This is a genomic window from Solibacillus isronensis, from assembly GCF_023715405.1.
In the GTDB taxonomy this organism is placed as follows: Bacteria; Bacillota; Bacilli; order Bacillales_A; family Planococcaceae; genus Solibacillus; species Solibacillus isronensis_B.
The window spans coordinates 1,209,881-1,267,551 of record NZ_JAMBOC010000001.1 but is presented as its reverse complement, the minus strand read 5'-3'; the positions used below and the strand labels follow the sequence as shown (position 1 = coordinate 1,267,551).

At 38.5% G+C, this 57,671-nt stretch carries 66 protein-coding genes, 1 pseudogene and 2 riboswitches (1 of these 69 cut by a window edge); of the genes and pseudogenes, 53 read left to right on the top strand and 14 right to left on the bottom strand.

The genetic code is table 11. The features are described from left to right. Window positions 1-64, bottom strand: partial view of a ribosomal protection-like ABC-F family protein gene (gene abc-f, locus M3166_RS06530; protein WP_251688472.1) — the start only. 1,385 nt of this gene lie to the left of the window's left edge; the window shows 64 of its 1,449 coding nt (coding positions 1-64); its start codon is at window positions 62-64; the stop codon falls past the left edge of the window. Between the two features lie 472 nt (window positions 65-536). Here abc-f and M3166_RS06525 point away from each other — a divergent pair, with 472 nt between their 5' ends. Together M3166_RS06525 and M3166_RS06520 are read left to right on the top strand one after the other, a co-directional pair. Then, the gene (locus M3166_RS06525) at window positions 537-1,169 is read left to right on the top strand and encodes a LysE family transporter (RefSeq protein ID WP_251688469.1); all 633 of its coding nucleotides are present in this window, start codon (window positions 537-539) and stop codon (window positions 1,167-1,169) included. Window positions 1,170-1,535: 366 nt separating this feature from the next. Then, on the top strand, window positions 1,536-2,135 hold the full coding sequence (locus tag M3166_RS06520) for a DedA family protein (protein WP_251690025.1): 600 nt from the start codon (window positions 1,536-1,538) through the stop codon (window positions 2,133-2,135). Window positions 2,136-2,186: 51 nt separating this feature from the next. Here the strand turns inward: M3166_RS06520 and M3166_RS06515 are convergent, their stop codons facing one another. Further along, window positions 2,187-3,050 carry a helix-turn-helix domain-containing protein gene (locus M3166_RS06515; RefSeq protein WP_251688467.1) on the bottom strand — a complete coding sequence of 288 codons (864 nt, stop codon included), beginning with the start codon at window positions 3,048-3,050 and terminating at the stop codon, window positions 2,187-2,189. Between the two features lie 213 nt (window positions 3,051-3,263). On the opposite strand from M3166_RS06515, the gene M3166_RS06510 reads away from it, so the two are divergent. The 3 genes from M3166_RS06510 (at window position 3,264) to M3166_RS06500 (ending at window position 7,056) form a co-directional block, all read left to right on the top strand. Further along, a complete protein-coding gene (locus M3166_RS06510) occupies window positions 3,264-3,581 on the top strand; it encodes a hypothetical protein (protein WP_251688463.1) in 318 nt (105 codons plus the stop codon). A 125-nt stretch (window positions 3,582-3,706) separates the two neighbouring features. Then, window positions 3,707-6,190, top strand: a complete 2,484-nt coding sequence (locus M3166_RS06505) for a hypothetical protein (RefSeq protein ID WP_251688461.1) — start codon at window positions 3,707-3,709, stop codon at window positions 6,188-6,190. Then, window positions 6,190-7,056 (top strand): ABC transporter ATP-binding protein, encoded by an 867-nt coding sequence (locus M3166_RS06500; protein ID WP_251688460.1) that lies wholly within the window; start codon window positions 6,190-6,192, stop codon window positions 7,054-7,056. The genes M3166_RS06505 and M3166_RS06500 overlap by 1 nt, the downstream gene beginning before the upstream one ends. 61 nt (window positions 7,057-7,117) lie before the next feature. Here M3166_RS06500 and M3166_RS06495 read toward each other — a convergent pair whose 3' ends face one another. After that, window positions 7,118-7,681: a DUF4256 domain-containing protein gene (locus tag M3166_RS06495; RefSeq protein WP_251688458.1), complete on the bottom strand. Its 564-nt coding sequence runs from the start codon at window positions 7,679-7,681 to the stop codon at window positions 7,118-7,120. Between the two features lie 337 nt (window positions 7,682-8,018). Between M3166_RS06495 and M3166_RS06490 the strand changes: the two genes are divergently transcribed. Beyond that, a complete protein-coding gene (locus M3166_RS06490; RefSeq protein WP_191701229.1) occupies window positions 8,019-8,219 on the top strand; it encodes a cold-shock protein in 201 nt (66 codons plus the stop codon). Window positions 8,220-8,399: 180 nt separating this feature from the next. Beyond that, on the top strand, window positions 8,400-9,437 hold the full coding sequence (locus tag M3166_RS06485; protein WP_251688456.1) for a DUF1835 domain-containing protein: 1,038 nt from the start codon (window positions 8,400-8,402) through the stop codon (window positions 9,435-9,437). A gap of 496 nt (window positions 9,438-9,933) precedes the next feature. Here the strand turns inward: M3166_RS06485 and M3166_RS06480 are convergent, their stop codons facing one another. Together M3166_RS06480 and M3166_RS06475 are read right to left on the bottom strand one after the other, a co-directional pair. Further along, a complete protein-coding gene (locus tag M3166_RS06480) occupies window positions 9,934-11,241 on the bottom strand; it encodes a serine hydrolase (protein ID WP_251688453.1) in 1,308 nt (435 codons plus the stop codon). Between the two features lie 191 nt (window positions 11,242-11,432). Further along, window positions 11,433-11,645, bottom strand: coding sequence for an alpha/beta-type small acid-soluble spore protein (locus tag M3166_RS06475; RefSeq protein WP_008406565.1), 213 nt, complete (start codon window positions 11,643-11,645; stop codon window positions 11,433-11,435). A 261-nt stretch (window positions 11,646-11,906) separates the two neighbouring features. On the opposite strand from M3166_RS06475, the gene M3166_RS06470 reads away from it, so the two are divergent. From M3166_RS06470 to M3166_RS06325, 30 genes are all read left to right on the top strand, one after another. Beyond that, window positions 11,907-12,674, top strand: coding sequence for a class I SAM-dependent methyltransferase (locus M3166_RS06470; protein WP_251688451.1), 768 nt, complete (start codon window positions 11,907-11,909; stop codon window positions 12,672-12,674). Window positions 12,675-12,686: 12 nt separating this feature from the next. Next, complete coding sequence (locus M3166_RS06465) at window positions 12,687-13,490, top strand: GNAT family N-acetyltransferase (RefSeq protein WP_251688448.1); 804 nt, start codon at window positions 12,687-12,689, stop codon at window positions 13,488-13,490. A 14-nt stretch (window positions 13,491-13,504) separates the two neighbouring features. Continuing rightward, window positions 13,505-13,909 (top strand): acyl-CoA thioesterase, encoded by a 405-nt coding sequence (locus M3166_RS06460; protein WP_014824155.1) that lies wholly within the window; start codon window positions 13,505-13,507, stop codon window positions 13,907-13,909. 3 nt (window positions 13,910-13,912) lie between these two features. Next, the gene (locus M3166_RS06455; protein WP_251688446.1) at window positions 13,913-14,716 is read left to right on the top strand and encodes a DUF2785 domain-containing protein; all 804 of its coding nucleotides are present in this window, start codon (window positions 13,913-13,915) and stop codon (window positions 14,714-14,716) included. A gap of 15 nt (window positions 14,717-14,731) precedes the next feature. Then, window positions 14,732-15,619, top strand: coding sequence for a S16 family serine protease (locus M3166_RS06450; RefSeq protein ID WP_251688444.1), 888 nt, complete (start codon window positions 14,732-14,734; stop codon window positions 15,617-15,619). Between the two features lie 167 nt (window positions 15,620-15,786). Further along, window positions 15,787-15,973, top strand: a riboswitch (cobalamin riboswitch). 228 nt (window positions 15,974-16,201) lie between these two features. After that, window positions 16,202-17,863 carry a precorrin-3B C(17)-methyltransferase gene (gene cobJ / locus M3166_RS06445; RefSeq protein WP_251688442.1) on the top strand — a complete coding sequence of 554 codons (1,662 nt, stop codon included), beginning with the start codon at window positions 16,202-16,204 and terminating at the stop codon, window positions 17,861-17,863. A gap of 8 nt (window positions 17,864-17,871) precedes the next feature. Further along, window positions 17,872-18,630, top strand: a complete 759-nt coding sequence (gene cobK, locus M3166_RS06440) for a precorrin-6A reductase (RefSeq protein ID WP_251690024.1) — start codon at window positions 17,872-17,874, stop codon at window positions 18,628-18,630. Between the two features lie 2 nt (window positions 18,631-18,632). Beyond that, a complete protein-coding gene (locus tag M3166_RS06435) occupies window positions 18,633-19,307 on the top strand; it encodes a precorrin-8X methylmutase (RefSeq protein WP_008406575.1) in 675 nt (224 codons plus the stop codon). Further along, window positions 19,282-20,418, top strand: coding sequence for a cobalt-precorrin-5B (C(1))-methyltransferase (locus M3166_RS06430; protein ID WP_353056570.1), 1,137 nt, complete (start codon window positions 19,282-19,284; stop codon window positions 20,416-20,418). The genes M3166_RS06435 and M3166_RS06430 overlap by 26 nt, the downstream gene beginning before the upstream one ends. Further along, window positions 20,393-21,589 (top strand): precorrin-6y C5,15-methyltransferase (decarboxylating) subunit CbiE, encoded by a 1,197-nt coding sequence (gene cbiE / locus M3166_RS06425; RefSeq protein ID WP_251690023.1) that lies wholly within the window; start codon window positions 20,393-20,395, stop codon window positions 21,587-21,589. The genes M3166_RS06430 and cbiE overlap by 26 nt, the downstream gene beginning before the upstream one ends. Beyond that, window positions 21,586-22,290: a precorrin-2 C(20)-methyltransferase gene (gene cobI / locus M3166_RS06420; RefSeq protein WP_251688438.1), complete on the top strand. Its 705-nt coding sequence runs from the start codon at window positions 21,586-21,588 to the stop codon at window positions 22,288-22,290. The genes cbiE and cobI overlap by 4 nt, the downstream gene beginning before the upstream one ends. Then, window positions 22,290-23,072, top strand: a complete 783-nt coding sequence (gene cobM / locus M3166_RS06415) for a precorrin-4 C(11)-methyltransferase (RefSeq protein ID WP_251688436.1) — start codon at window positions 22,290-22,292, stop codon at window positions 23,070-23,072. The genes cobI and cobM overlap by 1 nt, the downstream gene beginning before the upstream one ends. After that, window positions 23,065-24,204: a cobalt-precorrin 5A hydrolase gene (locus tag M3166_RS06410; protein WP_251688434.1), complete on the top strand. Its 1,140-nt coding sequence runs from the start codon at window positions 23,065-23,067 to the stop codon at window positions 24,202-24,204. The genes cobM and M3166_RS06410 overlap by 8 nt, the downstream gene beginning before the upstream one ends. Further along, window positions 24,201-25,559, top strand: a complete 1,359-nt coding sequence (locus tag M3166_RS06405) for a cobyrinate a,c-diamide synthase (RefSeq protein ID WP_251688432.1) — start codon at window positions 24,201-24,203, stop codon at window positions 25,557-25,559. Before M3166_RS06410 ends, M3166_RS06405 begins: the two co-directional genes overlap by 4 nt. Further along, the gene (locus tag M3166_RS06400; protein WP_251688430.1) at window positions 25,556-26,188 is read left to right on the top strand and encodes a precorrin-2 dehydrogenase/sirohydrochlorin ferrochelatase family protein; all 633 of its coding nucleotides are present in this window, start codon (window positions 25,556-25,558) and stop codon (window positions 26,186-26,188) included. The genes M3166_RS06405 and M3166_RS06400 overlap by 4 nt, the downstream gene beginning before the upstream one ends. After that, the gene (cobA, locus tag M3166_RS06395; RefSeq protein ID WP_251688428.1) at window positions 26,185-26,946 is read left to right on the top strand and encodes a uroporphyrinogen-III C-methyltransferase; all 762 of its coding nucleotides are present in this window, start codon (window positions 26,185-26,187) and stop codon (window positions 26,944-26,946) included. The genes M3166_RS06400 and cobA overlap by 4 nt, the downstream gene beginning before the upstream one ends. Next, window positions 26,940-27,494, top strand: a complete 555-nt coding sequence (locus tag M3166_RS06390) for a nitroreductase family protein (RefSeq protein ID WP_251688426.1) — start codon at window positions 26,940-26,942, stop codon at window positions 27,492-27,494. The genes cobA and M3166_RS06390 overlap by 7 nt, the downstream gene beginning before the upstream one ends. A 12-nt stretch (window positions 27,495-27,506) precedes the next feature. Continuing rightward, on the top strand, window positions 27,507-28,046 hold the full coding sequence (locus M3166_RS06385; RefSeq protein WP_014824141.1) for a cob(I)yrinic acid a,c-diamide adenosyltransferase: 540 nt from the start codon (window positions 27,507-27,509) through the stop codon (window positions 28,044-28,046). Then, window positions 28,046-29,539: a cobyric acid synthase gene (locus M3166_RS06380; protein ID WP_251688424.1), complete on the top strand. Its 1,494-nt coding sequence runs from the start codon at window positions 28,046-28,048 to the stop codon at window positions 29,537-29,539. Before M3166_RS06385 ends, M3166_RS06380 begins: the two co-directional genes overlap by 1 nt. Window positions 29,540-29,544: 5 nt before the next feature. Next, entirely contained in the window at window positions 29,545-30,387 is an 843-nt protein-coding gene (locus M3166_RS06375; protein ID WP_251688422.1) for a class I SAM-dependent methyltransferase, read from the top strand. Further along, the gene (locus M3166_RS06370; RefSeq protein ID WP_251688420.1) at window positions 30,380-31,420 is read left to right on the top strand and encodes a FecCD family ABC transporter permease; all 1,041 of its coding nucleotides are present in this window, start codon (window positions 30,380-30,382) and stop codon (window positions 31,418-31,420) included. The genes M3166_RS06375 and M3166_RS06370 overlap by 8 nt, the downstream gene beginning before the upstream one ends. 1 nt (window position 31,421) lies before the next feature. Further along, window positions 31,422-32,207: an ABC transporter ATP-binding protein gene (locus M3166_RS06365; RefSeq protein WP_251688418.1), complete on the top strand. Its 786-nt coding sequence runs from the start codon at window positions 31,422-31,424 to the stop codon at window positions 32,205-32,207. Between the two features lie 2 nt (window positions 32,208-32,209). Continuing rightward, the gene (locus tag M3166_RS06360) at window positions 32,210-33,187 is read left to right on the top strand and encodes an ABC transporter substrate-binding protein (protein WP_251688416.1); all 978 of its coding nucleotides are present in this window, start codon (window positions 32,210-32,212) and stop codon (window positions 33,185-33,187) included. A 75-nt stretch (window positions 33,188-33,262) separates the two neighbouring features. Beyond that, window positions 33,263-34,000: a sulfite reductase gene (locus tag M3166_RS06355; RefSeq protein ID WP_251688414.1), complete on the top strand. Its 738-nt coding sequence runs from the start codon at window positions 33,263-33,265 to the stop codon at window positions 33,998-34,000. After that, window positions 33,951-35,147: a CbiX/SirB N-terminal domain-containing protein gene (locus M3166_RS06350; protein ID WP_251688412.1), complete on the top strand. Its 1,197-nt coding sequence runs from the start codon at window positions 33,951-33,953 to the stop codon at window positions 35,145-35,147. Before M3166_RS06355 ends, M3166_RS06350 begins: the two co-directional genes overlap by 50 nt. Before the next feature lie 81 nt (window positions 35,148-35,228). Beyond that, a complete protein-coding gene (gene cbiB, locus M3166_RS06345; RefSeq protein ID WP_251688410.1) occupies window positions 35,229-36,185 on the top strand; it encodes an adenosylcobinamide-phosphate synthase CbiB in 957 nt (318 codons plus the stop codon). Next, window positions 36,160-37,227 carry a pyridoxal phosphate-dependent aminotransferase gene (locus M3166_RS06340; RefSeq protein ID WP_251688408.1) on the top strand — a complete coding sequence of 356 codons (1,068 nt, stop codon included), beginning with the start codon at window positions 36,160-36,162 and terminating at the stop codon, window positions 37,225-37,227. Before cbiB ends, M3166_RS06340 begins: the two co-directional genes overlap by 26 nt. Beyond that, complete coding sequence (locus tag M3166_RS06335; RefSeq protein WP_251688405.1) at window positions 37,211-37,768, top strand: histidine phosphatase family protein; 558 nt, start codon at window positions 37,211-37,213, stop codon at window positions 37,766-37,768. Before M3166_RS06340 ends, M3166_RS06335 begins: the two co-directional genes overlap by 17 nt. A gap of 187 nt (window positions 37,769-37,955) precedes the next feature. Further along, window positions 37,956-38,456: a sigma-70 family RNA polymerase sigma factor gene (locus M3166_RS06330; protein ID WP_251688403.1), complete on the top strand. Its 501-nt coding sequence runs from the start codon at window positions 37,956-37,958 to the stop codon at window positions 38,454-38,456. Continuing rightward, the gene (locus tag M3166_RS06325; RefSeq protein WP_251688401.1) at window positions 38,446-39,465 is read left to right on the top strand and encodes a hypothetical protein; all 1,020 of its coding nucleotides are present in this window, start codon (window positions 38,446-38,448) and stop codon (window positions 39,463-39,465) included. The genes M3166_RS06330 and M3166_RS06325 overlap by 11 nt, the downstream gene beginning before the upstream one ends. 61 nt (window positions 39,466-39,526) lie before the next feature. Here the strand turns inward: M3166_RS06325 and nrdF are convergent, their stop codons facing one another. From nrdF to M3166_RS06305, 4 genes are read right to left on the bottom strand one after another with little or no spacing between them, the layout of a single operon-like run. Continuing rightward, window positions 39,527-40,489, bottom strand: a complete 963-nt coding sequence (gene nrdF / locus M3166_RS06320; protein WP_251688399.1) for a class 1b ribonucleoside-diphosphate reductase subunit beta — start codon at window positions 40,487-40,489, stop codon at window positions 39,527-39,529. Next, a complete protein-coding gene (gene nrdE, locus M3166_RS06315; protein WP_251688395.1) occupies window positions 40,477-42,570 on the bottom strand; it encodes a class 1b ribonucleoside-diphosphate reductase subunit alpha in 2,094 nt (697 codons plus the stop codon). The genes nrdF and nrdE overlap by 13 nt, the downstream gene beginning before the upstream one ends. Then, window positions 42,567-42,893 carry a ribonucleotide reductase stimulatory protein gene (locus M3166_RS06310; RefSeq protein WP_231918721.1) on the bottom strand — a complete coding sequence of 109 codons (327 nt, stop codon included), beginning with the start codon at window positions 42,891-42,893 and terminating at the stop codon, window positions 42,567-42,569. The genes nrdE and M3166_RS06310 overlap by 4 nt, the downstream gene beginning before the upstream one ends. Window positions 42,894-42,931: 38 nt before the next feature. After that, a complete protein-coding gene (locus M3166_RS06305) occupies window positions 42,932-43,156 on the bottom strand; it encodes a glutaredoxin family protein (RefSeq protein WP_008406611.1) in 225 nt (74 codons plus the stop codon). 157 nt (window positions 43,157-43,313) lie between these two features. Continuing rightward, window positions 43,314-43,496: riboswitch (cobalamin riboswitch) on the bottom strand. Between the two features lie 171 nt (window positions 43,497-43,667). Here M3166_RS06305 and dut point away from each other — a divergent pair. Next, window positions 43,668-44,105, top strand: coding sequence for a dUTP diphosphatase (gene dut, locus M3166_RS06300; protein ID WP_251688393.1), 438 nt, complete (start codon window positions 43,668-43,670; stop codon window positions 44,103-44,105). 39 nt (window positions 44,106-44,144) lie between these two features. On the opposite strand, the gene M3166_RS06295 is transcribed toward dut, so the two are convergent. Beyond that, the gene (locus M3166_RS06295; protein ID WP_251688391.1) at window positions 44,145-44,462 is read right to left on the bottom strand and encodes an ATPase; all 318 of its coding nucleotides are present in this window, start codon (window positions 44,460-44,462) and stop codon (window positions 44,145-44,147) included. Between the two features lies 1 nt (window position 44,463). Beyond that, window positions 44,464-44,886 (bottom strand): cobalamin biosynthesis protein CobN, encoded by a 423-nt coding sequence (locus M3166_RS06290; RefSeq protein WP_251688389.1) that lies wholly within the window; start codon window positions 44,884-44,886, stop codon window positions 44,464-44,466. 221 nt (window positions 44,887-45,107) lie between these two features. On the opposite strand from M3166_RS06290, the gene M3166_RS06285 reads away from it, so the two are divergent. From M3166_RS06285 to M3166_RS06240, 10 genes are all read left to right on the top strand, one after another. Further along, the gene (locus tag M3166_RS06285; protein WP_251688387.1) at window positions 45,108-45,995 is read left to right on the top strand and encodes an alpha/beta hydrolase fold domain-containing protein; all 888 of its coding nucleotides are present in this window, start codon (window positions 45,108-45,110) and stop codon (window positions 45,993-45,995) included. A 27-nt stretch (window positions 45,996-46,022) separates the two neighbouring features. Next, window positions 46,023-46,559 (top strand): histidine phosphatase family protein, encoded by a 537-nt coding sequence (locus M3166_RS06280; protein WP_251688385.1) that lies wholly within the window; start codon window positions 46,023-46,025, stop codon window positions 46,557-46,559. Window positions 46,560-46,595: 36 nt separating this feature from the next. Next, entirely contained in the window at window positions 46,596-47,330 is a 735-nt protein-coding gene (locus tag M3166_RS06275; RefSeq protein ID WP_251688382.1) for a metallophosphoesterase family protein, read from the top strand. 179 nt (window positions 47,331-47,509) lie between these two features. Continuing rightward, a complete protein-coding gene (locus M3166_RS06270) occupies window positions 47,510-48,415 on the top strand; it encodes a cation diffusion facilitator family transporter (protein ID WP_251688379.1) in 906 nt (301 codons plus the stop codon). A gap of 243 nt (window positions 48,416-48,658) precedes the next feature. Then, window positions 48,659-48,880 carry a lactate dehydrogenase gene (locus tag M3166_RS06265; RefSeq protein WP_251688376.1) on the top strand — a complete coding sequence of 74 codons (222 nt, stop codon included), beginning with the start codon at window positions 48,659-48,661 and terminating at the stop codon, window positions 48,878-48,880. A 163-nt stretch (window positions 48,881-49,043) separates the two neighbouring features. Then, window positions 49,044-49,385 carry a hypothetical protein gene (locus tag M3166_RS06260; protein WP_251688374.1) on the top strand — a complete coding sequence of 114 codons (342 nt, stop codon included), beginning with the start codon at window positions 49,044-49,046 and terminating at the stop codon, window positions 49,383-49,385. A gap of 44 nt (window positions 49,386-49,429) precedes the next feature. Continuing rightward, window positions 49,430-51,370: an elongation factor G gene (locus M3166_RS06255; RefSeq protein WP_251688372.1), complete on the top strand. Its 1,941-nt coding sequence runs from the start codon at window positions 49,430-49,432 to the stop codon at window positions 51,368-51,370. A 73-nt stretch (window positions 51,371-51,443) separates the two neighbouring features. Continuing rightward, a complete protein-coding gene (locus tag M3166_RS06250; RefSeq protein ID WP_251688370.1) occupies window positions 51,444-51,752 on the top strand; it encodes a monooxygenase in 309 nt (102 codons plus the stop codon). A 180-nt stretch (window positions 51,753-51,932) separates the two neighbouring features. Further along, window positions 51,933-52,151, top strand: coding sequence for a hypothetical protein (locus tag M3166_RS06245; RefSeq protein ID WP_251688369.1), 219 nt, complete (start codon window positions 51,933-51,935; stop codon window positions 52,149-52,151). Between the two features lie 102 nt (window positions 52,152-52,253). Then, window positions 52,254-52,895: a hypothetical protein gene (locus M3166_RS06240; RefSeq protein WP_251688367.1), complete on the top strand. Its 642-nt coding sequence runs from the start codon at window positions 52,254-52,256 to the stop codon at window positions 52,893-52,895. Between the two features lie 102 nt (window positions 52,896-52,997). On the opposite strand, the gene M3166_RS06235 is transcribed toward M3166_RS06240, so the two are convergent. Further along, on the bottom strand, window positions 52,998-53,738 hold the full coding sequence (locus M3166_RS06235) for a hypothetical protein (RefSeq protein ID WP_251688365.1): 741 nt from the start codon (window positions 53,736-53,738) through the stop codon (window positions 52,998-53,000). 549 nt (window positions 53,739-54,287) lie between these two features. On the opposite strand from M3166_RS06235, the gene M3166_RS06230 reads away from it, so the two are divergent. From M3166_RS06230 to M3166_RS06220, 3 genes are all read left to right on the top strand, one after another. After that, entirely contained in the window at window positions 54,288-54,677 is a 390-nt protein-coding gene (locus M3166_RS06230; protein WP_251688363.1) for a hypothetical protein, read from the top strand. 233 nt (window positions 54,678-54,910) lie between these two features. Further along, window positions 54,911-55,450, top strand: a complete 540-nt coding sequence (locus tag M3166_RS06225; RefSeq protein ID WP_251688361.1) for a GNAT family N-acetyltransferase — start codon at window positions 54,911-54,913, stop codon at window positions 55,448-55,450. 102 nt (window positions 55,451-55,552) lie between these two features. Further along, window positions 55,553-55,816 (top strand): hypothetical protein, encoded by a 264-nt coding sequence (locus tag M3166_RS06220; RefSeq protein ID WP_251688360.1) that lies wholly within the window; start codon window positions 55,553-55,555, stop codon window positions 55,814-55,816. A 219-nt stretch (window positions 55,817-56,035) separates the two neighbouring features. Here M3166_RS06220 and M3166_RS06215 read toward each other — a convergent pair whose 3' ends face one another. Further along, entirely contained in the window at window positions 56,036-56,569 is a 534-nt protein-coding gene (locus tag M3166_RS06215) for a GNAT family N-acetyltransferase (RefSeq protein WP_251688358.1), read from the bottom strand. Between the two features lie 126 nt (window positions 56,570-56,695). On the opposite strand from M3166_RS06215, the gene M3166_RS06210 reads away from it, so the two are divergent. Together M3166_RS06210 and M3166_RS19350 are read left to right on the top strand one after the other, a co-directional pair. After that, window positions 56,696-56,920, top strand: coding sequence for a WYL domain-containing protein (locus M3166_RS06210; RefSeq protein WP_251688356.1), 225 nt, complete (start codon window positions 56,696-56,698; stop codon window positions 56,918-56,920). An 86-nt stretch (window positions 56,921-57,006) separates the two neighbouring features. Continuing rightward, complete coding sequence (locus M3166_RS19350; protein ID WP_285848775.1) at window positions 57,007-57,141, top strand: hypothetical protein; 135 nt, start codon at window positions 57,007-57,009, stop codon at window positions 57,139-57,141. Between the two features lie 69 nt (window positions 57,142-57,210). On the opposite strand, the pseudogene M3166_RS06205 reads toward M3166_RS19350, so the two are convergent. Beyond that, window positions 57,211-57,653: pseudogene (locus tag M3166_RS06205) on the bottom strand (TerC family protein); the annotation flags it as partial. Between the last annotated feature and the right edge of the window lie 18 nt (window positions 57,654-57,671).

Below are 57,671 nucleotides of genomic sequence, written 5' to 3'. Positions count from 1 at the left end.
TAAGGACATCCTTATCTAAAAATTGTACATGTATATTTTTCAGTTCAAAGCTTAAGTTTTCCATTATTGCTACCTCCGAAATATAAAATTTCGTACCGATAGCTTATCGATACGAGCGGTTTGTGTTATTCGCCCGTATTAAAAGAATAGAAGCATCTGCATTGTTTTAGCCCTCCATTTTATACGTGAGTCTAAAATGCAATAAAAAAGCAGACATATGTATGCCTGCGCCGAAAAAATAAAGAAGTCTCCCGTTTAAAGAGGAATCTCTATGGTTTCATCGTTAACAAGCATGACAAAAAAGCCCATCGAATGGGTTTGCTTTTTTATTGCCAGCTTAGCGTAAACGAAGTAAAAACATAGAAAAATCCCTCCTTCTCATAAATTAATGCCATCATAATAGATTTCCGGAAATAAATCAATAATGGAATTTACTAGGTAAATTTTAAAAGTGATTGAAGATTAATAAATATTCAAATATAATTATATTTATAAAACGGACGTAAGAAGGAATTTTTCTTGGAAGACGTGGTCGAATGAGTTTATATTTTGCGTATGTCATGATTGGCCTTGCCATTGCAATGCCCGTTGGAGCCATTACAGTCGAAATGACGAAACAGGGTTTGAAAAATGGGTTTATGCACGGTTGGGCAGTAGGGCTTGGCGGAATGACAATTGATCTAGCTTTAATCATTGCCTTGTATTTGGGGGTGGCTAAATTTTTGTCGCTGGCTTATATTCAGCTACCGCTTTGGTTAATAGGAGCCGCCTTTTTATTTATTTTGGCTTTCGATTCAATTAAAAATGCTGATAAAGATATTGCGTTAGCTGGTGAGAAAGCGAATAAATCCTTTCTGTCAACATACCGCAATGGTTTATTAGTTGCTGTTTCACCAGGTAATCTCGTTTTCTGGATTTCTGTTTTTGGAGCAGTTTTGGCCGACTCTTATGCAGGAAAAGGGGCCAATCAATTTTTGATTGTTGCACTAGGCATTTTATCGGGTATTTTACTGCATGATATTGGTCTTTTAACAATTGTTTCACTTACAAGGAAAGTCATGAACCGAGCGATGATTAAATGGACTTCCATTATTGCAGGCTTATTATTATTCGGGTTTGGCTGTTACTTTATATATGAATTTATTCATGATTTAAAAGCATTAATTTAACTATTAGAACGGGTGATTCCAGAGTACATATGGTTTTGCCTGTTTGTTTTTATATTTGCATGTATTAGGAAGAGGCCATGCTCAAAATGCTCTGACATATCGCTTTTTGCATAGACATACACTGCTATAAAATTAAAAGTTTTGCGGTAGAGGCAACATTTGTGAAGAGAGGACGTTCTATTCTAAAGAAGAACATACATAATAATGGCATGTTTTCACAAATTCTATTGTGAATCAGTCAAAGTTTTTGTATGCTAAGTGAATGTAGAAGTGGACTTTGGAGTTAATATCGGTTTTTTCGATTTTAACTTTGGATATTGCAAATGATTGGAGTTGTTTTTGTTGTTAGATACAATCATTCTATCAATGATTGAGTTTTTTAAAGGGTTTGGCTATTTTGGTGTACTGTTGGCACTTTGCTTTGAGTTTATCCCAGCAGAAGTTATATTACCGATGGCCGGATTTTGGATTGCTCAAGGGGAGTATAAATATTGGTTAATGGTGCTTGCCGGAACGGTAGGCGGAACAATTGGACCGTTGACATTATATGCGGTAGGGCGTTATGGTGGTCGCCCAATCGTCCTGAAATACGGGAAGTTCTTCTTGATTAATGAAAAGCAAGTGAATGCATCGGACAAGTTTTTCGCAAAATATGGTGCGGGTGTCGCATTTTTCGGCCGCTTTATGCCGATTGTTCGTACCGCAATTTCGGTTCCGTGCGGGATGACGAAAATGAATGTATGGAAGTTTACGATCTATACATTTTTAGCGATGTTCCCAATTACCGCGCTTTATGTTTATTTAGGCATTAAGCTAGGGGAAAACTGGGAGCAGGCAGGAGAACTGTTTAAACAGTACTTGCAGCCGTTTGTCATCATCATCATTATTTTGGCAGTAATTTATGCGATTTATAAATATCGCGTAAAGTTATTAGAGCGTAAAATGAACTTACCTAATAAAAAATAAATTCAAAGGGCAGCCGTGTTTAACAGGTTGCCCTTTTTAATTTGCTCTATATTATTTAACGATTAAATTACTTTTAATTTCCTTCTCCAACATTTTCACTAGTTCTGCTTGTTCTAAATGTTGAAGTAGCGTTAAACCCTTTTCAATAAAACCTTCATCTGCTCCGTTTAAATTATTTAGGCAAACGCCTTTTCTCACGTAACAGATCGACAGGTTAATAAAAAGCTGCTCCGATTTACACTTACTGCTTGCATCATTCAATAGATGTAGTGCGGTTTCAAAGTCTTTTCCTTTAATATTAATAAGCGACAAATTGATCAGAAAGTTTATTTTTAACTTATTAATATTTTGAAATCCGTTGTACTTATCGATATGGCGAAATGCAAATTCTTTTATTTCGGTTGCAGTAGAAATCGGAAAAACAAATAAAATGGCATTCAGCAAATAAATATCAGGTAAGTACAGTGTATTTCGTTGTGAGAGATCGTTCCATATAGGAGATATTGTTTCAGAAGCCAGTACAAAATCACTGGATCTTGCCAAAACGAGCATGCCTTCCATTACAGTTTGAATATTCATGATTAAATTGTCATTCGGATTTTGCTGTAAATAAGCTGCGCATTCTTTAATCATTAGGAGCAGGGCATTTTCGGAATTATATGTTTGATTGTAAAACTTCTTCATAATCCTTTGACGGTCATGCATTTCATAATTGTTGCTTATGTATTCAAACTCTTCATAGGACATTTCAAGACGCCCCAAAAATTCCTTCAATATCGAAAACTTAATTTCTCTGTTTTCTCCTTTTTCAAACTTTGAGTAGTTGCCCTGTGAGCATATTTTTTCGCTGACATACTGTTGTGAATACCCTTTACCAACCCTGATTTCTTTTATAACATGCCCGTAATTATTCATTTCATCACCTAAATTATTCTTTTAGGCATATTATACACTTTTTGTCGGAAAGTTTGTAAAATTAATACAAAGGAGGGGGCGAAATGGTAGATTTGTTAATCACAACTTTAGAACTGTGGATTATTGGAACTGGTGGAGGATAAGTTAGAAAAATTAAAAGATTCATATATATAGCAATCAGGTTTTGGAATAGGAACAGCGGAGGAATCAATGATGAAAAAATTTAAATTGTTAAGTTTAAGTTTATTTGCAGCAATTTCTTTAAATGTATCCGTAAATATTTCAAGTATACAAGCAGCTGAAAGTTTGACACCTGAAGTTTCTGTCACATCCGATACACTTTGGTATTCAAAAGAAGTGCCCTATACAACGACACAATCGATGTGGGTAACGGTTACTCAAAACGGTAAAACGTATTCTGGTTATTTGTATAATCGTGGCTATGCTGTAGGGAAGCCGGGGTATTCCTTCTTTTCAGGCACGCTTAAAACAGGACCATATGCACCGCTTAGTAACGCAGAGCAGGAGTAATGGGGAAATCTGAATCTGATAATTTTCATATCCTCTTTGAAAAGGATAAGCCTCCGTTTTTTGGCAAATCTGCTCAAAGAGGAATTTATATTTTCAGCATACTAACAGGGTAAGGAGGAGGAATGATGAATGAAGTGATTCGTTTTCTTGTGAAAGGCTTGTTAAAAAGCAAATATATTTTTATATTACCTGTTGCAATTATTGTACTTGTCGGGACGATATTCGTTATTAATAGTACGCAATCGGGTGCTACCAAGCATGAACTGCAGGAAACGTTCAACAATCGAAAAGATACAGTACATTTGCTGATTACAAGTACATTAACTAAAGAACGGGTTATAGGTCTCACTACGGAAGAACAGCAATCATTGGGAAGTCTTTTATTGAAAGAACAATATATAGACGATATTTTAAAGAAATTAGACGAGAACGATTTACAGATTGCCGACCAGCTGCTTGCCTATTTAAACGAATATGAAAACTACATAGCATTCAAAGCAATTCCTTATCTTGGTGAACATACAGTGGCAGTTGAAAGGGAGAAAGCGGAAGCCATCATTGATCATCAGTTGGGCTATACCGAACAAGATACGCCATTTAAAACAGCCTTATTTACAAAGCAATTATTCCAAATTCTATTTAGCCCCGTTACGGCCTTTCTTCTATTATTAGTTTTTTGCTATAAATATATATTTGACCGGGAAAATCGGACATTCGATTTCTTTAAAATTAATTCATTGTCCAGTACAGCCATTTATTTTGGATACTTGATTCCTTTATTGATGGTCGTCCTGTGTTACATCGTTATTGCAAGTGTTGTGTCGTTACTGCCGCCACTATTAACAGGGAATCTGAACACAATTTACTATCCTGTTGAAGTGGCATTGAGTTCCGAAATCATTTTAGTCCCAATATGGAAATGGCTTGTGTTTATCCCGATTGGCTGGGGGATTTTCAGTGCGTTATTATTGCTGCTGTTTACTTGTCTGATTAAACAGCAAGCAAAATTAGGTTTACTATTCTCGCTGATCAGTTTACCGGTTTTAATCAGTTATATGATTTCATTGAAGACCGGGTTTCAGATGTATAACCCGATTCACTTGATTGTTTCGTATGAACAACTATTACTGGATTCGAATCGTTTTGTCCCTTATTTAATCATCATGTTACTGCTAGTAGTGATAGGTACCGGTATTACTTATGCTGTCATTAATATGAAAAATGTCAGTTTTGGAGTGCCTGAATTTACAGCATCGAAAAAACAGTATGTACCAAACAGGAAATTAAAATTATTACAATTTGAGCATCTAAAGAAGAAGCGGAAAGGCCATATTCTTATAACTGTTATTTTGCTGTTCGGAATAATTGGCGGTACGGTCATTGTAGTGAATGAGCAGTACCGAACATTTCCTGACAAAGCACTGAAAATAATTGAGCGTTCCCAAAATACGATTATCCAGGATCAAACACATTGGAAACTCGTCGCAGATGAATTTGAAATGGAGCAGGAATTGCAACGACGGATGGCTGAGGAAACGGGTGAAGAGCTGGAAATGCTTGATCAAAATCCTTATCAGTCAATGATTAAACAATTAGAAATGCGATTTGAGGCGTTGGAACATCTGAAGGCTGATATTCACTCTCCTACATTTGCCGAGACATTTCGCGATGTGATGAACTCATTTGAACCTGGTTCTTATAGAGAAAGTGAAAATACACTTTGGACATTGACTGACATGGCATCAGAAGAGCAGGAAATTATTCTGGATGGCAAAAGGATAACCCCGTGGCCGCTTGGACATAAATGGGTATCTAATTTTGATGATACGAGTCAGGCTTTAGATCAAGAACATTATGAACGTTTAAAGCTGTTCCAGGAACAAAATACAAAATACGGGGACAGCAGCTCGTTTGCAATCTACAGGTTCTTGGAATGGAACATGATGTGGTTCGTCCTGTTTTTATTTGTATTATTGTTATGGACAACGATGGCCGATGAATATAGGCCGAATCCATCGATGAGCTTTTTAGCAACAAAGCCAATTCGATTCTCTTCTATTTACGTATCGAAATGGAACTATAATTTAACGGTTGCCTTCAGTTTGTTGCTCATTACGGGTACTATTGTTTTCCTGATCGCTACATTTATTGGTGGAGTAGGTGACATGGATTATCCAATATTGATTTATGCAACAGAACGGCTGGAGGAGCACTATTTCTTTTCAACTGCGAACAATGCCTATTTTTATTTTGAAAATTTGATGGCGCTGCTTGTCAAAAGTGGAGTGCTTATATTCATGCAGCTCTTCTTTTTAAATAGCTTGTTCAGCTTTATCGGGAAATTGATGAAAAATCATTATGCAGCGATTATCGTTACATCCATACTTGTCATTGCCGGGTACTTTGCAGGGAACCATTATATTAATCTAACAAGTAGTGTGTATAATCCGTTTGTCTATTTTGATACATGGAATATTGTAGATGGCTGGAAATCGATTGAGGCACACAACGGAAAAGTGAACTTCCTGACGGGCGCGGTCATTTTACTAATCAGCGGAACCCTATTGTTCGTCATGGGGCTTCTATTTAAAAGGAAGGTGACATCATAATGGTATTGCAGGTGAACGAACTTGAAATGAAATACAAAAGTAAACAGGTGCTGGATAATATTACGTTTTCTATCGGTACCGGTGAAATAATAGGTATTGTAGGGCCGAATGGGGCAGGGAAATCTTCATTAATGCGCTCGGTATTAGGATTGGAAAAGATTAATAAGGGCACTGTCCATATAAACAATATTTCCAACAGCAACCCTGAATTCTTTAAATATATTTCCTTCTTGCCAAGTGATAATTACTTGTATATGCAGTTAACCGGTTATGATCATCTGTCGTTTGTGGCTAATATTTACCATATACAGCAAAAAGAAATAGAAGATGTCATAGAGTTGATCGGCATCCGCTCGTATGTGCATCAGCCCGTCAAATCTTATTCTTACGGGATGCGCCAACATTTGCTGATCGCGTTAAGTATATTGACAAAGCCGCTCATTATTTTAATGGATGAACCTTTTAATGGACTGGACCCGACGAGCATTATTGAATTAAAACAATTGATTGAAGTGCTACATGCAAAAGGAATCAGTATCGTCATTTCGACGCATAACCTGGATTTACTGGAAGATTTGACGGAGACAATCTGGTTCATTAAAGAAGGAAAGCTTTACACAAATCCATTGCATTCAAATAAGAAAGTACAATACGAAATTAAGTATTCATATCATAGTGATCTTCCCCAAGTAATGAAAAAGAGCCATCTTCCTTATAAAATTAAAGGTGATTTACTCATTACAGATGCTGCATTTGCGATTGAAACCTATCTTCAATGGTTATTAAAAAATAGTGTGCAAATCCAATCTGTGAATCCGATCAACCGGAACTTGGAAGAAATGTATCGTGATTTTTATAATCTATAATAGAAACAAGCCGTTGTCATAAAGTATGACAACGGCTTTATTTTTAGTTGAAATCGATAAACTAAACAGTAAGAGAGCCTCTAAATCCTCGGGCACCGTAGTACGAATCTGCGCCATTATGGTACATGAAAACCGTCTCATATCGACGGTCGCAGAAAATTGCTCCGCCAAGTTTACGGATATCCGGTGGTGTCAAAACCCAGCTTGATGTTTTTAAATCGAATTTCCCAAGTTGCTGCAATGAGCGGTATTCGACTTCCGTTAAAATTTCAATTCCCATTGAAGACGCCATATTCATTGCACTGTCTTCCGGTTTGTTCTTTTTACGCGCATCTAATGCTTCCTGGTCATAACAAATACTTCTGCGTCCTTTAGGGCTTTCAGCTGAGCAATCCATAAAAGTGTATGTGTCCGTTTCCTGGTTATATGCAACGACATCAGGCTCACCTTCTGTACGTTCCATTTCATTAAGAGACCATAGTTTTACCGGATTTGCTTCGAGCTTTGTCTGCACATTTTCCCAATCGATATTCGGATGACGCTCCATATGCTGTAAAAAGCGTGCTTTCAATGTTGTAAGAAGCTGTTCTTGCTGTTCGTTTGTTAATACTTTTTTAGCTGCCATAATATTGAACACCTCGTTAAGTAGTTGATGCCTTTAATGATACTTTAGTTATGAGAATAATGTCTACTAATGGTTAATTTTCATAATAAATAAATCTACTAAAAAACATAGAGTGCATCAAAATTATATTTGCACGAAAATGAATTGTTTCATATGCATAGACAAATGAATTAATATGGTATATACTAATGTTAATAAGAAATGTTACAAGACAACAATAAATTCACCTATTACAATATGTATTCGTGTTTTATTTAGTACTTATTGTAATATGTGAATTTTTTTCTTTATGAGGAATTGTGATCTTATTAAATTTAATTAAATGGAGGTCATTTAAATGACACAAGGTACAGTAAAATGGTTTAACGCAGAAAAAGGTTTTGGATTTATCGAAGTTGAAGGCGGAAACGACGTATTCGCTCACTTCTCAGCAATCCAAGGCGACGGTTTCAAATCTTTAGACGAAGGTCAAAAAGTTGAATTTGAAATCGAAGACGGTCAACGTGGCCCACAAGCTACAAACATCGTAAAACTTTAATTTTAAAGTTGCAACGATAAACTGCATCCCAAATATGGGGTGCAGTTTTTTTGTGGCTAAATTTAAAAAGCTGCTGAAGGAGAAAGAAATATAGTTTACAGGTGAGCGGGACCATTTTGTTAGGAAAGTTATACTAAAAGAGGATTTAATGGTAAAATTTATGGAAAGGGGGGTATTAATTTGTTTAATGAATTGAACGCTGTTATTGATCAATTAGAAGGCAAAGAACGGAAAGCCTTATTAATGCAAATCTTTTTACGGATGCAAGTAGTCGAAGAAAGAAATGGTTATTCAGAGGAGCAATTCTTTTTAGATATTAAAAATACATATAACAACCTGTTGGAGTACAAAAAGAATCAAGCAAACGTTGAGCCTGTACAATATCAAGCAACACATATTGTCTTCGGGGACTCGCCATCAGGCAGCCTGAAATTTGCTTTAAAAAAGTTAGGGCTAAGTCATCAGGAAAGGATTATTACGTTTTCCGATTTGTTTTCTATTGGTCCCATTTGGAACTTACATAACTTACAAGGTATTTCGAATCGATCTAAATGGTTTAGAAATCATATCATTATTGATGATGAGGATCTCTATCATCACGAAGAACATTTTAAACAAACGATTGTAGACCTTCAACAAACGCCAAATGATCACCCAATTATTATTTGGGCGGGGGAAAATGCACATGAACAAACAGGTTTACGGTTTGTACTTTATTTATTAAAAGAGAAGGCAAACGATATCCATATCATTCATACTAATGAAGCATATAAAACTTATTTTGATCGACCCGATATCGATTTTACGCCGTTAAATATGGGGGAACTGTCATCAGATCAATTAATGGAAATTTACGAAAACGAGAAAAAGGGTCATCTATTGACGCAAGCGGAACGTAAAACTTTAGAAGATGAATGGAAGCAGCTTTGTCAAACTAATGATGTTTTACGAATCTGGGAAAATCAAAAGATAAAAAGTGTTCCTGAAAATTTTTATGATACTTACATTATCAATACAGTGAAGAAACTTCATCAAAATAAACAGAATAAGGAATTTATAAAATCAGCCAGAATTATCGGAGAAGTAATGGGTCATTTAGATCAATATATTGGTGACCATTTTTTGGAATATCGTGTCAGACGTTTAATTGTCGATGGTGTATTTGATTTGGAAGGTGTACCAAAGGCAATGCGTTACTATAGCATAAAAATTCGGTGAAGGTACTATATGTAAATTTAGCAACACTTCAAAACATCCAGTATAAGAGCAGGGGAGTATATGAAAAAAATTAATATACCGATCATTTTGAATGTAGCCGTACTTATCTTTATAATGGCGACCTTTTATTGGGGATTTGAACAATTATTTATGACGAGACTGGTGTTAATTTTCTTTGCACTTGTCTGCTTATTATTTGAAATAAAAAAGGATTACATTTCTAGAAATAAGATGTTATTTATCATTTTTAGTGTCGTTAGTCTAATCCAATAGTGATAAGTATTCTTGCAGATAATAGCTCATTAAATCACGCAATCAATAATACGGATTATCTTATTCCTTTGTTTACGTATGTCCTGATAGTCATTATGTATAAAGAGCTGTATACGGAAAGTGGATAAAGGATCAGAGGAATAATCGATTGAAAAAGATGCTTAGCCAAATCAGGCAAAGCATCTTTTTAGATTGTTGCGGTATTTACAAAATCAAACCAAACTTAGTTTAAAAGCGCCTCACGTACCTCATCACGAAAATCTGCATCGTTCAAAAGCTTTCTTTCAAATGAATTTCGGTTATTTCTCAACAGGAAATGCTCATGAAATTTCAGGTTATTAAGTAAAATAACAAATTCGTACTGATCTCCCTTAAGGTTTTCAACATACATCGCGTTGTTTAAGACGAACAGTGTAGAGCCGCCCTTTGAGCCAATATGTGTATATTTCTTATAATTTTCTTCATTTAATTGCATCGGCCACTCCATTAGATCCCGGATTGTTTCAGCTGCATTTGATGGCAGCTCGTCATTGGAAATAAGGGCGAGCAGTTTCCCGTAATCATTTGCAGAAGCGCCAATTAACCGATCTGACCAAACTCTTTGTACGGCAGGGGATGAGTCAAATGTAGTCTCACTTGCATTAATTTCTCCTGTTTTCATTTGAAGGCTTATCGATTGAGCTAACTTGCGATAGTCGTCCATTGATAACTTTTGGAGCGCCTTGATTAATTCTTTTTCGGACATCCCATCCTTTTGGATAGATTCAGGAATGAGGAGCGCACTGCCAATTGGATAAATGTCTTCGTGCTGTGTTAAGCCTAACGCTGTTTTACGCTGATTTATCGCATCAATACCGAGCAGATTAATTAAATAATCTGTATTGGCATTTGAGCTATACGTAATCATTCCTTTTGCAACATCATGCAAAGTGACTTCATTATTTTGGATGCCCCGATCTTGTTTCACAGCTTCTAACCATGCTTCATGACCGCCCCCATCAGTATTTTTCCAATAAAAACGGTTCAAGTCGCCCAAAGGTATTGACTGGTCTTTTTGAATTTTATTTTCTTCGACCTGCATGGCATATTCAACTGCAATAAGGATTTTTACTGTACTTGCTAATGGCCGTATAACAGTTGACTGGTAAGTAATGACAGGTTCGCCGTTTTCAGCAAAATAAAAGGAGCTGGATTCCGGATTTTCCTTTAAATGTTGAATAACATAATTGGGATTGTCCCGAAGTAGAGCATATGCTGCAATTCCTGCAATTAAAGTAATGACCCCATAAATCGTTAACCTCTTTTTTGTATAGGTTTTACGATCAAACAAAATCATAGCCAGAACACCAAATAGGAAAGCAATGAGGAAATTTATATTGAAAACTAAAACGGCAATAATAATTCCGGATATAATTCCAATCGTTACAATGGCTTTCTGAACTTCTTCACGAGTTCTTTGCGCCTTATTCAAAAAGGGAATTAAAGTAAAGAAAATAATACCGAGCAGACCAATCCAACCATAAATATTCATATATGACCTTTCCTCCTTCTTATCCAATCCCTAAAGCAAAGTGGGTAATTCCATAAATTGTTATTACTGTTATTTACGGAGGGAAGCAGTAAAAGTTTCATTTCTTTTTGATTTGTCTATGTATGTAATCTCCTTGAAAAGCCAAAATGAAAAGAAAACGCTACAAATTTGTAGCGCTTCCTTCTCGTTAATTATTGTTGGTTGTTTGAATTGCCGCGTAATTGCTGCTCTGCCATTTGAACTAGGCGTTTCGTAATTTCGCCACCTACAGAGCCGTTAGCACGAGCTGAAGCGTCTGGTCCTAATTGAACACCAAACTCTTGTGCAATTTCGTACTTCATTTGGTCAACTGCTTGTTGTGCACCAGGTACACGTAATTTGTTTGAGCTATTGTTGTTTGCCATTGTTATCGCCTCCTTATGACATTAGAATGCACAGGGAAGAAAGTTTCATACCATATCAGAATTAGGTAATTTACAGTTCAATTGGTAACGTTTTTATAATATGGTGTTTTTATAATAATCAAATCATAGATAAACACTAAATCACACAGGATAGCTCGCACCGCAACTAAAACAAATTAGAAAATTGTCGGATTGTAACATATGGAATAAAGTGGTTTAATTGGGACATACAGTATAGATCCATCATCGTTACAGAAAGGAATGACTTTTTTGAATACAATTATCGAAAACAATAAAAAAAGCTGGGATATTGTAGCGAAGCATTTTGCTGGAGGAGATGCGCTGCCAAGCTATGGACCTTTAGCACAAACAGAAGAGGAACTGAATTTAATCGGAAGTGTTGCCGGCAAAACAGTGCTGGAAGTTGGATTTGGGAGCGGTCATTCTCTTTTATATATGAATAACAATGGTGCAAAGGGGCTTTGGGGTGTTGATTTTTCGAGTGCCCAAATGGACCTGGCGCAGAAAACGTTAAACGGCATCAAGGCAAACTTATTTACGGCTCCAATGGAAGAAGAAATCGGTCTGCCGAAAAATTATTTTGATTTAGTGTATTCCATTTATGCGATTGGCTGGTCAAGTGATCTTCCGGCAACGTTTAAGTTAATTTACAGCTACTTAAAAGAAGGAGGCGAATTTATTTTCAGCTGGGAACACCCTTTCTATAATCAAATCAAATGCCGAGATCATCAGTTTAGTTTAACGGATTCCTACCAGCGTGAAGGATATATCGAAACAACGACATTTAAAGGGGAAGATGCGCCAATGCAAATACCGAAATATAAAATTGCGACATTTATAAATGCACTTTTAAAAGCAGGCTTTGAACTTGTAGAAATTATTGAAAGTGATATTCCGGTACATGCAAAAGGTGAAGAAATTCCGTATTCCGAAAAATATTATTCTCTACATAAAGCAAGCCACTTTCCAACAACCTTTATCGTAAAAGCTCGTAAACGTACTATATAGGAGGCAACTATAATGATTCGAAAGTTAACAAACGAAGACCTTGAAACTACATTGGCACTTGTACATAAAAAGCCGGCAGAAAATTTATTTATCATCGGTGATATTGAAGCGTATGGGATGGAATCGGATATCCAGGATTTATGGGGGCAATTTGAAGGTGATCAGCTAAAAGCGATTTTACTGCGCTATGATCAAAACTATATCCCGTATAGTGAAGGAAATTATGATACCGAGGGATTTGCCAAAATAATTAACGAAAATCGAGGTCAGATAGAACTATCAGGGCTTCAGCATTTAGTCGCTCCATTAAAGAAATGGATTGACCGCGTTATTCGTCGGGACAGCGAAACGTATTATGCAAAATGTACAGAATTGACCGTTCCCACATCTGATTTAGATTTTTCAAATGTGACGTATTTACAGCCAAGTGAATACGAAGAAAATATTGACATGCTCAGATCGATTCCGGAATTTTCAACGGGGACATTTAGTGTAGAAGGAAGAGAGCGCGCAGAAAAATTTAAAACGGGGCGTACTTATATTATTTGTGACGAACAGGGTGTGATGGTCTCTTCAGCATCAACAACAGCGGAAAATTCTCAGTCCGCGATGATTGTAGGCGTCGGAACGAGACCGGGATACGGGAAAAAAGGATATGCGACACATTGTATGTTGAAACTTTGCCGAGACCTGCTCGCTGAAAGAAAATCAATTTGTCTGTTTTATGATAATCCGGCTGCTGGACGCATTTATAAGCGGATTGGATTTGAGGATATCGGTTTTTGGTCAATGGTTCGTTATGAAGAGAAAAATTAAGGGGGACAAATATTGTGAAAACATTATTGGCAGAACAACCGATTCAGATTAACGCCTATGATATCGATGCGATGGGCATTGTAAGTAATATTGTGTATGTAAGGTGGTTTGAGGATTTACGTATGGCATTTTTAAATGAGCATTATCCATTAGCAGAGATGATGGCTGTGCAAATATCCCCGATCTTGATGAAAACAGAGATTGAATATAAAGCCCCTTTAACAATTTTCGATCAACCAGTCGGTCGGTGCTGGATGGTGAAAATCGGGCAATCTAGTTGGGAAATGGAACTGGAAATTACAACGGAAAAGCATATCCATTGCATCGGAAAACAATCAGGATGCTTTTTCAATTTAGAAAAGAAAAGAGTTGCGAAAATTCCTGATCCATTAAAGAAGCTTTTTGAAATGGAGCAATAAAATATGATGAAAGAACAATTAGAAGGAATTGTAAAAAAGTCGATTAATCTGGATTTAATTGATTTTAACGAATTAATCCAGTTCATGCTAAAAAATATTGGAAATCCGGATGGCTATTTACGTGACAACTTAATTTATCGGGGATTTTGCGAATTAATGCTGAATGAGCAATTTACTGAAGAACAATTAGTTTTAATATTAAAAATATGTTCGGATGATGAGCACCTTTATTTAAATATTACACAGAGCAATCCTTCTGATGATGTATTTACGAGATCTTTTTCAGCACTTGTTATTACCCTTATTTTAGGGATAGATCGTGAAAAAAGAAGTTTGCCTGAAGAACTTGTTGTTGAGGCTATTCACCGAAGTATTCATTATTTATTTCTTGAGAAGGATTACCGGGGATTCGACACTACAAAGGGCTGGGCACATGCGGTTGCACATGGAAGTGACTTATTAACAGAAGCAATTAGACATCCGTTGATGAAGGATTCCAAATTATTATGTAGTGCATTACAAAGTTTAAAAAGCTGTCTTCATACTGAATATGCTTTAATTGATGAGGAAGAAGAGCGTATGTTACCGGTCATTGAAGCATTACTGGAAAAGGGATTGACAGATGAGCAATTGGTAACGTGGTTAAAAGGATTGCATTACATAGAAGTAGAGGATTGGCATAAGAAATACCGGTATGAATGGAACGTAAAGAAATTTGAGGCAACATTATTAAAACATTTATTAAAATCGACCAAATGTACAAAAACAGCCGATTGGATTGTTTTTGGAAATTCAACTTTTGTTTAGTAAGGAGTTGAAAAATTGAGACGTATTTTTTTAATGATACTGCCATTCATTTTATACATAACAGGCTTACTCGCATATTATTTTGATAAGATTAACGGTTATCAATTTATTATTTTTATTATAGTGGGCCTGGGTATTTCAATTTTCGGATTCTTTGTTTACCGGATCCAGAAGAAGTTGAAAGCAGCTTTTTTAGGGATTTTTTATATACTAGCCCTATTAGCTGTCTTTGAAAGCCGACTGATTGATTATGAAAAATATACTTATTTTCTTATGTCATATAACGAGCCTTTTGAAATAGTGGAAGACTCAGGAATCAATGTATTGGCAGTGGAAGTGATTGAGATCCCATATATAACGGACTTGAACTACTTAATTCATACTATGGAATTTTCAACTAATAAAGAAGTTTTGGATGCGGAAGTTGTTACGAATAAAATCCGGTATCGTTCGAAAAATGAAGAATTACTTAGTTATGTACGTCCTACGGAGAAACATTTTGAGACGATGAAGGAAAATGTCATTGCTTATTTACCAGAAAACGCTTTTGCTATTAATCAATTTTTAGAAAGAGAAGATATAGAAGGTGACAGTGCAGGACTTGCGACCGTATTAAGCGCTCTTATCGAAAATGGTGACGTTAACAATAATATTCCGATTGCCGTAACTGGAGCGATTGATAGCAAAGGAAATGTGAAGGAAATCGGTTCAATAAAAGCGAAAACTTTGATTGCCGAACAAAGCGGTTTTTCTTATATTTTTTTGCCTGATGAGAATGCAGAAGAGGCAAGGAAAGTGAAAAAAGATGAGCAGCTTAATATAGAAATTATCGCTGTGGCATCTATAGAAAATGCTGTAACTGATATAAAAAAACTAAATGAAACAGGGGCATTAAATAAATAAAATGAAAAACAGAAAATAAACAATCTTTGTTAATTAAGATAGGAAATTAATGTGCAAAGGACTGAAATAATGAAGGAACAATGCTTTATCTTCACTGAAAAAAACTGATATCATAATAATTGTTCTATCATTTTTTAATAGACTATGTTATTTTTATAATAATTTAATAATTTGCAATTTAAATAAGTGCTTACAGAATTTTGTAAGGTAAAAGGGAAATTAGTGAAAGACTAATGCAGCCCCCGCTACTGTAATAGCTGATGAAATCACAATGAATCACTGTCGTATAGATGGGAAGATGTGAAAGTAAAAGGAAGCTTAAGCCAGGAAACCTGCTTATTTAAACGATACTTACTTTTCGGAGGGAGAAGTATAGGCGAAACAAGTAATTGTTTTTGTGTTTTTCTATACTTTTTTAGTATTAATTTCACATGCCCGTACCTCTTTCTAACGAGAGGTGCGGGCTTTTTTTATTTCTTAGTGGATAAGCAATACTAGTTTTTAATGAAATCCACATAAGAAAAATTATCATCACGTCCTATTTGGTGCGAGATGTATTTTTCTAATAGGGAGGGTGTTTACATGCAAAAAGGAAAGATCTTTGTTGTAGGGTTCGGACCTGGTGATCGGGAACATATAACAAAACGTGCAGTCGATGCACTACAGCAAAGTGATCACATTATGGGCTACAAAACGTATGTTGAACTGATTGAGCACTTAGTGACGGCGAAAACTATCGTCAGTACGGGAATGACTGAAGAAGTTTCACGTGCGCAAGAAGCTGTAAAACAGGCTGAAGCCGGCCATATAGTTGCTGTTATTTCCAGTGGTGATGCAGGTGTTTACGGAATGGCGGGCCTCGTATATGAAGTATTAATCGAAAAGGGATGGACTGCAAAAGAAGGGATTGAAGTAGAAGTCGTTCCGGGTATATCAGCGATTAACTCCTGTGCAAGTTTACTTGGCGCTCCTGTTATGCATGATTCGTGCACAATTAGTTTAAGTGACCATTTAACACCATGGACGGTTATCGAAAAACGGATTGAGGCAGCGGCAATGGCAGACTTTGTCGTTGCGTTTTACAATCCTAAATCCGGCAGACGGACAAGACAAATTGTGGAAGCACAACGAATATTGCTTAAGTATCGTTCACCTGATACACCTGTCGGATTAGTAAAAGCTGCCTATCGGGATACGCAGGACATTGTATTAACAACACTAGAAGAAATGCTCGAACATGATATCGGAATGCTGACAACGGTCGTCGTTGGGAATTCCTCAACATTTTACTACGATAATAAAATCATTACACCGCGTGGTTATCAGCGAAAATATACTTTAGGGCAAGAAAAACAACTATTAAAACCGCACCAACGTTTGAAAAAAGAAGCGGAACCTTGGGCGTTGGATCAGGAAACGGGTGAAGCAAAGACCGGGTATGAAAAAATTGAAGCTATAGAGAAAAAAATAGTTGAACCAGCAGCCATTAAAACAACCGCATTACAGCTTGCAAATGAAGCATTAGCGCTCGTACATAAAGAAACGTCAGCAGTAAAAGTTGAAGAAAATCCTTTTTTAGTGCAGCAAGAAGTGGAATCCATATTTGAGTTTGCTGTATCACCAGGTGTTGCCAATAAAATGATTACACCTGCACAAATGATTACATTGGCAGAGGTTGTAGGAGAACGGGGTACGATGGAGTATACGCCTGATCACCGTCTCGTGTTGAAGGTACCAACTGATTCACCTCAAAGAATCGTAGAAACGGTAGAAAAAACGGGTTTACTTGTTCAACCTGTCGGCGACGTAGTAATCGTCAAGGCGTGTGATTTCTGTTACGGCGAAAAAGCCGAATCCATTCCATATGCTGAAGAGATTATGGAAACACTTGGTGGCATTAAAATGCCGAAAGAACTACATGTCGGTTTTAACGGTTGCGGAATGGCATGTTATCGCGCGGTTTTTGATGATATCGGCATTGTTTACCGCAAGAAAAAGTTTGATTTGTTTATCGGTTCCAAACCAGTTGGACGAACAGCACATGCAGCACAACCTGTCCTTGAAGGGATTGATCCCGAAAAATTGATTCCTTTACTAACAGAAATCGTTGCGGACTATAAAGAAAATGCACATCCGAATGAACGTTTCTTCAAATATTTTAAACGTGTAAAAAAAATCCTGAATTTCAATTATGTTGATATGTCATGCAAAATTAAAGTGGAAGAGGCCCCTTGTGGAGATTAGGTGAAATGATGATTTTATTTTTAGCTGGAACAAGTGATGCAAGAGAGCTGGCGGTTCAATTAATGCAAGCGGGACAAGAATTGGTGGCGACTGTCGTGACGGAATCTGCTGCAGCGAGTCTACACGAAGCGAATGTTCCGTACCATGTCGGTCGTTTAACAGAACAGCAAATGAAGGAACTAATTGAAGAACGGCGGGTAACAACGGTTATCGATGCCAGTCATCCATATGCGGAAGAGGCTTCCAAAACAGCGATGGCCGCTGCAAATTTAACGGGTATTCCCTACATTCGATATGAACGTCCGCAGCAGAGTTATGTACATCCGCTCGTTACGGAAGTGGAAACGTATAAAGAAGCGGCAATTGCTGCATCCGCACATTCAGGAACAATTATGCTGACAACAGGCAGTAAAACGCTGGCCGTTTTTACGGAGCAATTATTAAATAGCGTAAATATTCGTCTTGTCTGCCGGATGCTGCCAAATAAAGAGAATATGGAGAAATGCGATGACCTTGGGGTGAAGCAACGCGATATTATCGCAATCCAAGGCCCGTTTTCAAAAGAACTGAATAAAGCGCTTTACGAACAATTCAGCACAACACTTATTATTACAAAGGAAAGCGGGAAAGTCGGTTCAGTAGACGAGAAGATAGATGCGGCTCTTGAAATTGGTATTCCTGTCATCTTAATTAAAAGACCAAAAATACAATATGAAAACTTATGCACTTCATTCGAGAAAGTGTTTGAAAAATTAGGAGGCAAATAATAATGGCAAATATGAATTTTAATACAGACTTTGTACCACTAACAGTAGACCCGGACAAAATTTATGATTACAGTTTTGCGATCATTAAAGAAGAAATGGGCGAACATTCTTTTACAGACGAACAATGGCTTGTCGTTCGCCGCGTTATCCATGCTTCTGCAGACTTCGAATTGGGACGCAGCATGATTTTTACGGATGATGCGATTGAAGCGGGCATTCAGTCAATTTTAGCAGGACGTCATGTTGTAGCTGATGTTCAGATGATTGAAAGTGGTTCAGGGCGCAAACGATTCCAAAAACATGGCGGGGATTTACATTGTTATATCGCAGATGAAGACGTTTCAATCGAAGCAAAAAAACTTGGAACAACCCGTGCCATTATTTCGATGCAAAAGGCGACTCAACTACAAGAAGGCGGTATTTATGCAATTGGGAATGCCCCAACAGCTCTACTTGAATTAATTCGTCTGATTAAAGAAGGCCTTGCAAAGCCGGACTTAATTATTGGGATGCCTGTTGGGTTCGTTTCGGCAGCAGAATCGAAAGCGGAATTAGCGATTTTAGAAGGAATTCCGTTTATTACGAATGTAGGAAGAAAAGGTGGCAGTACTGTAACCGTCGCAGCACTAAATGCCATCTCAATCATGGCAGATGAACGAGCAAAAGAAGCGAAATAAAAAAGATCCGTCGGAAATGCGTCACGGCTACACAACAGGAGCTTGTGCAACTGCGATGACAAAAGCTGCCTTGTACGCACTTGTGACCGGAGAAGTTCCTGAACATGTAACGATTCATTTACCTGTAGGAAGGGATGCCACATTTACGGTGGTATCTTTTGCAGTAAAGGAAAATGAAGTGATGTGTGAAACGATTAAGGATGCAGGGGATGATCCGGATGCAACACATAAAGCACGTATTCAAAGTACGGTTCGTTTTATAGAGAAAAGCGGTGTTCACTTAGATGGTGGAATCGGTGTTGGTCGTGTAACAAAAGCAGGACTGCCCGTGCCTGTCGGAGAAGCGGCTATTAACCCTGTTCCGAGAAAAATGCTTCATGGTGTCGTCGAAGAGGCGATTCAACTTTTCCAAATTGACAAGGGAATCGAAGTTATTATTTCCGTTCCGGACGGTGAGGAAATCGCGAAGAAGACATTAAATGCAAGGCTGGGAATACTGGGCGGCATTTCCATATTGGGTACGCGCGGAACGGTGGTACCCTTTTCAAGTTCGGCCTATATGGCGAGTATCGTGCAGGCAATTAGTGTTGCAAAAGAAGCAGGCTGTGACCATCTTGTCATTACAACCGGCGGACGCAGTGAAAAATATGCAATGAAGCAATATCCGCATTTACCGGAAGAAGCATTTATAGAGATGGGGGATTTCGTCGGTTTTACGTTAAAGCATATCGCCCGTAAAGAGATTCCCCAAGTGTCACTTGTGGGGATGATGGGGAAATTTTCAAAGGTAGCACAGGGTGTCATGATGGTGCATTCAAAAAGTGCGCCGATCAGTTTCCCATTTTTGGCTGAAATCGCGAAAAAAGCCGGAGCTGATCCAGAAATAATCGAGCAAATATTACATGCGAATACGGCATCACAAGTAGGAGAAATCATGCAGGGGAATGACCAATTTTTTGAAGCGCTTTGTAAAAACTGCTGTTACTTTGCACTGGATCATATGAAAGCGAAATTACGTGTTTCCACATCGCTGTATGCAATGAACGGGGACATGCTAGGAAAGGCTGAGAATATTGAACAATTGGATGAAAATGATTGGTATCGGGGATAACGGACCAGCAAGTTTACTCCCTCAATATAACGCTTGGATTGAATCAAGTGAAGTACTAGTTGGTGGCGAGCGTCATCTAGACTTTTTCCCCGATTACACTGGCGAAAAGGTCATTATAAAAGGTGGACTATCACAATTAGTGGAAAAGCTGCAAGAAGAAAAAAGAAACATCGTTATTCTAGTATCGGGTGACCCGCTATTTTATGGACTAGGCGGTGTTTTGGCAAAGAAGCTCCCGTTAGAAATTTACCCTTATGCTAGCTCTGTTCAATTAGCATTTACAAGAATGCAGGAAAGCTGGCAGGATGCCTATTTAACGAGTGTTCATGGCCGATCAATGAAGGGGCTTGCCCAAAAGATCGATGGCCGGAAAAAAATAGCGATATTGACCGATGAAGAAAATTCACCGAATGCACTTGCCCGCTATTTAAATGCGTTTGGCATGACCGAATACGATGCGTTTGTAGCAGAAAACTTGGAAGGTCCAACTGAACGATGTCGTCATCTTTCTTTGGATGAAATGGAGAAGGCCGAATTTTCACCATTGAATGTCGTTATTTTAAAGCAGCGTGAAGCTGTTGAGCGTACGTCAATCGGTATTGATGATGACAAGTTTATTCAGCGGAAACCTGATAAAGGGCTCATCACAAAAAAGGAGATCCGAGTTCTTTGTTTACAAGCGCTGCAATTAAAAGAAACGAGTATCGCATGGGACATTGGGACATGCACAGGCTCAGTTGCCATTGAGATGTCCAAAATTGCGCGTGAAGGTCAAGTATTTGCGATAGAAAAAAATGAAGCCGATTTAGAAAACTGTCTTCAAAACCAGCATATTCATCGTACAGATTTTACAGCTGTTTTAGGAAAAGCTCCAGAAAGGTTAGAGGAATTTCCTGAACCGGACGCGATTTTCATTGGTGGCAACGGCGGTAATATGGAGCAGTTGCTGCATCTATGTGTGAATCGATTAAAGCCAAATGGCCGCATTGTTATGAACATCGCAACAATTGAGAACTTAGCAGAAGCTATGGGGCATTTTAAAAAATTCCACTGTGATGTTTCTGTACTGCAGGCACAAATCTCAAAAAGTAAGCCAATTTTAAATTTAACGCGTTTTGAACCTTTAAATCCAATTTTTATCGTAACAGCACAGAAAGGGTTGGAATTATGACAATCGGTACATTAATCGGATTAGGTGTTGGACCAGGTGATCCGGAACTTATTACAGTAAAAGCGTTTAGAATGTTAAAAGAATGCCCGGTCATTGCGTATCCTCAAAAATTGCGCGGCAGTAAATCGTACGCGCAACGAATAATCGATGTGTACATTAATCCGGCAGAAAAAGAAATGCTGGGGCTTGTATTTCCGATGACGAAGGACGAGGAGACGTTGCAGGAAGCATGGTCAAAATCCGCAGAGAAAATCTATGCACATTTGAAAGAAGGCCGAGATGTCGCATTTGTAACAGAAGGCGACCCGATGCTTTTTAGTACATATATACACTTGATGAAATTAATGAAGGAAATGCATCCCGACGTTCCAATGAAATCGATTGCAGGGATATCTTCATTTAATGGAACTGCCAATCGTTTAGGAATCCCATTGGCAGACGGCGATGAACATGTAGCAATGATTCCGGCGACTTCGGATATGGCAGAGATGCGTCGCGTTATTGAGACCCATGACGGGATTGTGTTCATTAAAGTAGCGAAAGTATTGGATGACATGCTGGATTTGCTTGAGGAAATGAACTTACTAGAAAAAACGTTTGTTGTGACAAAAGTAACTTCAGATGAAGAAATTATTTGGAAAACGAATGAATTGCGTGGAGCTGAGCTCAATTATTTATCATGTATGGTGGTGCGAAAATAATGAAGAAAATTTGGATTATAGGTGCTGGCCCCGGCGACCCGGATTTAATTACCGTAAAAGGCCTTAAACTTCTTCAACAGGCGGATGTTGTCATGTATACAGATTCGTTAGTTAGTGAAACGCTAGTTGCCGAAGCCCGAGAGGATGCAGAAGTAATCCGTACAGCAGGCATGCATTTACAAGAGATGGTTGATTGCATCGTTGAACGTGTCAATGCAGGGAAAATGGTTGTGCGTTTACATACGGGTGACCCGGCAATGTACGGGGCAACAATGGAACAAGTGGCATTGTTGAAAAAACATAATATTGGCTATGACGTTATTCCAGGTGTTAGTTCCGTATTTGCTGCCGCTGCAGCCGTAGGGGCAGAACTAACGGTTCCTGATTTAACGCAAACGTTGATCTTAACACGAGCAGAAGGACGTACACCGGTACCTGAGCGTGAAAAACTGCAAGCATTGGCAAGCCATCATTGCACAATTGCAATGTTTTTAAGTGCCACATTAACGAAAAAAATTACTAAAGAACTACAGGCTGCAGGCTGGTCGGACGATACACCGGTTGTCGTTATTCAGCGGGCTTCATGGCCAGATCAAAAAATCGTTCGCACGACAATTGCTGAACTGGATGAAGCGATGCGGACAAACGGCATTCGCAAACATGCGATGATTTTAGCCGGCTGGGCACTTGATCCGAACATTCATGAAAAAGATTACCGTTCAAAATTGTATGATGCTACATTTACACATGGTTTCCGTAAAGGTGTGAAAGTCGATGATTAATTTATGTGAAGGGGAAATACCGGAAGTTCGTGTGACAAAACCTTATGCACTTGTAGCCATTACAAAGCACGGTGTGGCGAATGCGCGAAAGTATGCGGAGAAGTTTCCGTATGTCGATGTATATTATATGAAGAAATTTGAGCAGGGCGATGAGGCTGAAAAAAATATTCAATTATTTGACGGGACGGTGCGCCTGTTACTGCCTGCATTATTTAAAGCATATAAGTCGATGATATTGATTATTTCCCTTGGTGCAGTCGTTCGGATGATTGCCCCAATTTTAGTAGATAAAAAGAAAGATCCGGGTGTTCTTGTTGTTGATGATAAAGGACAATATGTCGTAAGTGTTTTATCCGGACATATCGGTGGTGCGAATGCCCTGGCAAATGAGTTTGCACAAGCAATCGATGCGACTCCGATTGTAACTACAGCATCCGATGTTCAAAAAACAATCGCGGTTGATTTATTTGGTGCACGGTACGGATGGGTTTGGGAAAGTGAAGAGAAATTAACGCCTGTCAGTGCTTCAGTAGTAAATGAGGAACAGGTTGCGATTGTTCAGGAAACGGGTGAAAAAAAATGGTGGCTGCATGAAACACCGATGCCTGATACCTTGAAAATTTACCGGACAACAGGGGAAGCAATCGCTGCAAAACCACATGCCACATTGCTCATTACTGATCGGATTATCGAAAAAGAGGAAGAAATATTACTTGAAAACGGTGTAATTTACCGACCAAAATCAATTGTTTTAGGAATGGGCTGTAATCGCGGAACATCTGCAGAAGAAATTGAACAACTAATTGATGAAACGCTTGCAGAACTAAAGCTGAGCAAAAAAAGCGTCAAAGCAATCGCCACAATCGATTTGAAAAAAGATGAACAAGGTTTCCTGCAAGTAACGGCTAGAAACAACTGGCAGTTTATAACGTATACACCCGCAGAGCTAAATGAAATGCCGCTGCAAAATCCATCGGAAACTGTTTTTAAATTTACAGGGGCATACGGTGTTAGTGAACCTGCTGCATTACGGTGTGCCAATGCGATAGACTGGCTGTTGGAAAAAAAGAAAAGCGGCAATGCAACCATTTCCATTGCCCGGATTACGTTTGATGAGGAGGAAATCGAATGAATCGTTTCGTATTGGCCGGAACAGGCAGTGGCGTAGGAAAAACAACATTTACAATTGGCATTATGCGTGCACTGATGAAGCGCGGCTTAACTGTTCAAGGATTTAAATGCGGTCCGGATTATATCGATCCGACGTATCATACAGCGGTAACGAGAAGGTCTTCACGCAATATTGACAGTTTCATGATGACCGAAGATGTCGTACGCACAATTGTTGCGAGAAACAGCATTGATTCAGATGTTTCGATTATTGAAGGTGTCATGGGATTTTATGACGGGAAGTCGCCATTATCGAATGAAGGATCGGCGGCACATATTAGTGAAATTACAGACAGTCCGGTAATTTTAATTGTTAATGCAGCAAGTATGGCCCGAAGCGTCGCTGCTATAGTAAAAGGATTCCAGCAGTTGGACAAGAACGCCAATATTGTGGGGGTTATTGCCAATCAGCTTGGGAGTAAAGGCCACTTTGAAATTATTAAAACAGCGATCGAACATGAATGTAGCATCCCCGTTCTCGGCTACCTGCAAAAAGGTGCGGTACCAGCGTTGCCGAGCCGTCATTTAGGTTTAGTACCGGCTATTGAACGAGGAGAGCTCGATCCGTATTTCGATGAGCTTGCAGCTGCTATTGAAGCAACTGTTGATCTGGATTTATTGTTACAAGTCACAAAAGCGTCCGAATTGGAGCAAACTTCAAAGATTTTCGAAATACAAGGAAATACGCAAGAAATTCATTTGGCTGTAGCAAAAGATGCAGCATTTAACTTTTATTATGAAGAAAATTTTGAATTACTGAAAGCAAACGGTGCAAAACTCCATTTCTTCTCGCCACTTGAAAATGAACCGGTTCCTGAACTGGCACAAGGTTTGTATATTGGAGGAGGGTTCCCTGAAGAATTTGCTGAGAAACTTGCACAGAATGAACAGGCAAAAAATTCGATAAAACAAGCGATTGAAAAGGGAATCCCGACACTTGCGGAATGTGGCGGCTTCATGTATTTAACAGAAGAAATTTTCAACCGTGAAGGAAATGGCTACAAAATGCTTGGTGTCATTCCGGGAAGCGTTCGGATGCAAGATAAGTTAGCGGCGTTAGGTTACAGAGAAATTACCGGTGTGGAGGGCAACTTTTTAATTGGTAAACAGGAGCTGGCTAAAGGTCACGAATTCCATTATTCCGTATACGAAGGAAATCATGAAACACCTGCTTATTTTACAAAAGGGCGCTTTGGAGCGAAACAGGAAGGGTACTCACATGGGAATCTAGTTGCTGGATATACACATTTTCATTTCGCATCCAATCCACAACTCGTGAAAAATTGGCTTGCAGCTTGTTTGGAGGTAAGAGTATGAATTATTTTCCGTTAATGGTCAATATTGAGTTTAAAAAAGTGGTGATCATTGGTGGTGGCCATGTAGCCCGTCAAAAAGTGGAAGCATTATTACCTACGAATGCTGAAATTACCGTTGTAAGTCCGACAGTAACGGATAAGTTGAAAAACTATTTAGATGAAGGCAGAGCAGTTTGGAAACAAAAGCTTTTTGAACCGGCTGATTTAGACGGTGCAGCCCTCATTTTTGCGGCAACGAATGATGAAGCGGTAAATGATGTTGTGGAAGAAGCAACACAGCATTGGCAATTATTAAATCGTGCAGATGCTTTAGGTCGTATGGATTTTATGAATCCTGCAGTTGTCCGTCGTGGAGATTTTGTTGTAACGGTGTCGACAACTGGCGCAAGTCCGGCGCTTACTAGAAAAGTAAAAGCGGACTTAGAGGAACAATACGATGAAAGTTATGCAGAATATGTTTCATTTTTAAAGGAAGCCCGTCTGCTTATTTTGAAAAACTATGAAGGCGATGCAAAAAAAGCAGCGCTCGCTCAATTGCTTGAACCTGAAATACTCGATTGGATTCAGCAAAAGAATGAGGAAAAATGTGCACAGTTTTTACGTCAGATTGAAGCGGGAGAAGTCAATTGAGCGGATTTGTTTATATAGTTGGTGCTGGACCGGGTGACCCGAAATTACTGACAATACGTGCATTAGAGTGCATTCAGATAGCTGAAGTCATTTTATATGACAGATTAGTAAACCCAGAAATTTTAAAACACGCACCAGCCCATTGCGAATTAATTTATTGTGGCAAAAAACCGGGAAAGCATGGCCTCATACAAGACGAAATTCATCGTGTGCTCGTTGAAAAAGCACAGCAGAACAAGCAGGTTGTGCGTCTAAAAGGTGGCGACCCATTTGTCTTTGGACGAGGCGCAGAAGAAGCAGCTGTTCTTCGCAATGAAAATATTGAATTTGAAATTGTCCCAGGGATCACAGCAGGGATAGCGGCACCGGCATATGCAGGCATACCCGTTACACATCGTGATTATGCAACAAGCTTTGCGATTGTTACCGGGCATGGCCGTGAAGAAAAGGGTCAGGATTTTTTAAGCTGGGCAAGTCTCGCACAAATCGATACGATTGCGTTTTATATGAGTATCGGTAATATCGATCATATTACGAAAAGTCTAATCAGACACGGAAAGAAACCGACAACCCCGGTTGCAGTAATTGAATGGGGAACAACAAGCAATCAGCGTACGATTACAGGTCAATTAGAGACGATTTCCGAACAAATTCAGCAGGAGAAAATGGTCAACCCTTCGATGATTCTAGTTGGGGATGTTGTAGGAATTCGTGAAGAAATTGCCTGGTTCAATGAAAGGATTGAGACAACATGTTAGAAGCATTAAAAAAACGACGGGCGGTTCGTCAATTTTTAGCTAAGGAAGTAGAACAGGAAAAGATTGAACAATTATTGGAAGCAGCAACTTATGCACCGAATGACCGTATGCGCGAGCCTTGGCAATTTTATGTGCTGCAAGGAGATAGTTTAAAACGTTTTGAACAAGTAGCATTCAATTATTTACAGCAGCGCTTCCCGACAAAACCAAACTTAGTGGAAAGCTCCATGCAGGCCGTTACAAAAACACCGCTTATCATTGTCGTTACTTCTGCTGTAGTCGAAGGTGATGAAGGGGCGACGCTGGACAATAAATTTGCTGTCAGCAGTGCAATCATGTCGATGTGGCTGATGGCTGAAGCGCTTGGTTTAGGCATGGTGTGGCGGACACGCGGAGTCGGTCTTGTACATGAAACAGCTTTGCATGAATTTATCGGGGCGACGGATTCCGAACACCTCGTAGGTACGTTATGTATTGGCTATCCGGAGGAACCAGGTACAACGGAGAAAAAACGTACACCATTTTCAGAAAAAACTACTTGGGTATAGGGAGGTACTAACATGGCGAGAAAAGGAATGCTGCTCGTATATACGGGTGAAGGAAAAGGCAAAACAACCGCTTCATTAGGTGTAACCTTACGTGCAATTGGCCGTGGGATGACGGTGAAGTATTTTCAGTTTATTAAATCACCGGAACGTACATATGGAGAACAAATTGCACTTCGGAAATTAGGTGTTGAAACCGTTCAGCTCGGCATTGGCTTTACGTGGACAAAAACACCGGAAGAACATAGGGAAGCGTTAAGAAAGGCTTGGCAAATTGTAAAAAAGGAATTGCAGGATGAAACGACGGATTTACTAGTTTTGGATGAATTAAATAATGCATTGGCAATTTCAAAATTCCCAATCGATGATGTTTTGCCTTTAGAGGAAGTACTTGAAGCAATTCGGAGTCGACCTGCCACAATGCATTTAGTCGTCACAGGACGTTCGGCACATCCGGATCTTATTGCGATGGCTGATCTGGTTTCAACCGTTGATGCAACGAAACATTATTACAGCGAGCAGGATGTCACAGCTATGAAGGGGCTGGAGTTTTAGTGCAGGCAATCATGATTCAGGGCACAGCATCCGATGTGGGAAAAAGTGTACTATGTACAGCATTATGTCGCATCTTAGTTAATGACGGTTACCGGGTTGCTCCGTTCAAATCACAAAATATGGCGCTGAATTCGTATATTACAAAAGATGGCGGAGAAATTGGGCGTGCTCAAGGGGTCCAGGCAGAAGCGGCAAAAATTGATGCAACGACAGATATGAACCCGATTTTACTGAAGCCTAAAGGGGAGATGGTATCAGAAGTGATTTTGCACGGTAAACATTTTGCAAACATGGATGCGGTCAGTTATCGTGAACAATTTGTAGAAGATGTCATGCCTGAAGTTCGTACATCGCTTGAACGTTTATCGGATAACTACGATGTTCTTATTCTGGAAGGTGCGGGAAGTCCTGCGGAAATTAACTTGAAAAGCCGTGATATTGCCAATATGCGAATGGCACATGAGACGGACGCGTCAGTGATTTTAGTGGCGGACATTGAACGCGGTGGTGTTTTTGCTTCACTCGTCGGAACGTTAATGTTATTGGATGATGCGGAAAAAGCACGTGTAAAAGGAATTATTATTAATAAGTTTCGCGGCATGAAAGAACTGCTGACAAGTGGTATCGATTGGCTGGAGGAATATACAGGTATTCCTGTACTTGGTGTCATACCGTATTTCGATGTTCAAATTGAGGCAGAAGATTCGATGGCCCTATCCAGCCTGCGCTTAAAGAAGCCACAGCAGCATGAATTTGCGGTTGATGTGGCAGTCATCCGTTTACCGCGTATATCTAATTTTACTGATTTGGATCCATTGTTTGAAGAACCGGGTGTAGGTGTGCGTTTTATCTCAACACTTAGTGATTTAAAAAATCCGGATGTCGTAATTTTACCAGGTACTAAAAACACGGTAGAAGATTTTTTATGGCTTCAGCAAACCGGGCTGATGCAAGGTATTTTACAGTTAGCGAATCAAAATGTCCGCATTATCGGTATTTGTGGAGGTTATCAGATGCTTGGTGAGATTATCCGTGACGAACAGGCGGTTGAAAGCACTGGCGGAACGTATTTGACATTAGGTCTGCTGCCGATCGAGACAACATTTATCAATAGTAAGCAAACGGTTCAAGTTTCGGGAAGAAGCTGCACAGGTCATGAGATTGAAGGCTATGAAATTCATTTAGGCCGCAGTGTTGCGACTAAACCGTTGAAGCCTTTCATCCAATTTTATGACGGCCGGACAGACGGTGTCTATACTGACCAAGTATTTGGTACATATGTTCATGGGATTTTCCAAAATCGCCTATTTACACGCGATTATTTTAATACAATCCGTGTGCAAAAAGGAATGGAGCCAATTACAGGAGAAGTGTTATCCGATTTTGAACGTCGCGAACAAGCCTATGAATTGCTGGACCGCCATGTACGTGGGCATTTGGATATGGAGAAGATTTATTCGTTTATTTCGGAAGCCAAGTTTGAAAAGAGGTGAAGTTGATGGCTGTTTTACATGGGCCACTTGCAATTGATTTTGAGCAGCTCTGGAAGGAAGGGATGCTGGACTGGCATGGAAATATGCCGGAACGGATGAAAAATGATGCATTGGAGGAAGCATTTTGGGCCCAATCGATGCAAAAAAAATCCTATAAACAAACGGATGCACATGCCATTCCGATTTATGAAAAAATTCGTCAATACATACCACAGGGTGCAAGCTGTCTGGAAATGGGACCAGGTTGGGGGAATTATACATTTCCTTTAAGAGAAGATGTCGGAAAACTTACATTGGTTGATGGCTCAAAAAGTGTTTTAAACTACTTGCAGCAGTATTTCAAGGAAGACGATGCGGTAAATTTTGTCCATGCGAAGTGGGAAGAAGCAGATGTTGAACAGCATGATATAGTAATCGGGGTCAATTGCTATTACCGAATATATGAGATGAATGATGCACTGCTGAAAATGAATAATTGCGCAAAGAAAAGAGCAATCATCGGTTTAACAACAGGTCCAATTCAACCACATTATGATGTTTTAGCGAAGGAATATCACTATCAGATTAAATATCCCAGAAGAGACTATATTGAAATTTTAAATATGCTGTACCAATTAGGAATTTATGCAGATTGCGAAATGCTGCCATTGGAACGTGTTTATTACTATGACAGTTATGAAGCGCTCTATGAAGCACAAAGTAAAAAAATATTATCGAATCCGTTTGATTTAGAGCATGTTAAAGAGGCACTTGCCCGATTCGTTAAAGTGGAGGAAGGCAAGATTGTTTACCGTCATAAATTTTATGCAGCGATCATTAGTTGGGAGCCGGTAAACTTTTATGAATAAAAAAAAGCTTTGGCTTTGGATGCCTATTTTAATCATTGTGCTCGTCATATCGATTATTGGTGCAATCATGGTAGGTTCTGTAGGGATCACACCCCAGTTAATTATTGAGGTTTTACTTTTTAAAACAGGAATTTTAAGTGAAACAAACGCTTCTAAGGCGCAGCAAATAATTATTTGGGAAATCCGGGTGCCACGTGTACTATTGGCACTTCTAGTCGGAGCATCATTGGCAATATCAGGTGCCGCAATACAGGCTCTAGTAAAGAATTCCATTGCAGATCCTTACATACTCGGTGTTTCGTCGGGAGCATCTGTCGGGGCAACTTCAGTAATTTTATTCGGTGCATTTAGTTTTTTCGGAGTGTTTGCTTTATCGCTTGCCGCTTTTTTTGGTGCAATATTTGCCGTAATGATTGTATTTATGCTTGCCCGTGTGAATGGGAAAACTTCGATGATTCGATTATTGCTGTCGGGGATTGCGGTTTCCATGGTGTTAGGTGCGATGACCAACTTTATGTTGATGATTTCGAAAGAACAGGGCGGTGTTCAGGCAGTCATGTTTTGGATGCTTGGCAGTTTAGGCGGGGCAAAGTGGTCAAATCTCGGAATACCTTTAGTTACTTTTTGTATCGTATTTCCATTATTACTACTAAGCTATCGTCAACTGAACGCACTGTTACTAGGTGAAGAAACAGCATCGACTTTAGGGATTCATATTGAACGATTCAGGCTGTTCATTATTATCATTGTATCTTTACTAACCGGCGTCGTAGTTGCTGTAAGCGGGAGTATCGGATTTGTCGGTCTCATTGTCCCACATATTGTACGGATGATTGTCGGGTCCAATTATAAAGTAGTTTTACCGCTAAGTGCGCTGCTTGGAGCCATTATTATTATTTGGGCTGATATGGGTGCACGTATTGCAATTGCACCAGAAGAGATGCCAATCGGAATTGTTACCGCATTATTTGGCAGTCCGTTCTTTATTTGGATGCTTCGTCGGGAGCGCTATGCATTTGGGGAAGGAGAATGAGATGATCCAGCTACAACAAGTTGAATATTCGGTGGATGATAAGGAGATTTTGAAAAGCATTTCTTTGGAAATCATCGAAGGAAAATTTATAGGGATTATTGGTCCAAACGGCAGTGGTAAATCAACAATGCTTAAGATTTTGTACCGTCACCTGAAACAATCATCGGGAAAAGTAACTTTGCATGAACAGGAAGTCTGGGATATTTCCCCGAAAAAACTGGCAAGACAAATGGCGGTCGTTAGTCAAGAGTCCGCTATATTATTTGATTTTACAGTAAAAGATTTGGTAATGATGGGACGCACCCCTTATAAAGGCTGGCTCAGTTCTGAAAACTCAGAAGATATGTCAATCGTGGACAGAAGCATGAAATTGGCAAATATTGCTCATTTAGCCAATCGAACATTAAGTAATTTATCAGGTGGCGAAAAAAAACGAGTAATGCTCGCACGTGCATTGGCACAGCAGGCAAGTATTCTCATATTGGATGAACCGACAAATCATTTGGATATTGAACACCAGCTCCATTTAATGGATTTAGTCAAAGATTTACCGATTACAATCATTGCGGCGTTACATGATTTAAATTTAGCTGCAGCTTATTGTGATGAGTTAATTGTTATGAACGATGGAACATTACATATTCATGGTTCACCGGAAAATGTATTGACGACCCCGATGTTAAAAGAAGTATTTCATATAGATGCAGGGATTTCTAAAAATCCGTTCACAGGGAAAATGCATTTATTTTTTTATACGAATACACGAATAGATACTATAGGAGATTAACAATGAAGATACGTAAAAATCTATGGGCTCCGTTTGCCCTAGCATCAGCATTAATTTTAGGGGCATGTTCGGATGAGGAACAAAGTATAAAACAGGCGACAGCAGATTCGGATGAAACAGTTCAGGCAGTAACAATTGAAAATGAAGGCATGTCCATTACATATGAAGAAGCTCCCAAAAAAGCGATTTCCATAAATCAGCATGTAACAGAAGTAATGCTTGCACTCGGCTTGGAAGATTCGATGGTAGGTACAGCTTACTTGGACGACCAGATTTATCCTCCGTTACAAGAAGCGTATGACCAGGTTCCGGTACTGGCTGAACAATATCCTTCGAAAGAACAGGTTATTTCAACAGAAGCCGATTTCATTTACGGTGGCTGGGCAAGTGCCTTTAATGAGAAAAACTTAATGTCACGTGAAGAAATGGAACAATTGGGAATCGGCAGTTACCTGCAGTCTTCCTCAGTAAAAGTGGCTCCGGAGTTAGAGGATATTTACACGGATATCCGTAATATCGCAAAAATCTTTCGTGTTGAAGAGCGCGGAGAAACATTGATAGAAGAAATGAACGCTGATATTGGAAAAATTAAAGAAAAAGTTCCTACTGTGGACAAACCAATTGATGTTCTAGTATTTGATAGTGGTGATAAAGATGTATTTACAGCCACTCAAAACTTTATGAACACTCTCGTGAAAATGGCGGGAGCAAATAATATTTTTGGTGATATCGAGAAAAACTGGGCAACGGTTTCAAAAGAAGATGCTGTAGAACGTAATCCGGAAGCTATTATTGTAATTGATTACGGTTCTACTACAGCAGAAGAGAAAATTAATTTCCTGAAAAATGATCCGGCACTGAGCCAAACACCGGCAGTACAAAATGAGTGTTTTGTTGTTTTACCATTATCGGCAGCATCAGAAGGTGTTCGTGTGGCAGAAGCGCTTGAAATTATTGTAAAAGGTCTTTACCCTGATTAATTCTAATCTTTCAAAATCAAAGGGATTCCACCAGTCGACACAAGTGCGTAATTGATGAATGGGAGCGGTGTATATATGCAAGAATATGCTAAGAAAAATTTTGAAAAGGCGTTGCAGCTGCCGATGCCGAACAAGACGTTTGCAAAATTAAAAGCAACGGATGACTATGTAGCATTAATTGTACGACCAGGGTTAATAAACAAACATTTAACAAGTGATCAGCTGATTGTGTTAGCGAATCTTGAAAAATCTGGCGCTGTAAAATATTCTGCCGGCCATAGTTTTATCGTTACTGTCCATCGTTTACATGTTGAGCAGGCAATGGGAAAATTGACGGAAGTGAATTTGTATGTGGCATCCCAAACACCAAGTGCTTTATTTAAATGTTGCGACTTTTGTGATGGGGATTTGTTAGACGGTTTACCACTTGCAAAGGACTTACTAGAACAAGTTGAACAAATGCCATTAAAAAATAGGGTACGCATCGGCTTTAATGCATGCACCCAAGCATGCTATAACGCGGTTCAGGATGACTTGGCACTCATTTTTCAGAATGGCAAAGTTGATATTTACGGAGGCGCGATTCCAATGGGGAGACGTGCCAGTTCCGGGCATCTATTATTAAAAAAAGTACCGGAAAATCAAGTGATCAATCTTGTGAAAAATATATTAGGAAAGTACAATGCATCATCAATCGATAAGTTTTCGGCGTTCGTGCACAAAAATAAAACTTACTTTGATCAACTACAAGAAGGAGGACTCTATGACAACTTGGAATTTAAATCAAATGCAGCGTCATCTGTTAATTTGTAACGGGGCTACCTGTATGGGTGCTGGTGCAGAAGAAGTAACAAAGCAAATCCGGGATGAAATTCGTAAAAATCGTTTAGATGAAGTGATTCATACATCTCGTACCCGTTGTAATGGTCGATGTAAAGATAAATGTGTTGTCATCGATTATCCGAAAGGGACATGGTATTCCGTTCAAGACGAGGAAACATCTCGTGCAATAGTTCAGGATACTGCTGAAGAATCATCCATTATTTATTCGGTGGAACATGGGGAAAGAATCCGACGTGAAAATCGAATTAAAGGGATCGATAAATATAAAAAAGGAAGAGGACCATTGAAAAAAGCAGTATTATTTGTTGGGCATGGTAGTAGATTAGAGGCTGGAAATGAGGAAGTACGTCAGTTTGTCGAACAGACGAAAACGTATATTGATCCAGCGCTACTAGTTGGAACTTGTTTTCTGGAATTTGCTTCACCGAATATAGAAGATGGGATTCAGCTATGTGTTGAAAGAGGCGCGGATGAAGTCCATGTAATTCCCATCATCTTATTACACGCAGGACACTCAAAAATGCACATCCCGGCCGAAATCGAACATGCAAGAGAGCATTTTCCGGATGTTCGCTTTACATATGGTCAAACAATTGGGATTCATGAAGAAATTTTCGAAATTCTTAAGTCGCGATTAACAGAAGTAGGCTTCAATCCTGATGAAAAACATGACGACACAGCTATTTTACTTATTGCTCGCGGCGGCAGTGATCCATATGCAAATGGCGATTTCTATAAAATTACCCGTTTATTATGGGAAAGACTAGACGTTCCTATAGTAGAAAGTGCATTTATGGGCGTAACGACTCCATCAGTAGAACAAGGGGTTGAACGCTGTATAAGACTTGGAGCAAAAAAAATTGTGATGCTTCCATACTTCTTGTTTACAGGGGTGTTGATGGAACGAATGGCTAAAATGGTCCAGCAGTTTACAGAGCAATATGAAGATGTAGATTTTTTACTTGCAAATTATTTCGGCTACCATCCGAATTTAAAGAAAGTATTGCTTGAGCGCATGGACCAGGCTTTAGACGGTACATCAACAGGGATGATCGATTTAGAGAATTTCCGCAAATATGCAGAAGAACATGGATATGAACATCACCACCATCATTAATGTTAAAGTTTATCCAGAGCATCGAATATGCTCTGGAATTTTCATTTCATATCAAACGAAAATAAAGGAGCGAGGGGCACGATGTATTTTATTATTTGTGTAATCGCAGTGCTCATCGATTGCATTGTTGGGGATCCGAAAAAATGGACACATCCTGTTATATATATCGGAAACATGATTTCTTTTTTCGAAAAGAAATGGAATCATGGCAGTGACAGTAGAAGACGGATCAATGGATTACTAACACTTTTTCTCACGATAAATATCACAACGGGCTCGGTTTTCTTAATTGTCTTTTTTGCAATAAAAATACATCTTCTTCTTTGGCTTGTAGTCGAAATCTTTTTGATTAGTTTAGCTCTTGCCCAGAAATCATTAAAAGAAGCGGCGATGCTCGTTTACGATTCCTTGAAAGCGAATGATTTACCCGAAGCAAGAAAATATTTAAGCTGGATTGTAGGCCGTGAAACGAATCATCTGGATGAACCTGAAATTGTACGGGGTGTCGTTGAAACGGTTTCAGAAAATACGAGTGACGGTGTGACGGCTCCGCTTATGTATGCGCTATGTTTTGGTGCAACCGGTGCATGGTGCTATAAAGCGATTAATACGCTGGATTCGATGATCGGGTATAAAAATGAACAGTATGCTGATTTTGGGTTTGCTGCAGCTAAATTGGATGATGTTGCGAACTATCTGCCCAGCAGAATTTCCGGGTGGTTCCTTATTATATTTACAAAATGTGAGACGGCAAAACCTTTCAAACACCGCTATAAAAACTGGCTAAAGGATGCTAAAAAACATCCAAGCCCGAATAGTGGCTATTTGGAGGCCGCTACTGCTGTTCAGTTAGGAATTCGTTTAGGCGGGTTTAATCGTTATGGCGGGGTGGAATCCTTCCGTGCTTATATGGGTGAACCGTACGAAACGATGCAAAGAATACATATTAAAAAAGCGATCCGGCACATGTATGTTTGTACATGGTGTGTTGTGATAACAGGGGGAATATTGTATGCAATTGCCTGCACATGGGGCTAATGCGGCAGCATTATATAAAGCGATGAATTTAAAAATGCCAGATCAATTCATCGATGTGAGCGAAAATGTCAATCATCTGGGGGTACCGAAACAAGTAAAGCAACAGTGGCCAAACCTGTTAGAAAAAATTACTGGCTACCCGGATGAACAAGCAGAACCATTTCGATCGCAAGCGGCAGCTGTTCACCAAGTAGCAGCCGATCTAGTTGTCGTCACAAACGGTGCGGCAGAGGGCTTAATGGCTTTGGCACAGCTTTTCAATGGACAGGAAATTGCTTTGTTACAGCCAACATTTTCGGAGTATGCGAGAACACTAAAACAGCAGAATTGTGTTATTCATTCTATTTTAGCTGACGATATTGAAACATATCGATTTAATGAGGAAATATTGGAGAAACAGCTGAAAGATGTCCATGCCTGCTATATTTGCAATCCGAATAATCCTACAGGCGTATTATTGAAAAAACATTGGATTGAACAGTTGATTAAAAAGTATCCCCACTGCAATTTTGTAGTCGATGAAGCGTTTATGGACTGGACCGATGAATCGGAGAGCATTGTTTCATTGGTAAACAGCTATTCCAATTTATTTGTCGTACGATCCATGACAAAAATGTATGCACTGGCAGGGGTTCGTCTCGGTTATGTCATCGGTCAACAGGCAGGAAAACTCCGTCATTACTTGCCGCATTGGAATGTGAGCGCGATTGCAAATGAAATCGGCAGTCTCTGTTTACATGACAAGGATTTTGTGAAGGAATCTCGTGAAAAGAGCAGCAGATTACGGAGTCAGATGGTGGTGGACTTAAAATTAATTAGTTGTAAAGTGTCAAACAGTGCAGCGAATTTCTTATTATTCCAATTACCAAAACAATATAATCCGGATGATTTTTTTACATATTTATTAGAACGGGGTATCGTATTACGCCATACAAAAAACTATGTCGGCCTGGACGGCGCATGGTTTCGAATCGCTGTCAAAAGTGAAGAAATCTGGACTAAATGCAAGGATGAAATAATGGATTATGTCAAAAATTATTAACTACTACCGTCATGGAGAAACTGTATGGAATAAAGAAGGGCGTCTGCAAGGGTGGCTTGACTCGGAATTAACGACAAAAGGAATCGATCAGGCAACGTCCGTTAACTGGAATCCGGAGATCGTATTCTCCAGTGACCTGAAGCGTGCAGTGCAAACAGCCCGTCTCATGTTTCCGGACCACACCATTCATAAAATCGAAAGTTTGCGTGAAATTAACTTGGGGCATTGGCAAGGCAGCTACATTAAGGACCTTCAACAGGATGAACAGTATTATTGCTATTTGAATACACCGCATTTATTTATAAATACGACACAAGAGTCCTTTGAAGACGTAACGAACCGAATGATCGCATTTCACGAGTATTTGTTACAGTTACCGTATGAGAGAATCGCTGTCGTTTCACACGGTGTTGCCATTGCCTGTCTGATGTCCGCGTTTCATAAACAGCCTTACAACGAGTTATGGGGTTATTTGTTAGATGGTGCTGGGTGTTTTTCAATAGAAGGGCACAGTGATCAATTACATAGCATTATTAAATAGAAGAAAAACGCTATACCAATGTTTGGTGTAGCGTTTTTCTTTTATCAAAATTGTAATGGGGTCAAATTAATTAAATCGATAGAACTTTATGGTAATTAATCCCCTGAAGTATTTTTTTAGAAAAATTGATTAAAATTTAAAGCCAAATTACATGTACAATCGTTTTATAGTCAAGTGAGGTGAAGAAATGGAATTTGAACGACTTGTTAATACATATACGAATTATTTATTAAAGTTAAGCTTTCTCTACGTTAAAGACCGACAAGCAGCCGAAGACATTGTGCAGGATGTTTGGATAAAAGTAATGCTTTCAAAGAATGAAATAACAAGTGAAAAGAGTTATTTAGTACAAATAACGGTGAATCAATGTAAAGATTATTTGAAAAGCTGGCGTTATAGAAAAGTGCGCATAATCGATGTACTTAGTATTGAAAAAGACACTTCACAAAGAGACGGAATGGTAATATCGGAAGAAAAAAGTACAATTGGCAAGGCTGTTTGGCAATTACCATTCAAGTACCGGGAAATTATTATCCTTTATTATTATGATTCACAAACTGTTCGAGATATTGCTTTTACATTAAAACTTGCGGAAGGTACGGTGAAAACTAGGTTAATTAAAGCAAGAAAGATTTTAAAGGAACAATTAAATGAAACGGACTGGGAGGTGTTGAACAGTGAAGGATGAATTAGAAAATTTAACAGGACCAATGCTTGATGAAACAAAACGTGTACAGCAGAAAGCACTGGAACAATACTACGCTCATAGGAATGGCAGGAAAAAGTTCAAATGGGGCTATCCGGTTGTAATCGTTCTCTTTTTATGTATGGTAGTATTCATATTTCCACTGCAAAAACCTGAAGAAACAACAAGTAACCTTTATATAGAACCGATAGATGAACAGTTTTTTTTGCTTGCTGTTTATTCCGATCAGTATAACCAAGGTCAATTTATGACAAAATCAGATGCCATAGAGCATAATTTATTTTTTGCTATTGAACGCAGTGCGCTACTAACATATGCAAAGTACGAAAATATTAAAATCGACAAAGAGTCAGTCTTAAAAAATGCGAAACAGTCTTTTTCTTATATAGAAGGTAATCCACTGTCGAAACTTAAACATGAAAAAATGCTTCAGGCATTAGGTTTATCGAACGATGAATATAAAGATATTCTTATAAAGAATGCGACAGTTAATTCGGTGATTGAAAGCTTCATTAAAGAGCGTGGATTAAAAGGTCCAAAAGGTAAATATATAGGTCAAATTCATAAGGAGGCAAGGGAATTTTATTATAAGCATGCAGCAAGGGAAATTGAAAAGTTTGAGACAGAGCAACGATCGAAGGTTACAGAGAAGCCACCATTAATAGAAGTACAGACTCCGGATACATTTAGGTTTGCAGAAAAAGAACATTTAGCGCTGGACCTGGGTTTGAATGATCAGCAGCAATATGAGTTTATAAATGTAAATATGACGTTTGATTATATTAGAGAGACATATGGATCATTAATTTATGAGGCTGCACCAATCAAAGAATATCCGTTTCACTTTGAGCCGTTGTTTTATATGGATTATAAACGAAATATTGAACAGATGATCCTACAACCGAAATGGCGTGAAGAAGCATTGGAGGTACTTGAACTTTTAGAGATATTTGAACGCAGCTATATTGACGATTATCCATTTTTACAATAAGAAAGAATCGATATAATTTGAAACAAACGCTACGGCACAAATTGGCCATAGCGTTTTAATTTTAAAATTTAAATGTATCATCAGTTATAGGGGCCACTTTAGCAACCGCATAAGTCGCTCCTTTTTGACTGAAGAAATCATAGGTTGACCCAGTATTGGAGATCCCGTTCATCACAATAGGGTTCACTTCCTCGTCAGGGAACATCGTATCGAGCCCCAAGTTCATAAGCGCTTTATTCGCATTGTAGCGCACGTATTTTTTCACTTCCGGGGAAAGGCCCGTTTCTGCATATAAATCATCCGTATACTTCATTTCATTTTGATACAAATCAAGTAAATATTCATAGCCCCACAAAGTAAGCTCCTGCTGTTTTTCCGCTGTGAACGTTTTAAAAATATTCTGGGCGAAAAAGCCGACTGCTACTCCGTGGATTGATTCGTCACGCAAGATTAAACTAATCACTTCCGCACTGTTTCGCAGTACGCCCTGTCCTCCTAAATAAAGAGGGTAGAAGAAGCCGGAATAAAATAAGAAGCTTTCCAGCATTACTGAAGCGAACATTGCTTTCCATAAGCTTTCCGGGTCGTCTTCTTTTATAGCAGTGTATACTTCACCAATGCGGTTTGCCTTATATTGAAGAAACTCATTTTTTTGCACCCATTCGAACACTTCGTCGATTTCCGTGTTTGTGCATAATGTTGTAAAAATATACGAATAAGACTTTGCATGGATTGCTTCAAACGATCCGAAAACCGTTAATACCGCTTTCTCCTGAAAATCGGGCGTGTACTTGGCAATTTCATTCATGCCGATGTTCGTTTGTACCGTATCAAGCAAAGTTAGGCCGCCGAACACTTTTTTGTATGTATCCTGGTGCTCGAATTCCTTCCATTGTTTGACGTCTTTACTGACTGCAATTTCTTCGGGGAACCATATTTGTTTCCATTGCTGGTCCCAAAAAATACGAGCGAGTTCACTCGTCGGGGTATTCCAGTTGACCGCTTTATACGTTAAATTTGACATGCGACACACTCCTCAATTGTAAGTAAACGCTGGCGTACGTAATAAACGGTTTTAATGCCCTTCGTCCACGCATAAATATAAGCTTTTGCCAATTGTTCTGTGTTCCACTGGTCCGTCACGTATAGTGTCATGGAAATCCCCTGGTCGACATGCTTTTGCGCGGCTGCGTAAAGGTCGATCAGTTCATACGGGTTTACTTCATAGGCTTCGGTATAAAGTTCTTGGTTATCATTCGTTAAAAACGGCATCGGATAAATTGTTCGACTATCCGCATAGTCACGTACTTCCACACGTTCCGTAACAGGGGAGATGGAAGCCGTACAGCTGCGGATGTAGGAAATAGAGCCAGTTGGAGCAATCGCAAGTCTGTATGAGTGGAACAAGCCATGCTTCAGTACGTCAGACTTTAGCTGTTCCCACATATTCCGAGTAATAATCGGTGTACCCCCAAGTGCTTTAATCACTTCTGGTGCAAGTTCTTTATCTTCTTTGTTTATATAGGTTTCAAAATAAACCCCGCTCGCATAATCACTTTCCTCAAATCGATAAAACGTTTCGTTCTTCTCCTTCGCGATTTCCATTGATGCTTTTAACGAGTAATAGTTCAGTGCTTCCATAAACGCATCGATAAATTCAATCGACTCTTTGGAACCATAACGGATTCCGCTTTGTACAAGGTGTCCATGCAAGTTCATAACACCCAATCCGACAGAGTGCATCACTTTGTTGGCTTTGGATACAGAAGGGACATTGACGATATCGGTCATCGTAGAAACATTCGTTAAAAGACGCATTGCCGTATCGACAAGCTGTCCGAAGTCCTGAACTTTCGTTGCTTCGTGAATGTCGATTGAACCTAAGTTACAAGAAACATCGAGGCCGTATTCATTCGGCTCGTTTTGATCGGTAACAACGCTTGTTTGTTGATACTGAAGAATTTCGGTGCATAGATTCGACATCTTCACACGCCCGATTTCCTTTAATGGGTGGATGTTATTGACATTATCATCGAATATTTCGAACGGGTAACCCGATTCAAATTGCGCCTTTTTAATTTCCGTATACAATTTACGGGCGTTTAAACGTTTCAGTTTACGGATGTTTGGATTATCCAAAAATTCGTAGTACATTTCCGTAATCGAAATTTCCGACATGCGTTTGCCGTATTCTTTGAAAATATCATAAGAACTAAACAATACGATATCTTTATCGCGGCGCATTAATTCAAAGAAAATATCGGGAAGAATAATCCCTGTAGATAATGTAGCTAATCGGATTTTATCGTCGGCATTTGGTTTCTTGGAAGAGATAAACGCTTCAATATCACCGTGAAAAACATTTAGATAGACGACTCCGGAACCATTTCTTTGGCCAAGCTGATTCGAATACGAGAACGAATTTTCCAGCAGTTTCGCAACAGGCATAACCCCGCTCGCACGGTTTAAAATTCCTTTAATCGGATCTCCTAACGGACGCAGATCGGTCAAGTTTACCCCGACACCGCCGCCTAAGCGGGAAAGTTCAAGACAATAGCCGATATTCTCAGCGATTGAGTTCATCGTATCGTCCATCGTTAGTTTAAAACATGAGACTAGCTCACCGCGCGCTTTTTTCCCGCTGTTTAGGGCAGTTGGGGTTGCCGGCTGGTAGGCAGTCATTACCGCTTCGATGGCCTTTTCAGCCAATGCTTCATCGCCTTGTGCTAAATACAGGGCGATAATGACGATTCGGTCTTCATACTTTTCCAGAATTTCTTTTCCATCCCGGCTTTTCATCGCATAGCTTTCGTAGAACTTCGAAGCACTCATGAATGAAGGAAACCGGAACTTGTAGGAATAGGCTTTTTTGTACATTTGTTTAATAAAGTCCATCGAGTACAATTCCAAAAACTCTTTTTCGTAATAGCCTTCATCGACTAAATAACGCACTTTTTCCTCGATATCGATAAAGTAGCGTAAACGGACATTCACGTCTTCCAGGAAATAGCGGCGTGTTGCTTCTTTGTCTTTCGCCAGATCCAATTCACCGGTAGCACGGTAACGGTTTAGAATATCGTTATTTAATTTTAAATATTGTTTCATATCGATGCCTCTTTCCATATGGAGTAGTAGTAATCTGTAATCGCTTCATAATTCGCCGGAGTTCCTCGCATTTCCACTTTTTCGATTAACGGAATTCCGTATTGTGCAGCTAAAAGGTCACCTGCACGGCCGAAAAAAGCATGACCAAAATTACGGTTTCCGCTTACGATAATTCCTTTGCATAGATCAAAGTTCGCAGTCATGAACTGGTCGACGATAGGGGGAACAGAGCCTAATCCATCCGTATACGTAAATAGAAGATACGGTTCATCCATTTTCTCTACTTCCGCCAGATCCTTTGCGGGCAAGCCGAGTTTTTGCACAATGGATCGTACATTACCAGTTCGTGAAGCAAATATGATCATGCGGTCATTTCAGAAATGCGATCGATAATTGACGTCGGCTCTGCGATAAATTCACCGTTGATTTCAAATAACGGCACAGACAAAAAACCTGCATCGAGTACTATTTGTTTTGCGCTCTCATCATGGTCAATATTAATAACCTCGACCTCCAAGTTGGCAGCATCGAGCTCCGATTTTACCCATAGGCATTTTGGACAAATTGTTTTCGTATAAAGTTTCATAATAGAACCCCTCGCTATTTAAATATTACTAGTAATTGTGGTGCACATGTCATGGGGGAACATACAGAAAAAACAAAAAAAGCTATCCCGGAAAACAGGATAGCTTGAAATGGAAACGAGTAAAAGAGCGCCTCCATTTCCTATTCCCCGAAGAAATGTACGTAGTTTTAACGCGGCAGGTCTCCTGGCTTTGCTTCATCCGTCAGACATACCTTCCCATGCATTGCACAGTGGTCTATTCGTCTTCAGTCAGCATTTACAGTTGCGGGGACAGCGTTGGATTCACACCAAACTTCCCTTTTAAACTACATTTAGTAGTACCGTGATAAAAAAACACAATATATAGTTGAATTGAGTATAAGCTTTAACAACATAAAAGTAAAGAGCCTAAAGAAAGATAACATAAATCCATTAAGAATTCTAGAAAACTCCCTATTGAAAATAAAGAAAAAATATGGTTTTGTTATAACTGCATGTAAATAGATTTTATAAATGAGAAAGTTGGTTGAATATGTCGATTCAATTAAAAATTAAGAAAACCCACCCGGAAGCCGTATTGCCGAAACAGGCACGTGAAGGGGATGCGGGGATGGATTTAAGTGCGGTTGAAGAAAAAGTTTTACTGCCTGGGGAATACGGATTAATTAAAACCGGTCTTCAAATCGAACTGCCGGAAGGAACAGAAGCGCAAGTACGTTCTCGAAGCGGATTGGCATTGAAACATGGAATTACGGTGTTAAATAGTCCAGGTACGATTGATGCAGGCTATCGCGGTGAAATCGGGGTTATTCTAATTAATCATGGAAAAGAACCGTTTACGATTGAAAAGGGGATGCGCATTGCCCAGCTAGTCGTTCAATATGTCCCGCAAGTCTTCATTGAAGAAACGGACGAACTGTCGGATTCGGAGCGCGGTGATAAGGGTTTTGGATCGAGTGGAGTGAAATAATGAAAAACGCCTGAGTCGAGATAAATGAACTCAGGCGTTTTAATCTTCTTCTTTTTTCCACTTTATATAATTGTACGAAGTTTGAATACCAAATAATACTATGAAAAAGAGGGTGAAAAATATAAAGAGATTAGTGAATCCTTCCACCCAATAAATAATGGCCAACGCTACGATACAAATGGGAATGGAATAGAGGTTGCGCAAGAATTTACGACGGTAGGAAAGGCCATGATAGGCAAATTGCAACCCTTTATCCACTTTCGTTTTTTTCCGGTAGTAGATAGATAATACAAGTGGCGTAATTAAAACCATAATTAAGATGAATGCCAAAACAATTGAAAAATCTAACTCAACCATATTAGTCTCCTTTCTCGTCTTTTGTCAGTATATCGATTTGCGTCACAATTTTTGAAATCGGTAGATACGTTAATTCACAATGATAACGCCCATCAGGGAAGTCTTTGTAGGTACTGGACTTAATATTGTAAACTTTATCTTCAATCATCACTTCAGTCGTATCAATACTTCTCCCATGCCCGTTTACAAAGGTAATTTCACAAATCCCTCCAGCAGTTTTCTGATCGCTTGTTTGCAGATGATAAAAATCATAGCTGTAAATTCCTGAAACAATCAGCATAAAAAGCGTCAGCACGCCAAGCATAATTGTATTCAAGTTAAAGGGAGATACTTTCTTTTTTACAAACTCCCGGATAAAAAAGAAAGCAGCAATGATAAATAATAAAGTGAAAATGATAAGGGCACTGTAAAATCCGGTAAGCATGAACATTCCCCCTCTAAATTCGTTACCAAATTTACGATTAAGTCGGAAAAAAAGTTTCAGAATATATTGAATTCACTGATGGGATTTTTCTAACGGGTACTCAGTTTGCATATGCATAAGTGGAAACGTTTTACCATTTAGAAGGGGATCAATCGATTTTAGTCGAATTGATAACAATGGGAAATTGTAAAAATTGGATGTGAGCTAAAGGGAGGCATTGTATGCGAAGCGTGCATAGTGTGTTGTTTGAGAAGTTTTTAATACTGCGCGGAACAAAGAAGAAATTTATGGATTTACGCCTGCTCGATAATTTTATTGCAATGAAACATAATGAGAAACCGTATGAGCTGGATGCTAAATTCAAAGAGCAGCACCAAATACAAAAAGACGAACTGAATGGCATGCCCTATTACACAATCAATGAACAGCAGACACCGGAAAAGGTCATCTATTATTTTCACGGCGGTGCCTATATTAATGATCCACTGATTTTTCATTGGCGCTATTTAGTGAAGCTTGCACAGGAATCAAACTTCACGATTATCGTGCCGATTTATCCGAAGCTACCTAAACATTCACATAAAGCGTGCTTTGATGCCATTCACGATTTATATGATCATCTCGTTTTAAAATATGATGCCCCATTTATTTTTATGGGGGATTCCGCAGGTGGCGGGCTGGCATTGGCGTTGGCGCAGGATGTAAAACGATATTCCAAAAAGCAGCCGCAGCATATTGTTCTACATTCCGCATGGCTCGATGTGCGGGGGGAAGATCCGCGCTACAAAGAACTTGAAAAACTTGACCCGATGCTTGGAGTAGTTGGCGCACAGGAGCTTGGCAGGTTATGGGCAGACGGATTGGATTTAACAGATTACAAAATAAGTCCCGTCCATGGAGAATTGAAAGACATCGGTCAAATTACCGCATTTGTCGGGACGGGTGAGCTACTGCTTGTCGATGCAAAAATGCTTCTCGATAAAGCAAAAGAACAAGGTGTAGCAGTCCATTACTTTGAATACCCGAAAATGAATCATGTCTTTCCGGTATTTCCCATTCCGGAAGCGAAGAAAGCAATGAAGCAATTACTCAAGATCATCAAAAATTAGCATGAATGAACTAGGAGCATTTACAGTATGAAATTATATATTATCCGACACGCTGAATCGGAGGGACAAGATCCGAAGGCTAAGTTAACAGTAGCTGGTAAAGAGGAAAGTGAGCAGCTGGCAAATTTTTTGGAACAATACCCGATTGAACTTGTCATATCAAGTCCATTTACAAGAGCATTACATACAATAGAACCATTTGTCCGGAAAAACAAAATTCCTTTCAAAATTGATCATCGGTTGAGGGAACGATTATTAAGTGACGAAAATCTTCCGGATTGGCTGGAAAAATTGAAACAAACGTATGTGGATAAGGATTTAAAATTTACTGGCGGGGAATCAAGTAATGAAGCGATACATCGTATCAATGAATTAGTAGAAGAATTAAAACAAAGTGCTCATATGTCAGTGGTAATCGTTACACACGGCAATATAATGTCTTTACTACTCAACCATTTTCAACGGCATTTTGGATTTGACGATTGGAAGCAACTGTCGAATCCGGATGTCTTTGAAATAGAGTTTAGCAATGAACAAACAGTTGTAAATCGTGTATGGCGGTAAGTAATGTAAAATAGGTTGTAGAAAAGCAGGTGCAATATGAAAAATTATTTTATTATCAGTGATATCCACGGCCAGTATAAAGCATTTGAAAAGTTATTAACGTATTGGAATCAAAAGGATAGCCTTGTTTTACTCGGAGATTTAATCGATCGGGGTCCACGGTCTTATGAGGTCGTGCAAAAAGTAATGGACTTAAAGCGGCAATACGGGGAACAGGTTATATTTTGTAAAGGGAATCATGAAATGATGCTGTTGGACTTTCTCGAAAACCCTGGGCAAAAACATGCCTTTTACTACAAATACGGTGGACGGGAAACAATGGCTTCATTTTTAAAGTATTTACCGGGTGAAGTAAGTGAACTTGACCCGATTGAACAAGCGCAAGTCGTTAAAGAGAAGTTTGCGGAGGAATTGGATTTTTTAAATAAAGGCAAATTGTATGAAATCGTAGGGAATCTGTTATTAACACATGCAGGATTTGATTCGAGTTTTGCAACAGTTGAGGAAACGGAGGATGAAAATTTCCTATGGATTCGCCAGCATTATACAAATGAAAATAAAACACCGTATATCAATGTTTTTGGTCATACACCATTACAACATATTCATGGTTGCAATGACATTTGGATTAGTAAAGACCAAAAATATATTGGAATAGACGGTGGGTGTTATTTTACAGGTCAATTGAATGGTATCGTACTTTCGGAAGAGGGCCAAATCATTCACATATATGCCGTTACTTCGGACAAAACCGAGAACTATGATAATTGACACGTGTCGTTTAGACTGAGCAAAAAGTTATAATTATATAATATTTTTTCTTGAATGTATGTTTTCCCCCGATTTTTTGGTATACTACTTTTAACGATATGTAAAAGAGGTTATCCCGTTCGATTTTGTGCGGGGTAGCCTCTTTCGTGTTTAAAGAAGTTTTTCAGGGAGGAAACATTTTGGAGCAATATACAAATTTACGAGCGGGCGAAAAAGGTGCCTATTTATCGATTTTTGCCTACATATTTTTAAGCGCGCTTAAGTTAGCAGCAGGCTATTTAGGAGATTCAGAAGCGTTAAAGGCAGATGGATTAAACAATACAACAGATATTATTGCTTCAGTAGCCGTTTTGATCGGGCTCAGAATTTCCCAGCGCCCGCCTGATGATGACCATCGATACGGCCATTTTCGCGCAGAAACGATCGCATCACTTGTTGCATCATTTATTATGATTTATGTCGGGATCGAAGTACTTATATCGGCGGGTGAAAAAATCGCCAATCCGATCGATCAGAATCCTTCCATTTTAACAATTATTGTAGCCGTGTTTAGTGCAGCAGTCATGTTTGCAGTATATAAATATAATTTAAACCTCTCAAAAAGAATTAACAGTTCTGCTGTTAAAGCGGCAGCCTATGACAACCGCTCTGATGCTTTTGTCAGCATCGGGACAGCAATCGGTATTACCGCAGCGATATTAGGTTTCCCGATCGTCGATACGATTACTGCCTTTATTATCGGTTTAATCATTATTAAAACAGCGATCGAAATCTTTAAAGAAGCGGTGTTCTCGTTAACGGACGGATTTGACACGGAATTGATCAGTTCGATTGAACAGCGTGTTTCAAAAATTCCGCGTGTCCGTGATGTTACTGATGTACGCGGCAGACAGCACGGCAGCTTAATTCTTGTGGATATTACAGTAAGTGTAAATCCTAATCTTAATGTACGTGATTCACATGCCATTACGGAGCAAATTGAAAATGAAGTGAAGCAGTTGAATCCTTATGCGACAACACTTGTTCATATTGAACCGTATGACCCGAAAGAGCTGGTTATTTGCGAAGATGATTTCCATTTCTAATGGATAGCCCTATAAAGATTTTACTCTTCGTAAAGTAGCAGAGGGCAATACATTAATTTGTTAAGAGTAATTGGGTATATACTTCAAGAATTTCACAGGTAGTTTTAGAATAGAACTGAATCCGCTTCTAACGATTCGATTAAGTCACACTCATTTTGAGTTGTGGCTTTTTCTTATTGCAATATTTTTTGTTTGTTGAGGCATGATATGAAGAAGAAATATTATTTACAAGGAGGAAAATAGTTGGACGTTTTATTAGGTCAAATTCGTGAAGGTCTGGATTATCTGGCTATACAAGGTAAGAAGGTAAATAAAATTAAAATGAATCCAAATTTATTTGGAAAAATGACTGACAAACATATGGACGTTGAGGTAAGTGCCGATGCTATTACTGTATTCGGAATTACGATCGAAGCTGATGAAAACATTGAAATATATGCTTTTGTAATGGATGAAGCCACTTAATTTTAAGTGGCTTTTTATTATACCCTCATTATCTGTGAATACTTGCGCACCACTTTATTTAACGGAAAATGAGAATGACATTTTACTGTGAATGAATCAAAATAACCCATCTTCTGTTAAAATGTATGTACTTACGGGCAAGCATATTAGTGGAGGTTATTATATGAAAAAAGTAGTTGCAGTCATTGCCGTTTTAATCATTGTATCAATCCCAATCTTTGAGTGGTTGTTAACGAACCCCTCCAATTCATTGGAACTGATGCAAACTTTAAGGAATTCTGAAAATCCGGAATCGCTGTTTATGGATGAAAAAAATTTCGATGCCGAGATTGTTGAGTACATACAGGAAGAGTTTAGTCCAAATACGGTGCAGCAGTTTACAATACTGGAGTTTGATGAGAAAAGTTTCTTGATTCAAACAACTCCTGGTACTACTAAGTTGGATATTATTAATATAGAAGAACTGCCAGAGGAAATGAGAAATTATTTCCTTTCACAGGAATGACCGTACAATGATTCAAAATTTAAGAAAAAGAAAGAGGAATACTATTGCATACTACAATCGGGATTGTCGCTCATGTTGATTCTGGAAAAACAACTTTTTGCGAACAATTGCTTTATCATACAAATGCCATTAAAAAGCGCGGACGGGTCGATCACCAAGATGCATATTTAGATAATCATGCCATTGAACGGCAGCGCGGGATTACGATTTTTGCTGAGCAGGGGCGAATCGATTATAACGGGCATGTGTATACGCTGATCGATACACCAGGACACATCGATTTCGCACCCGAAATGGAACGTGCGGTTCATGTGATGGATGCTGCCATTGTCATTATCAGTGCGGTCGATGGAATTGAAGGGCATACGGAAACGGTTTGGCATTTGCTGCGGGAGCACCATGTTCCGACATTTATCTTCATAAATAAAGTAGATCGTGAAGGAGCAGATGTTGATGCAGTAATGGCTGCGATTAAAAAAGACTTATCCCCAAATGCATTAATGTTCAATCATGGAATTGATACTTTTATAAAAGAGTGGCTTGCAGAACGTGATGAGCATCTGATGGAAAAGTACTTTGCAGACGATTTAAAGGAGCACGATTGTACTGTAAAGCTGAAGCAAATGATTCAGAAGGAACAGGCATTTATTTGTATGTCGGGCTCTGCTTTAAAAGATGAAGGGGTACTGGATTTTTTCGAAACGATTACAAAACTGACTGAAACAACATTTGATGTGAACGGACCATTTGAAGGTAAGGTTTATAAAATTCGCCATGACAATCAGCAACGTCTCACATTTATGAAATCAATATCGGGTATTTTGAAAATTCGCGATGAATTTACATTCGGTGAAACGACAGAAAAGATAACGGAAATCCGGCTATACAACGGCAGCAGTTTTACGACGGTTCAACAAGCGCAGGCGGGTGATATTTTTGCGGTGAAGGGACTGGCGACGCCGATTATCGGTAATATAATTGGGGCTACGGAAACAAATCCTGCGCAATTTGAAATGATTCCAACATTGCAGGCAAAAGTGATATATGAAGGTGCGTTACATATTAAAGAACTTCACCGGATTTTTCGTGAAATTGAAGCGGAGGAACCGAGTTTACGGGTCATATGGAATGAGAAATTCCAGGAAATTTCGGTTCATGTTATGGGGACAATTCAGCTGGAAGTATTAACCGAACTGGTGAAGGACCGCTTCGGAATTGATGTGCACTTCGGCAAGCCGCAAATTCTTTATAAAGAAACAATTGCTGCCTCTGCAGTCGGCTATGGCCATTTTGAACCATTAAAGCATTATGCGGAAGTACATCTGAAAATGGAACCGAACACGCGTGGTGCAGGTAACACATTTTCGAACCAGTGTCATGCCGATGACTTATCTGTCGGTCATCAGCGGTTAATAGAAAAGCATCTATTTGAGCGGGACCATCACGGAATACTTACAGGTTTTCCGGTAACTGATATTCATTTTACGCTACTGACAGGACGGGCACATAATAAGCACACAGAAGGCGGTGATTTCCGTGAAGCATCGTTTAGAGCATTGCGGCAAGGGCTTGAACAATTGGTAAATGTACTGTTGGAGCCCTATTACCGATTTAAGATGAAAGCGTCAAACGACCATATTGGCCGGATGATGTCAGATATCCAACAGGCAAGCGGAACATTTGAAGCACCGATTTTAACAGAAGATACCGTGACATTATACGGGCGGGCTCCAGTAGCAACTTTTATGGATTATTCCACGCAATTTGCCGCTTATACAAACGGGAAAGGTGCGTTAACACTGCAATTCGATGGCTATGATGTATGTCATAACAGCGATGAAATCATTGAACAAGTTGGCTACAATAAAAACGCCGACCCTGAATATACATCTTCCAGCATTTTTTGTGCAAAGGGGAAGGGTTACAGTGTGCCTTGGCATGAAGCGAAAGACGCGATGCATTGTGAAGTAAAGGAAATCGAATAATGAAGGAAAGAAGGATTTTGCAGGAGGATAAAAGAAGTAAGTATAAGTGTTTAGAAAAAAGGAGGCACTTCTAATGGCATATATTTTACAGGTAGATTTCAAAATGGATGGTCCATTCGGCGAAGAAATGGCTGCCGGGTTTAAAGGATTGGCAGAAAGTATTAACGAAGAAGAAGGCATGCTCTGGAAAATTTGGACAGAGAATGCGGAAGTGGGCGAAGCGGGTGGTATTTACTTATTTGAAACAAAGGAAACTGCTGCAGCTTACTTGGAAATGCATTCAAAGCGTCTCAATGGCTTCGGTATTACAGCAATCAACAGCAAAATTTTTGCAGTCAACGAGTCGTTAACGAATATTAACAAAGGTCCGGTTAATGTATAAATAAAAGAGCATTATAGGTTTTGAGAGACACAATGGTGGTGTCTTTCTTTTTTGTTCGGAATTAACCAAACGTAAGATCCGAGCAAATTATTAAAGCTATCAAACGATGGTTTTGGAACGTTTGGAATTTAACGTATAATATAATATACCCCAAAATTGAAGGGAGGAGGTTAGCGTTTTATGGAAACATTAGTTCCTTTATCTTTAATAGGTATTCCACTATTCTCGATCTTGCTTTGTGTCAATCTTATCAGTTTGCTAAAAATTATAGTCCATAACCCAGAACAATCTGTGAAAAAACAGACTTTTCTAGTTAGTATCAGCGTTGCTTACATACTATTTTCATTTTTATGTATATTAATCGTCATTGCCGATTCAGTTTGGGGAGTGTCTATATAAACGATTCCTATTACCATATTGGAATTAAAAGCCTGATAATACCAATAAAAAACATTTATGTTATTATTATGATATATAATGATATTTTATGGGGTGAAAGGGTTGAAGAAATATATTTACATAAGTATTTTATTTGGAGTGTTTGCTTTATCAGGTTGTGCTGTTGAAGGAACTGAAAGTGAAGAAATTATAGAAGAAGTCTCACCATCTCTTTTAAATTTATCGCAAGAGCAAAAAGAAGATTATTATCAAAAATATGTAGCAGTCATAGAGGATATTAATAAAGAGCATGACACTGATCTCAAGTTAGAACCTATCACTGCATTTTCGGATGACTATTGGGTTGAGGTAGAAACATTTAAAAAGCGGACAAAAGAGCGAGCTGATATATCAGTTGTTGTTTCAGATAATAATGAACGCTATCATCCAGCTTCAGTCCCAAAGACAGTGACGTTAGAAATCGGTCCGAATAAAGAGCGCATTATATTTGAAGGAGCTTTTGATACACAATTAAACGAAAATACCTCAAAAGGAAGACAATTATTTTCTGTATTTAATGGTATTTCTTCAGAAGCAGAAAATTCTGATGGAAGTTGGACTCAAGTAGGGTACACAAATTCGTTGTTGGAAAATGGAACACTATATGTTATCGAGGTTACAGGGAAATACTCACTAAACGGTATACTTTCTACACATAACATATCTTTAGAATTTGATTGTAATAAAAATGGTGGAGTTAGTTAGAGCTATTAATGTTCCCAAACATTGAATAACTCTGACTAATAATAAAAAGACAAAAGACTTTCTATGTAAGAGTTTTTTGTCTTTTTTAACGTATACGCTCATTTAATTTTTTTTTTGCTTTAACCAAAAATCAGGAGGCATATAAGAAATTAATGAATAATCAATTTCATCCCCTGATTGAGTTGTTAATTGAACAAGTAAAGGTTCTTCTTTATTAGATGGATTTATTGCCCTTGTTTTAATTGTAATCACCTGAACACCAGTTCTTATTGGGTGACCGACAACAACGACCTGATTTCCTAGTGTATAAACATCTGTAATTTCCGTCTGAAATGCAACGATATAAAGATCCAAATCATTTTCATTTTGAAACATGGGAATAGATAATCCCATGTTGTGTTCGAAATCATACCAACCAGAGATTCCAATATCATAATTAGTAAATAATCGGTGTAGGGCATAATGAACTCTACTAGGAATATAGCTCCATCTTCCGGTCGTGCTATACCAGTGCTCCTCATAAGCAGGTCTTTTATATTCTGGTTTATTTACTATTACATCAAATGAAATTTTAGTTCCATTTTTAATCACTTCTGAAATTTGGACCATATTTGATGGGAAAGGTTGCTCTTTCCAAGGAGGATCAGAAATATTTACGGGTTTGGAAGGTTCAAGTTTCTGAAGCCGATTTTCCGCTTCTTTTAATTGTGCTTTAAGGTCTAAAATTTTTTTCTCCAAACTTTTAGCATCATTTGGTTCTTCTGCATAATAAAGCGGAGCAATACTTATATTAAACATCACTACACAAATAATAAATAAAGTAAGTCTTTTGGGAGTTACCATAGAAACACCTCAGGATTATTCTGCTCTATTGATGCAGAAATATGTTTTATAATTTTTATTTCTCTAATTACGGGTGCTTTAGTACGATAAGGATTTTAAAAGTATGCATATACGTTCCCAAATAATCGGCAGCTAAGACTAATACACTATCTTAGCTGTTTTTTCCTTTAATTAGGTTACCAAACGTTACAGGGTAGTAGTTTACAGGGGGAAGTATCTATAGACAAAAACGTTATAATAACATTAGTATTAGCACACGATAAATTCGATGAAAACACCAAAAAAGAAGTACAACAGTTTGCAGCTGACGTTATTAAAAAATGTAATTTTGAAACTGAAATACAATTTAACATAACAAGTTATTATAATTCTTAAGTACTAAAAGACGAAATTATGGAAGATACTTGTTCAACTAGCGGGTATACTACTGCAACAAACCAATTTGAAATAACCCCACACGTTGCTTTGGGGACGATATAACTTTTGGTTATTAATTTGCCGTTATTTAGTTTAATATTTAATTAAAAACATATAGAAAGTGGCGTTATAATGAGCCTTTGTCGATATTTTGCTTCAAAAAACCCTTTACCAATTATTGAAAACTCTTTCGCAACTTTAGAAGATTATGCTTTAGAAACACAGTTTGAGATTCTTCCTTGTCGAAAGAATCCTCCGATTGCAGTAGCAGGACAAATCCAAAAGCCTTTTGTTTACAAGGTGAGAGGGAATGGAAAGCCTCTAGATCAACTTGTTGACTATATTAAAGAAAATATTAGAGAACAGGATCGAGTAGAATTTTGGTCGATATGGCACAGTGAAAAAGTACCTTCGAACAATATGTATCGACTTAATCCACAACAAATAACACCTGAAGATTTACGGTTCTTGCATGGCAATCAAAATTGTTGTATTAGATTTTTTCCAAAAAATAAAAAGTAGCCTTCTTGAAATTCAAAATGAGGGATAGATGTTCCAAAACATCGCCTTGGTAGCTTTTTTGCTCTAAATACCGTTTTAATAATTATTTATTTCTGAAAATTAAGATATAATTAAAGTAATTTTATTTTGAAAGGATTGATTAATATGAAACAGGTAACAAAGGGGATTGAAAAGTAGTCTACATAATTCACAAGACGATGAAAAGAAATTTATTTGAAAAGAGGAACTATAACTTGTATAAAGATCAAAACTTAATAATCCGTCCAATAGAAGAAACGGATTTACATCGTATTTGGGAATTAGAATTTAATGAAGAAAAACCTGAATGGAAAAAATGGAATGCACCGTATTACCCGCATGAAACAAAGTCTTTCGATGAATTTTTACCTATTGGCAGAGAGTGGATGAGTCAACAAAGCGTTTGGGTAGTTGAAGTAGATGGTATTTTGTGTGGAACAGTATCTTATTATTGGGAACATGAAGCCTCGAAATGGTTAGAGATGGGCATCCTTTTTTACGAGGGTGGAAAATGGGGAAAAGGGCTTGGCACTCGTACTTTAAAACTCTGGATTGATCACTTATTCAATACAATGCCTTTAGTTCGTGTTGGCTTTACTACATGGTCTGGAAATGAACGGATGATTCGTGTAGGTGAAAAATTAGGGATGCAATTAGAAGCACGCATTCGTAAAGTTCGTTATTATGAAGGGAATTACTACGATTCGATTAGAATGGGAATTTTACGTGAAGAATGGGAAATGCAGAAAGATTAATCCTTTATAGCCATGCACAAACAACCGAAATAACGTTCCCAAATGAAATTTATGGGGGGTTAGATTATTTCAACCATACATTTTGAAAGGTAGGTAGTTAGCTTGGAAAATAAAGAAATAATACTTAGCATTTTAAATGACCTTAAAAATGGACGTACACCTAGTCATACAGATTACAATTTACATTTAGATATATGGGCAGAATTTATCGAATACTTGGATGATGTTAAGTACATTAAAGAGGTTACTATCTACTGGTTTGGCGATGCTGATGAATATTATGACGAAAGAGTACACTCTGTTGACCTATGCAAAGCCAAGCTAACACCTTTTGGAGAGAATTTTTTAGCCGAACAAATGAATTAAACATACATAATAAACTTGAAAAACGTTCCCAAATCAAAGTTGGGAATAAACGAAAAAAGCAGAAACATTGTTAAGTCAACGTTTCTGCTTTTTCTATTGGTTTATTCTTTATAAGTTGTTTTATACACTTTTACTTAATGTCAATATTGACAACGGTTTGAACGTACAAGGGGTTTGCAATGTCATCGGTTTTTTTGCATCCCATAATCAATTCAGCTTTTATTTCACAAAAATATGTGCATCGCAATAACAAAGACCTTTGCAGCTTGGGCAATCAACTTGATAGGGCTCGAAATAGCGCGGCATATAAATAAATGGTTCAAAACCCTGTGCTGCAAATTGCCGCTCAGCTGCCCAGCGGTTTGTATCGGATTGAACCCATCCAACCGTAACAATCGTTTTTGCAACCGGCTGTACGGCTTCGAGGTAAGCACGTACTAGTTTTGTTCCAATTCCTTTTTTTCGCTCGTTTGGATGGACGACAAAATGACTTGTATAATAACTGATCCCTGATGTGACCAGTTCCTTTAACGACTGAAGCTCTTCAAGAAAATAGGGGAATTCCTTGTTGAAATCTTTTATTTCATAACCCGCAATATAACCGACAACTTCATTAAGCTCATTAACGGCTACATAACGAATGCCTCCAGCCTGATCGACGGTATCGGTCGTTTCTGGTTCAAATGGTAAAAAATCATTGAGCAGTGCTGCAATTTGCACTGCATATTTCTTTTCATAAGGGTAAATATTCATCGGTGGACCTGCCTTATATTGTATATGGTTATTATTGTAACATAGTAAAGGGAAATAAGGATATTTTTGATAATTGTAAATAGGGAACGTTTGTTCTATAATGGAGTTAAGAAAGGTGGAAAGTTAATGAAAGAACAATTGCAAAAGGCATTGCAACACAATCAAATTTTGGATATTGTGTATTTCGCCAAAGACAAGTCAATAACAAAGCGTCGAATAAAGCTAATTAAAATCTCCGGAGAACATGTGCAAGCGTATTGTTTTTTCCGTCATGCAAAACGAAATTTTATTGTAGATAATATTTTAGCTGTACATCCGGTAAATAAAAAAGCGAGAGGGTTACAAGCATAGAATATATATAAGTATTATCATTTATTTGATAATTATGTGGAATTTTCTGACTATTTGTGTTATATTAAGTTTAGGGAGGTGAATAAGTGATGCAAGCTTTAAAAAGAATGGGGGCAACAAACTTTTTTGTGAATAATGTGAAGAGTAAACCAAGATTAAACAAATTAAAAAGTATGTATTTAACAAGAAAGGAAATTTCGGATTATGTTAAAACAAAATAAATAAAACCCTCCACTTTTAATTGTGGAGGGTTATTTTTTTAGCACAGAATTAAGTATATTTCTGTGAAGTTATTCTTTAGAAGATTTTGTTTTGCCACCGGATAAAAACCAACCAGCGATTGCGATTAACACTCTATAAAATATTAGTTTCCACTCAAGGGAGTGGGCAAACTCGCTGCAATTTCTAGTCCAGGTTTAGATTCAAGAAGTTTCACAAAGAAGTTTGCAGCAAACCTCATAATAATTAATCCGATTAATCCCCCTGCAAATATGACAAGGAACTTTCCGCCGTCCATGCGCTATATCCGCTAATTCAACTTTTATAACCGTACTCCAAAATCCAGATTTTTTTGTTCCTTTTCCTTTTTTGATCCTTTATTTTTAAAGTATAGTTTCCTTACAATGTGATTGATCGTTATAAATAATAGATATAGAACACCAATAGTCTGAACCTGCCATACATCTACAAGAAACGTTATGATAAATAAAGAAGCAAAACGGAAAATGAAGGCACTTTGGTGAGAGATTCA

Coding starts and splice junctions, on each gene's coding strand:
- nrdF (WP_251688399.1), bottom strand. CDS start 40,489: ATGTCAAATTTAACGTATAAAGCGGTCAACTGGAATACCCCGACGAGT.
- M3166_RS06365 (WP_251688418.1), top strand. CDS start 31,422: ATGATCCAGCTACAACAAGTTGAATATTCGGTGGATGATAAGGAGATT.
- nrdE (WP_251688395.1), bottom strand. CDS start 42,570: ATGAAACAATATTTAAAATTAAATAACGATATTCTAAACCGTTACCGT.
- M3166_RS06490 (WP_191701229.1), top strand. CDS start 8,019: ATGACACAAGGTACAGTAAAATGGTTTAACGCAGAAAAAGGTTTTGGA.
- M3166_RS06230 (WP_251688363.1), top strand. CDS start 54,288: ATGAGCCTTTGTCGATATTTTGCTTCAAAAAACCCTTTACCAATTATT.
- M3166_RS06330 (WP_251688403.1), top strand. CDS start 37,956: ATGGAATTTGAACGACTTGTTAATACATATACGAATTATTTATTAAAG.
- cbiB (WP_251688410.1), top strand. CDS start 35,229: ATGTATTTTATTATTTGTGTAATCGCAGTGCTCATCGATTGCATTGTT.
- M3166_RS06285 (WP_251688387.1), top strand. CDS start 45,108: ATGCGAAGCGTGCATAGTGTGTTGTTTGAGAAGTTTTTAATACTGCGC.
- M3166_RS06245 (WP_251688369.1), top strand. CDS start 51,933: ATGGAAACATTAGTTCCTTTATCTTTAATAGGTATTCCACTATTCTCG.
- cobM (WP_251688436.1), top strand. CDS start 22,290: ATGAAGAAAATTTGGATTATAGGTGCTGGCCCCGGCGACCCGGATTTA.
- M3166_RS06305 (WP_008406611.1), bottom strand. CDS start 43,156: ATGAAACTTTATACGAAAACAATTTGTCCAAAATGCCTATGGGTAAAA.
- M3166_RS06495 (WP_251688458.1), bottom strand. CDS start 7,681: ATGGCAGCTAAAAAAGTATTAACAAACGAACAGCAAGAACAGCTTCTT.
- M3166_RS06375 (WP_251688422.1), top strand. CDS start 29,545: ATGGCTGTTTTACATGGGCCACTTGCAATTGATTTTGAGCAGCTCTGG.
- M3166_RS06250 (WP_251688370.1), top strand. CDS start 51,444: ATGGCATATATTTTACAGGTAGATTTCAAAATGGATGGTCCATTCGGC.
- M3166_RS06385 (WP_014824141.1), top strand. CDS start 27,507: ATGGCGAGAAAAGGAATGCTGCTCGTATATACGGGTGAAGGAAAAGGC.
- M3166_RS06520 (WP_251690025.1), top strand. CDS start 1,536: ATGATTGAGTTTTTTAAAGGGTTTGGCTATTTTGGTGTACTGTTGGCA.
- M3166_RS06515 (WP_251688467.1), bottom strand. CDS start 3,050: ATGAATAATTACGGGCATGTTATAAAAGAAATCAGGGTTGGTAAAGGG.
- cobI (WP_251688438.1), top strand. CDS start 21,586: ATGACAATCGGTACATTAATCGGATTAGGTGTTGGACCAGGTGATCCG.
- M3166_RS06505 (WP_251688461.1), top strand. CDS start 3,707: ATGAATGAAGTGATTCGTTTTCTTGTGAAAGGCTTGTTAAAAAGCAAA.
- M3166_RS06410 (WP_251688434.1), top strand. CDS start 23,065: ATGATTAATTTATGTGAAGGGGAAATACCGGAAGTTCGTGTGACAAAA.
- M3166_RS06260 (WP_251688374.1), top strand. CDS start 49,044: ATGAAAAAAGTAGTTGCAGTCATTGCCGTTTTAATCATTGTATCAATC.
- M3166_RS06400 (WP_251688430.1), top strand. CDS start 25,556: ATGAATTATTTTCCGTTAATGGTCAATATTGAGTTTAAAAAAGTGGTG.
- M3166_RS06455 (WP_251688446.1), top strand. CDS start 13,913: ATGATGAAAGAACAATTAGAAGGAATTGTAAAAAAGTCGATTAATCTG.
- dut (WP_251688393.1), top strand. CDS start 43,668: ATGTCGATTCAATTAAAAATTAAGAAAACCCACCCGGAAGCCGTATTG.
- cobJ (WP_251688442.1), top strand. CDS start 16,202: ATGCAAAAAGGAAAGATCTTTGTTGTAGGGTTCGGACCTGGTGATCGG.
- M3166_RS06480 (WP_251688453.1), bottom strand. CDS start 11,241: ATGAATATTTATGGTTGGATTGGTCTGCTCGGTATTATTTTCTTTACT.
- M3166_RS06360 (WP_251688416.1), top strand. CDS start 32,210: ATGAAGATACGTAAAAATCTATGGGCTCCGTTTGCCCTAGCATCAGCA.
- M3166_RS06430 (WP_353056570.1), top strand. CDS start 19,282: ATGAACGAGCAAAAGAAGCGAAATAAAAAAGATCCGTCGGAAATGCGT.
- M3166_RS06390 (WP_251688426.1), top strand. CDS start 26,940: ATGTTAGAAGCATTAAAAAAACGACGGGCGGTTCGTCAATTTTTAGCT.
- M3166_RS06335 (WP_251688405.1), top strand. CDS start 37,211: ATGTCAAAAATTATTAACTACTACCGTCATGGAGAAACTGTATGGAAT.
- M3166_RS06275 (WP_251688382.1), top strand. CDS start 46,596: ATGAAAAATTATTTTATTATCAGTGATATCCACGGCCAGTATAAAGCA.
- M3166_RS06475 (WP_008406565.1), bottom strand. CDS start 11,645: ATGGCAAACAACAATAGCTCAAACAAATTACGTGTACCTGGTGCACAA.
- M3166_RS06500 (WP_251688460.1), top strand. CDS start 6,190: ATGGTATTGCAGGTGAACGAACTTGAAATGAAATACAAAAGTAAACAG.
- M3166_RS06280 (WP_251688385.1), top strand. CDS start 46,023: ATGAAATTATATATTATCCGACACGCTGAATCGGAGGGACAAGATCCG.
- M3166_RS06470 (WP_251688451.1), top strand. CDS start 11,907: ATGACTTTTTTGAATACAATTATCGAAAACAATAAAAAAAGCTGGGAT.
- M3166_RS06510 (WP_251688463.1), top strand. CDS start 3,264: ATGAAAAAATTTAAATTGTTAAGTTTAAGTTTATTTGCAGCAATTTCT.
- M3166_RS06340 (WP_251688408.1), top strand. CDS start 36,160: ATGCAATTGCCTGCACATGGGGCTAATGCGGCAGCATTATATAAAGCG.
- M3166_RS06370 (WP_251688420.1), top strand. CDS start 30,380: ATGAATAAAAAAAAGCTTTGGCTTTGGATGCCTATTTTAATCATTGTG.
- M3166_RS06350 (WP_251688412.1), top strand. CDS start 33,951: ATGACAACTTGGAATTTAAATCAAATGCAGCGTCATCTGTTAATTTGT.
- M3166_RS06465 (WP_251688448.1), top strand. CDS start 12,687: ATGATTCGAAAGTTAACAAACGAAGACCTTGAAACTACATTGGCACTT.
- M3166_RS06295 (WP_251688391.1), bottom strand. CDS start 44,462: ATGGTTGAGTTAGATTTTTCAATTGTTTTGGCATTCATCTTAATTATG.
- cobK (WP_251690024.1), top strand. CDS start 17,872: ATGATTTTATTTTTAGCTGGAACAAGTGATGCAAGAGAGCTGGCGGTT.
- M3166_RS06525 (WP_251688469.1), top strand. CDS start 537: ATGAGTTTATATTTTGCGTATGTCATGATTGGCCTTGCCATTGCAATG.
- M3166_RS06405 (WP_251688432.1), top strand. CDS start 24,201: ATGAATCGTTTCGTATTGGCCGGAACAGGCAGTGGCGTAGGAAAAACA.
- M3166_RS06355 (WP_251688414.1), top strand. CDS start 33,263: ATGCAAGAATATGCTAAGAAAAATTTTGAAAAGGCGTTGCAGCTGCCG.
- M3166_RS06235 (WP_251688365.1), bottom strand. CDS start 53,738: ATGGTAACTCCCAAAAGACTTACTTTATTTATTATTTGTGTAGTGATG.
- M3166_RS06290 (WP_251688389.1), bottom strand. CDS start 44,886: ATGCTTACCGGATTTTACAGTGCCCTTATCATTTTCACTTTATTATTT.
- M3166_RS06435 (WP_008406575.1), top strand. CDS start 18,633: ATGGCAAATATGAATTTTAATACAGACTTTGTACCACTAACAGTAGAC.
- cbiE (WP_251690023.1), top strand. CDS start 20,393: ATGAAAATGATTGGTATCGGGGATAACGGACCAGCAAGTTTACTCCCT.
- M3166_RS06215 (WP_251688358.1), bottom strand. CDS start 56,569: ATGAATATTTACCCTTATGAAAAGAAATATGCAGTGCAAATTGCAGCA.
- M3166_RS06210 (WP_251688356.1), top strand. CDS start 56,696: ATGAAAGAACAATTGCAAAAGGCATTGCAACACAATCAAATTTTGGAT.